The 57,055-nt window shown below is 32.9% G+C and carries 59 protein-coding genes and 4 tRNA genes (2 of these 63 only partly in view); 24 read left to right on the forward strand and 39 right to left on the reverse strand.

Going from position 1 to position 57,055, the window contains the following annotated elements; translation table 11 throughout:
- Positions 1-538 carry the final stretch of a hypothetical protein gene (locus tag NEF87_RS13155; RefSeq protein WP_457916173.1) on the forward strand. The gene continues 806 nt to the left of window position 1, outside the view, so only the last 538 of its 1,344 coding nucleotides appear in the window; its start codon lies off the left edge, out of view; the stop codon is at positions 536-538.
- 42 nt (positions 539-580) lie between these two features.
- Here the strand turns inward: NEF87_RS13155 and NEF87_RS13160 are convergent, their stop codons facing one another.
- Entirely contained in the window at positions 581-1,324 is a 744-nt protein-coding gene (locus NEF87_RS13160) for a GNAT family N-acetyltransferase (RefSeq protein ID WP_457916174.1), read from the reverse strand.
- A gap of 53 nt (positions 1,325-1,377) precedes the next feature.
- Positions 1,378-2,151, reverse strand: coding sequence for a phosphopantothenate/pantothenate synthetase (locus NEF87_RS13165; RefSeq protein WP_457916175.1), 774 nt, complete (start codon positions 2,149-2,151; stop codon positions 1,378-1,380).
- Positions 2,152-2,329: 178 nt separating this feature from the next.
- Here NEF87_RS13165 and prf1 point away from each other — a divergent pair, with 178 nt between their 5' ends.
- Positions 2,330-3,598 (forward strand): peptide chain release factor aRF-1, encoded by a 1,269-nt coding sequence (prf1, locus tag NEF87_RS13170; protein WP_457916176.1) that lies wholly within the window; start codon positions 2,330-2,332, stop codon positions 3,596-3,598.
- Between the two features lie 14 nt (positions 3,599-3,612).
- Here prf1 and NEF87_RS13175 read toward each other — a convergent pair whose 3' ends face one another.
- Positions 3,613-4,605, reverse strand: coding sequence for a GHMP family kinase ATP-binding protein (locus tag NEF87_RS13175; RefSeq protein ID WP_457916177.1), 993 nt, complete (start codon positions 4,603-4,605; stop codon positions 3,613-3,615).
- A 68-nt stretch (positions 4,606-4,673) separates the two neighbouring features.
- Here NEF87_RS13175 and pyrH point away from each other — a divergent pair, with 68 nt between their 5' ends.
- Positions 4,674-5,390, forward strand: a complete 717-nt coding sequence (gene pyrH / locus NEF87_RS13180) for a UMP kinase (RefSeq protein ID WP_371801913.1) — start codon at positions 4,674-4,676, stop codon at positions 5,388-5,390.
- Between the two features lie 85 nt (positions 5,391-5,475).
- Positions 5,476-5,609: transfer RNA gene (locus NEF87_RS13185), tRNA-Leu, on the forward strand.
- 87 nt (positions 5,610-5,696) lie between these two features.
- Here NEF87_RS13185 and NEF87_RS13190 read toward each other — a convergent pair.
- The gene (locus NEF87_RS13190) at positions 5,697-6,035 is read right to left on the reverse strand and encodes a hypothetical protein (RefSeq protein WP_457916178.1); all 339 of its coding nucleotides are present in this window, start codon (positions 6,033-6,035) and stop codon (positions 5,697-5,699) included.
- A gap of 40 nt (positions 6,036-6,075) precedes the next feature.
- Positions 6,076-6,318 carry a DUF2116 family Zn-ribbon domain-containing protein gene (locus NEF87_RS13195; RefSeq protein ID WP_371801915.1) on the reverse strand — a complete coding sequence of 81 codons (243 nt, stop codon included), beginning with the start codon at positions 6,316-6,318 and terminating at the stop codon, positions 6,076-6,078.
- A gap of 101 nt (positions 6,319-6,419) precedes the next feature.
- On the opposite strand from NEF87_RS13195, the gene NEF87_RS13200 reads away from it, so the two are divergent.
- Positions 6,420-6,803 (forward strand): hypothetical protein, encoded by a 384-nt coding sequence (locus NEF87_RS13200; RefSeq protein WP_457916179.1) that lies wholly within the window; start codon positions 6,420-6,422, stop codon positions 6,801-6,803.
- Here NEF87_RS13200 and yjjX read toward each other — a convergent pair.
- The 4 genes from yjjX to NEF87_RS13220 all read right to left on the reverse strand — a co-directional run bounded on the left by yjjX (position 6,800) and on the right by NEF87_RS13220 (position 11,615).
- Positions 6,800-7,381, reverse strand: a complete 582-nt coding sequence (gene yjjX, locus NEF87_RS13205; RefSeq protein ID WP_457916180.1) for an inosine/xanthosine triphosphatase — start codon at positions 7,379-7,381, stop codon at positions 6,800-6,802. The genes NEF87_RS13200 and yjjX overlap by 4 nt on opposite strands.
- 46 nt (positions 7,382-7,427) lie before the next feature.
- Complete coding sequence (locus NEF87_RS13210) at positions 7,428-7,955, reverse strand: Rab family GTPase (RefSeq protein WP_371801918.1); 528 nt, start codon at positions 7,953-7,955, stop codon at positions 7,428-7,430.
- Positions 7,956-8,030: 75 nt separating this feature from the next.
- Positions 8,031-10,235, reverse strand: a complete 2,205-nt coding sequence (locus NEF87_RS13215; protein ID WP_457916181.1) for a phosphoadenosine phosphosulfate reductase domain-containing protein — start codon at positions 10,233-10,235, stop codon at positions 8,031-8,033.
- A 117-nt stretch (positions 10,236-10,352) separates the two neighbouring features.
- A complete protein-coding gene (locus NEF87_RS13220) occupies positions 10,353-11,615 on the reverse strand; it encodes an HD domain-containing protein (protein WP_457916182.1) in 1,263 nt (420 codons plus the stop codon).
- 150 nt (positions 11,616-11,765) lie between these two features.
- On the opposite strand from NEF87_RS13220, the gene NEF87_RS13225 reads away from it, so the two are divergent.
- Complete coding sequence (locus tag NEF87_RS13225; protein ID WP_457916183.1) at positions 11,766-12,221, forward strand: hypothetical protein; 456 nt, start codon at positions 11,766-11,768, stop codon at positions 12,219-12,221.
- A 357-nt stretch (positions 12,222-12,578) separates the two neighbouring features.
- Positions 12,579-12,728: a DNA-directed RNA polymerase subunit P gene (locus NEF87_RS13230; RefSeq protein ID WP_371801922.1), complete on the forward strand. Its 150-nt coding sequence runs from the start codon at positions 12,579-12,581 to the stop codon at positions 12,726-12,728.
- A 393-nt stretch (positions 12,729-13,121) separates the two neighbouring features.
- Here NEF87_RS13230 and NEF87_RS13235 read toward each other — a convergent pair whose 3' ends face one another.
- From NEF87_RS13235 to NEF87_RS13250, 4 genes are all read right to left on the reverse strand, one after another.
- Positions 13,122-14,069: a transcription initiation factor IIB gene (locus NEF87_RS13235; protein ID WP_457916184.1), complete on the reverse strand. Its 948-nt coding sequence runs from the start codon at positions 14,067-14,069 to the stop codon at positions 13,122-13,124.
- A gap of 121 nt (positions 14,070-14,190) precedes the next feature.
- Complete coding sequence (locus NEF87_RS13240) at positions 14,191-14,928, reverse strand: hypothetical protein (RefSeq protein ID WP_457916185.1); 738 nt, start codon at positions 14,926-14,928, stop codon at positions 14,191-14,193.
- 81 nt (positions 14,929-15,009) lie between these two features.
- Entirely contained in the window at positions 15,010-15,633 is a 624-nt protein-coding gene (locus NEF87_RS13245; protein ID WP_371801925.1) for a hypothetical protein, read from the reverse strand.
- Between the two features lie 38 nt (positions 15,634-15,671).
- Positions 15,672-16,175: a hypothetical protein gene (locus NEF87_RS13250; RefSeq protein ID WP_371801926.1), complete on the reverse strand. Its 504-nt coding sequence runs from the start codon at positions 16,173-16,175 to the stop codon at positions 15,672-15,674.
- A gap of 116 nt (positions 16,176-16,291) precedes the next feature.
- Here NEF87_RS13250 and NEF87_RS13255 point away from each other — a divergent pair, with 116 nt between their 5' ends.
- Entirely contained in the window at positions 16,292-16,912 is a 621-nt protein-coding gene (locus NEF87_RS13255) for a hypothetical protein (RefSeq protein WP_371801927.1), read from the forward strand.
- Positions 16,913-16,916: 4 nt separating this feature from the next.
- On the opposite strand, the gene NEF87_RS13260 is transcribed toward NEF87_RS13255, so the two are convergent.
- From NEF87_RS13260 to NEF87_RS13280, 5 genes are all read right to left on the reverse strand, one after another.
- Positions 16,917-17,885, reverse strand: a complete 969-nt coding sequence (locus tag NEF87_RS13260; protein ID WP_457916186.1) for a ketopantoate reductase family protein — start codon at positions 17,883-17,885, stop codon at positions 16,917-16,919.
- 24 nt (positions 17,886-17,909) lie between these two features.
- A complete protein-coding gene (locus tag NEF87_RS13265; protein ID WP_457916187.1) occupies positions 17,910-18,878 on the reverse strand; it encodes a DUF72 domain-containing protein in 969 nt (322 codons plus the stop codon).
- A 55-nt stretch (positions 18,879-18,933) separates the two neighbouring features.
- Positions 18,934-19,863, reverse strand: coding sequence for a 3-methyl-2-oxobutanoate hydroxymethyltransferase (panB, locus tag NEF87_RS13270; protein WP_371801930.1), 930 nt, complete (start codon positions 19,861-19,863; stop codon positions 18,934-18,936).
- Positions 19,864-20,297: 434 nt separating this feature from the next.
- Positions 20,298-20,675 (reverse strand): hypothetical protein, encoded by a 378-nt coding sequence (locus NEF87_RS13275; protein ID WP_457916188.1) that lies wholly within the window; start codon positions 20,673-20,675, stop codon positions 20,298-20,300.
- Between the two features lie 114 nt (positions 20,676-20,789).
- A complete protein-coding gene (locus NEF87_RS13280; RefSeq protein WP_457916189.1) occupies positions 20,790-21,272 on the reverse strand; it encodes a hypothetical protein in 483 nt (160 codons plus the stop codon).
- 76 nt (positions 21,273-21,348) lie between these two features.
- Between NEF87_RS13280 and NEF87_RS13285 the strand changes: the two genes are divergently transcribed.
- From NEF87_RS13285 to ftsZ, 3 genes are all read left to right on the forward strand, one after another.
- The gene (locus NEF87_RS13285) at positions 21,349-22,656 is read left to right on the forward strand and encodes a glycosyltransferase (RefSeq protein WP_457916190.1); all 1,308 of its coding nucleotides are present in this window, start codon (positions 21,349-21,351) and stop codon (positions 22,654-22,656) included.
- On the forward strand, positions 22,643-23,893 hold the full coding sequence (locus tag NEF87_RS13290; RefSeq protein ID WP_371801934.1) for a hypothetical protein: 1,251 nt from the start codon (positions 22,643-22,645) through the stop codon (positions 23,891-23,893). Before NEF87_RS13285 ends, NEF87_RS13290 begins: the two co-directional genes overlap by 14 nt.
- A gap of 99 nt (positions 23,894-23,992) precedes the next feature.
- Positions 23,993-25,135: a cell division protein FtsZ gene (gene ftsZ / locus NEF87_RS13295; protein ID WP_371801935.1), complete on the forward strand. Its 1,143-nt coding sequence runs from the start codon at positions 23,993-23,995 to the stop codon at positions 25,133-25,135.
- A gap of 10 nt (positions 25,136-25,145) precedes the next feature.
- On the opposite strand, the gene NEF87_RS13300 is transcribed toward ftsZ, so the two are convergent.
- The 7 genes from NEF87_RS13300 to NEF87_RS13330 all read right to left on the reverse strand — a co-directional run bounded on the left by NEF87_RS13300 (position 25,146) and on the right by NEF87_RS13330 (position 29,441).
- Positions 25,146-25,727: a KH domain-containing protein gene (locus tag NEF87_RS13300; protein ID WP_371801936.1), complete on the reverse strand. Its 582-nt coding sequence runs from the start codon at positions 25,725-25,727 to the stop codon at positions 25,146-25,148.
- A gap of 67 nt (positions 25,728-25,794) precedes the next feature.
- Positions 25,795-26,583 (reverse strand): serine protein kinase RIO, encoded by a 789-nt coding sequence (locus tag NEF87_RS13305; RefSeq protein WP_371801937.1) that lies wholly within the window; start codon positions 26,581-26,583, stop codon positions 25,795-25,797.
- Positions 26,584-26,590: 7 nt separating this feature from the next.
- Positions 26,591-27,520 (reverse strand): NMD3-related protein, encoded by a 930-nt coding sequence (locus NEF87_RS13310; protein ID WP_457916191.1) that lies wholly within the window; start codon positions 27,518-27,520, stop codon positions 26,591-26,593.
- Positions 27,521-27,547: 27 nt separating this feature from the next.
- A complete protein-coding gene (locus NEF87_RS13315; RefSeq protein WP_371801939.1) occupies positions 27,548-27,844 on the reverse strand; it encodes a DUF424 domain-containing protein in 297 nt (98 codons plus the stop codon).
- Positions 27,845-27,878: 34 nt separating this feature from the next.
- Positions 27,879-28,292 carry a translation initiation factor IF-2 subunit beta gene (locus NEF87_RS13320; RefSeq protein WP_371801940.1) on the reverse strand — a complete coding sequence of 138 codons (414 nt, stop codon included), beginning with the start codon at positions 28,290-28,292 and terminating at the stop codon, positions 27,879-27,881.
- A 58-nt stretch (positions 28,293-28,350) separates the two neighbouring features.
- Positions 28,351-29,178 (reverse strand): hypothetical protein, encoded by an 828-nt coding sequence (locus NEF87_RS13325; RefSeq protein ID WP_371801941.1) that lies wholly within the window; start codon positions 29,176-29,178, stop codon positions 28,351-28,353.
- A 153-nt stretch (positions 29,179-29,331) separates the two neighbouring features.
- A tRNA-Met gene (locus NEF87_RS13330) sits at positions 29,332-29,441 on the reverse strand.
- A gap of 140 nt (positions 29,442-29,581) precedes the next feature.
- Here NEF87_RS13330 and NEF87_RS13335 point away from each other — a divergent pair.
- Both NEF87_RS13335 and NEF87_RS13340 read left to right on the forward strand, forming a co-directional pair.
- The gene (locus tag NEF87_RS13335; RefSeq protein WP_457916192.1) at positions 29,582-31,708 is read left to right on the forward strand and encodes a site-2 protease family protein; all 2,127 of its coding nucleotides are present in this window, start codon (positions 29,582-29,584) and stop codon (positions 31,706-31,708) included.
- A 13-nt stretch (positions 31,709-31,721) separates the two neighbouring features.
- Positions 31,722-32,690: an ATP-binding protein gene (locus tag NEF87_RS13340; protein WP_457916193.1), complete on the forward strand. Its 969-nt coding sequence runs from the start codon at positions 31,722-31,724 to the stop codon at positions 32,688-32,690.
- Here NEF87_RS13340 and NEF87_RS13345 read toward each other — a convergent pair.
- A complete protein-coding gene (locus NEF87_RS13345; protein WP_457916194.1) occupies positions 32,687-33,232 on the reverse strand; it encodes a hypothetical protein in 546 nt (181 codons plus the stop codon). The two genes, NEF87_RS13340 and NEF87_RS13345, sit on opposite strands and share 4 nt — an antisense overlap.
- Positions 33,233-33,448: 216 nt before the next feature.
- On the opposite strand from NEF87_RS13345, the gene NEF87_RS13350 reads away from it, so the two are divergent.
- A complete protein-coding gene (locus tag NEF87_RS13350; RefSeq protein WP_457916195.1) occupies positions 33,449-35,188 on the forward strand; it encodes a hypothetical protein in 1,740 nt (579 codons plus the stop codon).
- 65 nt (positions 35,189-35,253) lie between these two features.
- Positions 35,254-35,904 (forward strand): protein-L-isoaspartate O-methyltransferase, encoded by a 651-nt coding sequence (locus NEF87_RS13355; protein WP_371801946.1) that lies wholly within the window; start codon positions 35,254-35,256, stop codon positions 35,902-35,904.
- 21 nt (positions 35,905-35,925) lie between these two features.
- Here the strand turns inward: NEF87_RS13355 and NEF87_RS13360 are convergent, their stop codons facing one another.
- Entirely contained in the window at positions 35,926-36,603 is a 678-nt protein-coding gene (locus NEF87_RS13360; RefSeq protein WP_371801947.1) for a tRNA sulfurtransferase, read from the reverse strand.
- A 280-nt stretch (positions 36,604-36,883) separates the two neighbouring features.
- On the opposite strand from NEF87_RS13360, the gene NEF87_RS13365 reads away from it, so the two are divergent.
- Positions 36,884-37,690 carry a PAC2 family protein gene (locus NEF87_RS13365; protein ID WP_457916196.1) on the forward strand — a complete coding sequence of 269 codons (807 nt, stop codon included), beginning with the start codon at positions 36,884-36,886 and terminating at the stop codon, positions 37,688-37,690.
- Positions 37,691-37,720: 30 nt separating this feature from the next.
- Here the strand turns inward: NEF87_RS13365 and NEF87_RS13370 are convergent, their stop codons facing one another.
- Together NEF87_RS13370 and NEF87_RS13375 are read right to left on the reverse strand one after the other, a co-directional pair.
- Positions 37,721-38,689: a PfkB family carbohydrate kinase gene (locus tag NEF87_RS13370; RefSeq protein ID WP_371801949.1), complete on the reverse strand. Its 969-nt coding sequence runs from the start codon at positions 38,687-38,689 to the stop codon at positions 37,721-37,723.
- 491 nt (positions 38,690-39,180) lie between these two features.
- Positions 39,181-39,684, reverse strand: coding sequence for a DinB family protein (locus NEF87_RS13375; protein ID WP_457916197.1), 504 nt, complete (start codon positions 39,682-39,684; stop codon positions 39,181-39,183).
- A 118-nt stretch (positions 39,685-39,802) separates the two neighbouring features.
- Here NEF87_RS13375 and NEF87_RS13380 point away from each other — a divergent pair, with 118 nt between their 5' ends.
- The gene (locus tag NEF87_RS13380; protein WP_457916198.1) at positions 39,803-40,267 is read left to right on the forward strand and encodes a GNAT family N-acetyltransferase; all 465 of its coding nucleotides are present in this window, start codon (positions 39,803-39,805) and stop codon (positions 40,265-40,267) included.
- A 21-nt stretch (positions 40,268-40,288) separates the two neighbouring features.
- On the opposite strand, the gene NEF87_RS13385 is transcribed toward NEF87_RS13380, so the two are convergent.
- The gene (locus tag NEF87_RS13385) at positions 40,289-40,636 is read right to left on the reverse strand and encodes a GNAT family N-acetyltransferase (protein WP_457920127.1); all 348 of its coding nucleotides are present in this window, start codon (positions 40,634-40,636) and stop codon (positions 40,289-40,291) included.
- A 190-nt stretch (positions 40,637-40,826) separates the two neighbouring features.
- On the opposite strand from NEF87_RS13385, the gene NEF87_RS13390 reads away from it, so the two are divergent.
- Entirely contained in the window at positions 40,827-40,970 is a 144-nt protein-coding gene (locus tag NEF87_RS13390; protein WP_457916199.1) for a hypothetical protein, read from the forward strand.
- A gap of 56 nt (positions 40,971-41,026) precedes the next feature.
- Here NEF87_RS13390 and NEF87_RS13395 read toward each other — a convergent pair whose 3' ends face one another.
- From NEF87_RS13395 to NEF87_RS13410, 4 genes are all read right to left on the reverse strand, one after another.
- Positions 41,027-45,385, reverse strand: a complete 4,359-nt coding sequence (locus NEF87_RS13395; protein ID WP_457916200.1) for a hypothetical protein — start codon at positions 45,383-45,385, stop codon at positions 41,027-41,029.
- Between the two features lie 469 nt (positions 45,386-45,854).
- Entirely contained in the window at positions 45,855-48,074 is a 2,220-nt protein-coding gene (locus tag NEF87_RS13400) for an AAA family ATPase (RefSeq protein ID WP_457916201.1), read from the reverse strand.
- Between the two features lie 100 nt (positions 48,075-48,174).
- Positions 48,175-48,480: a thermonuclease family protein gene (locus NEF87_RS13405; protein WP_457916202.1), complete on the reverse strand. Its 306-nt coding sequence runs from the start codon at positions 48,478-48,480 to the stop codon at positions 48,175-48,177.
- Complete coding sequence (locus tag NEF87_RS13410) at positions 48,477-49,046, reverse strand: hypothetical protein (protein WP_457916203.1); 570 nt, start codon at positions 49,044-49,046, stop codon at positions 48,477-48,479. Before NEF87_RS13410 ends, NEF87_RS13405 begins: the two co-directional genes overlap by 4 nt.
- Positions 49,047-49,402: 356 nt before the next feature.
- Here NEF87_RS13410 and NEF87_RS13415 point away from each other — a divergent pair, with 356 nt between their 5' ends.
- The gene (locus NEF87_RS13415) at positions 49,403-50,221 is read left to right on the forward strand and encodes an HFX_2341 family transcriptional regulator domain-containing protein (RefSeq protein ID WP_457916204.1); all 819 of its coding nucleotides are present in this window, start codon (positions 49,403-49,405) and stop codon (positions 50,219-50,221) included.
- A 39-nt stretch (positions 50,222-50,260) separates the two neighbouring features.
- On the opposite strand, the gene NEF87_RS13420 is transcribed toward NEF87_RS13415, so the two are convergent.
- Positions 50,261-51,301 (reverse strand): hypothetical protein, encoded by a 1,041-nt coding sequence (locus NEF87_RS13420; protein WP_457916205.1) that lies wholly within the window; start codon positions 51,299-51,301, stop codon positions 50,261-50,263.
- Between the two features lie 496 nt (positions 51,302-51,797).
- Between NEF87_RS13420 and NEF87_RS13425 the strand changes: the two genes are divergently transcribed.
- Entirely contained in the window at positions 51,798-52,481 is a 684-nt protein-coding gene (locus NEF87_RS13425) for a recombinase family protein (RefSeq protein WP_457916206.1), read from the forward strand.
- On the opposite strand, the gene NEF87_RS13430 is transcribed toward NEF87_RS13425, so the two are convergent.
- Positions 52,478-52,693 carry a hypothetical protein gene (locus tag NEF87_RS13430; RefSeq protein ID WP_457916207.1) on the reverse strand — a complete coding sequence of 72 codons (216 nt, stop codon included), beginning with the start codon at positions 52,691-52,693 and terminating at the stop codon, positions 52,478-52,480. The genes NEF87_RS13425 and NEF87_RS13430 overlap by 4 nt on opposite strands.
- Positions 52,694-52,757: 64 nt before the next feature.
- Here NEF87_RS13430 and NEF87_RS13435 point away from each other — a divergent pair, with 64 nt between their 5' ends.
- Entirely contained in the window at positions 52,758-53,537 is a 780-nt protein-coding gene (locus NEF87_RS13435; protein WP_457916208.1) for a DUF3800 domain-containing protein, read from the forward strand.
- Positions 53,538-53,573: 36 nt separating this feature from the next.
- Here the strand turns inward: NEF87_RS13435 and NEF87_RS13440 are convergent, their stop codons facing one another.
- Entirely contained in the window at positions 53,574-53,930 is a 357-nt protein-coding gene (locus NEF87_RS13440; protein ID WP_457916209.1) for a hypothetical protein, read from the reverse strand.
- Between the two features lie 674 nt (positions 53,931-54,604).
- On the opposite strand from NEF87_RS13440, the gene NEF87_RS13445 reads away from it, so the two are divergent.
- Positions 54,605-54,739: a hypothetical protein gene (locus tag NEF87_RS13445; protein ID WP_457916210.1), complete on the forward strand. Its 135-nt coding sequence runs from the start codon at positions 54,605-54,607 to the stop codon at positions 54,737-54,739.
- 538 nt (positions 54,740-55,277) lie between these two features.
- Positions 55,278-55,808 carry a hypothetical protein gene (locus NEF87_RS13450; protein WP_457916211.1) on the forward strand — a complete coding sequence of 177 codons (531 nt, stop codon included), beginning with the start codon at positions 55,278-55,280 and terminating at the stop codon, positions 55,806-55,808.
- A gap of 22 nt (positions 55,809-55,830) precedes the next feature.
- Here the strand turns inward: NEF87_RS13450 and NEF87_RS13455 are convergent, their stop codons facing one another.
- Complete coding sequence (locus tag NEF87_RS13455; RefSeq protein ID WP_457916212.1) at positions 55,831-56,544, reverse strand: adenylate/guanylate cyclase domain-containing protein; 714 nt, start codon at positions 56,542-56,544, stop codon at positions 55,831-55,833.
- 150 nt (positions 56,545-56,694) lie between these two features.
- A tRNA-Asn gene (locus NEF87_RS13460) sits at positions 56,695-56,770 on the reverse strand.
- Between the two features lie 199 nt (positions 56,771-56,969).
- Between NEF87_RS13460 and NEF87_RS13465 the strand changes: the two genes are divergently transcribed.
- Positions 56,970-57,055: transfer RNA gene (locus NEF87_RS13465), tRNA-Glu, on the forward strand (it continues 22 nt past the right edge of the window).

Below are 57,055 nucleotides of genomic sequence, written 5' to 3' on the forward strand. Positions count from 1 at the left end.
TGCTTTGTATTCATGGAATTATAATATCGGAATGAAAAATATATTTCGCTGTCCTAGTTGTGGCAGTTTAATTAGATTGGATGAAAAAACAGTATATCGAGTGAATGGAGTAGAATTTCTCAATGAAATTGGAGAAAATACGAAAGAAAAAACTTTAGAACCGGAGGAAATTGAGGAAAGTTGGAAACCTGAATCAATTCAAAAACCAAAACCGATCAAAATACCGAGTTCTATCGGAAGACAAACTAGCAATCACGAAACAAAAAGAAAACCCTTAAAAACTAAAATGGGGTTATTTGGACCACGACCTGTGCCGTCAAATCGTGATGTTGAATTCAATCCAACAATAGAAAATAAAGATGATAGCTTGATAAAACCTGAACCACAAAAAAAAATAACAGTAGCAGAATTGCGATTGAGAAGAGAAAAGAGAAGAGAATCAACCAAATCACAAGTAGTCGTGTGCCCAGTGTGTTCTTCTTATGCTAAACCAGGAACTGTCAAATGTCCAAAATGTGGATGTCCTATTAGATCTTAAATACTAAATTGTAGGAAAAAAGTACTTTTCTTTTTGTTATTTCTATACATCGTAGGTTCCTTGAGATATCTCATATATTTTAAAAGAATTTTCACATTGAGCACATTTTAATGTAGTAGAATCATTTGGACTAACGCTACCTGGAAATGAGAATCCCAAACCTTTTAAAAACAACGAATCACACTTTTCGCAACGAAAACACAAATAGCCTTGATTTTTTTCTTTATAATAGTTAATGATTTCATTATCGGTCATTCCAGTTGAACCAAAAGAATAACTGCCGTTTAAATCATATTTTGAAGCCATGTAAAATGCATCTTCTCCATCTCGATAATAATGACCAATAATTCTGATTCGTTCGAATCTATGAAGCTTCTCGTAAAGAAATATCGCCCCAGCATTGGACACTCTAACTTCTAAGACATACTCTGAAATATTATATTTTGTAACAATTTCCATGCTTCTTTCAAGTAAGGCATTCGCAACACCAATCCGGCGAAATTCAGATAAAACAGCCAAAGATACAAGATGGGCTTTTTTTACATAATCCAATCCAAATGAGGAAGGACCACGTTCAATTCTCCACATAATATAGCCAATTATTTTCTTTGGATCATCTTCCAGATAAGCAAGTTGGAAAGAATCTGGATACCGTTCGAGAATTTGTTCATAGAAGAATAAAGGATAATTTTCAGGAAGAGTTGTTTCATTCACATCCATAACTAAGGAAATATCATCAGAAGTACATGGTCTCAAAGAGAACTTCGTATTATTCACTGCAGACATAGTTTTATTACCATTTTATTTATTTTATTTGAGGTTTGTTGTCAATCGGGATGCTAAATTTTGGATTGTAAATATTGGATCATATGAATCAGTGATTGATCAAGATTTTTCTTCTGATTAAAGTTATTTTTTATACCTTTAATTTTTTCAGCTTTCATTTTTTTCATTGAACGTGCGATATTTACCATTTTAGGAATGCATCGAATTAAATTATCAACAATTGTAATATGAGATTTTTGGGCAGTTCTACTTAAAGGATTCAAATCAATAGCGATGACTTTCTTTCCACTCTCGATCAAAGCTTCAGCACGATCTCCATCTTCAAGTGGGATCAGAACGACATCTGCAGAAAAAATCCCATCCGGATCCACAATTCGCCGATTGGAAGAAAGATTGTTTAATTTAACAGATACTTTTTCATTTAAACCCAATATTTTATCAGCACCATTATCTCGCAAAATTTGCTCAATAGCATTTAAACGACCAGGGGCTTGATAAAATAAGTTAATTTCTAGTAAAGATCCAGTTTCATTTGAAAAATCAACAATTTCTTTAGGAATAAGTGCGGCAACATTCCCATTTACACTGATTACTGGATGTTTAGCAGACAATATCATTGCAACTGCTGCTTCCATTGCGTTTTCTGCAGCGTCTGTGGTAGTTTCCCCAAGAATATAATCGTAAGCCTCCCCCCTACCATGTGCACATAATCCGGAAGGAGTGACTATCTTTTTTTCCATACCGTCAACTAGTACATGGCGATAATGGAGACTTTGTGCTCTAGGATGATCCTCGGGTATCGTTGGATTGTTTTTATTATTGGACATCATTTATCCACCTAAAATTAACTTTTTCATTGCAAGTTAAGAATTAAATTTTTATAAACAGATAATTGTTAAAAGAAAATTTCGGATTTGAAATTAATTAAAACTACAATTTAAAAACATAAAGTTGAAAAAATTTGCACAACTCATTTTATTATAAAAAAATCAACGAGAGTTTATTATGTCCACAAAATCAAAAAAAGAAGATGATTCCTATAAACGATATGTTTTAAAAAAAAATTTAGATATCCTGAAAAATAAAAAAGGATTTCATACTGGACTAATCTCGCTATTAATCCCACCTTCCCGAAAAGTTCACGATGTGATGAGTTATTTGAAGAACGAAGTTAGTGAAAGTTCTAATATTAAATCAAAAGGGAATAGAAAAAATGTAATGGATAGTATCAGTGCTTTAATGGGCAGATTGCGACTTATAAAATCCTTTCCACCCAATGGATTAGCAATGTATTCTGGTCAGATTCCTGAAGATGGAAAACCTGGGACAGAACAGAGCGAATTATATATGATAGAGCCCACCGAACCTCTAACAACTTTTAAATATTATTGTTCTTCGGAATTCTTAATAGATCCTTTACTCGATATGATCCGAGAGAAGGGGACTTATGGAATTGTAAATATTGAAAATAAGGAAGCTGCAGTTGGTTATATCAGTGGTTCAAAACTAGTAATTTCGAAAACTTTCACATCCGGAGTTCATAGTAAACATAAAGCAGGAGGACAATCTCAACGCAGGTTAGAACGATTAATTGAAGAGGGCGCTCAAGCTTTCTATAAACACGTTTCGGAATTTGTCAATTCTGTGTTTGTTGATATAGAAGATCTTGAAGGAATTTATGTTTCTGGAGCTGGAATGAGTAAGGAAAAATTTGTCAATAAGGGGGATCTGGATTACCGTTTGAAAGACAAAGTTCTCGGATTTGTTGATGTAAGCTATTCAGGAGAAGCAGGAATTAGAGAAACAGTAATTAAAATTCAAGATAAGTTACAAGATCTCCAGTATATTAAAGAAAAAAAAATCTTCAATCAATTTATGAAGGAAATTGTTAAAGATACAGGTAAAGTCACCTATGGAGAAGTGGAAGTACGCAAAGCATTGATCGCAGGAGCCATAGATGTTCTTCTTATGTCAGAAAAATTGAATAAAACAAGATTGACTGTGAGTTGCACCCAATGTGGCCAAGAAAATTTGGTTACAATAGATCCTAGTGAGGTAGATTCCTTTTATGAACAAATTCGAATCAGTCAATGTCCATCATGTCAATCAAATCAGAATTCAGTTTCCAGTGAGGTAGATTTAATTGAAGATCTTGGTGCAATTGCTGAAGAACAAGGAACCAAAATTATGATGATGTCAACTGATACTGAAGAAGGTACTACATTATTTCAAACATTTGGAGGAATAGCTGCATTATTGCGCTTTGTAATGTAATTTTTTTCTACTCATCATTCAATAAAAAATGGTCCTTTATCACAAATTTTTAAAATTTGAAGAGCAACAATGGAACTAAACCGCATGAATTCTTTTTTAACTGCTTCTACTTCACTTGAGTGACAGATACAAAAAACAGATTTCCCTAACATATTCATACTTGCACCAAAATGTGAAATCTGATTTAGAGCAGAGATTAAAGATTTTAGGTCCATTAAATTGAGGCGTTCTAAAAGCTGGGTTTCTATTAGAAACTTTTTACAGACAAACATATAATTTAATAAAGAAAAATCCGCTTTCATCCTTTTCATTGCTTTTCTTCCTTTCAAATGAATTAGTTGTTTGTAATTTGTGTCAGTTAATATAAACCTGGTTGAAATGGGCCCAAATGAACCAACTACGATACGAATTCCTGACGGAATCTCAATTTTTTGCATATTAAAAGGAAATCCTGGTTGTAAAGATATACTTAATCCACCAACAAATTGCCCTCCAACAGTACCTAATCCAGTATGATTCATTACTTCAGCAATATGAGCATATTTTCCGAGTTCATCATTAGATAATCCCAATTTATACAACTTATTTAAACCAAAAGTGATTCCCAAGGCTCCGGCACCACTTGAACCATAGCCAGAACCTTGAGGCAAATCAAAAGTGTGATATACTATCAGCGAATCCGTACCATTTAGGTATGATTTCATCAATTCTATAGCACTTCGAGAAGTATTAGCTTTTGATGTGCAATCAATTCCATCAATGAAAATAGAATATTGCATCTTATTAGGAATTGGATGAGATTCAGAGTACTTCTGTCGAATGATAACAGTTTTTCCAAAAGCATTTAAAGCGGGACCGCCCCCACGAGAACCAATCTTGACAAAATCATCTGAATTTCTATATTCGTGTTGATTAGATGGATCTTGCATCTGAAAAAAACCAGAAATTCGAAGAGGTACCCAAACTTCTACTCTATTTGATGAAGATTTTATTTTGGTTGAATTCATATCGTCAAAGAAAAGTATCTGGGAACAAAAAAGAATATTTTCAATCCGAACATCCTTAAATTTATATCATGTCTAATAAACGCATCTTGTTAAAAGTCGGTGGATCATTGCTTTTTGATAAAAACTTAGAAATTCGTGAAGAAATCGTTAAAAATTTTGCGCAAATATTAAAAAACGCAAAATCTGTTGTTTCAGTAGTAGTTGGCGGAGGAAAAATTGCACGTACATATATTAATGCAGCACGTGCACTTGATGCTGGGGAATCTCTCTGTGATACTTTTGGTATCGAAGTTTCTCGTCTCAATGCAAGGCTTTTGATAGCTGCTTTGGAGGATAAAGCATACCCTGAACCTATAACTAACTTAAAAGAAGCTCGATCTTCAACACTCTGGAATAAAATCTTAGTAGCAGGAGGATTTGTCCCAGGACAAAGCACAACATCAGTTACTTTTGAAATGGCAGAAGCTTTGAAAGCAACTGATGTTTTAATTCTTACAAATGTTGATGGAATATACGATAAAGACCCAAATAAATTTCCAACTGCTTCTAAATTTGACGAAATTGGTATCAAAAAATTAGAAGAGGTGATTTATGGGGAAGGGGGCAGTTCCCAATCAGCAGCGGGTGAATACCGCATTTTTGATGCAGTGTCTTTACAAATTTTAAAACGAAGTCGTTTAGCTGTCAGACTCATCAATGGGGAAAAATTCGAAGAATTAAAACAGCTATTAGTTGAGGAAGACTTTGAGAATCTCATTGGCACCAAAATCCTCCACTCCTTATAACTACGAAAGGGATCATTTCAGAAAAAATAAAAACAATGGAACTTTAATTACCATAAGTTTATTTAAACGCAATTTTTTTTCATTTGCAGGGATAGCCAAGCCTGGTCAATCTCCTATAGGCGCAAAAAATTTAGCGTCACACTCTTTTGGAGGACTATCGGCGCTGGACTCAAGATCCAGTCCTGTAGGGGTACGTGCGTTCGAATCGCACTCCCTGCACTTATTTTTAAAACATTAAACATCTCTCTAAAAATTTTGAAATAGGTACTAAAAAAAACTTATAAAACAGTAGGGACGAAGAATTGATCAAAGAAATCCTCGAACTTTTTTAAAGAAAAATATTAATTCTACAACAGCAGGATGCTCAGAATTTAATCTAACCATTCTTGGTGGGCTCTGAGCATGGGTTTCAATTATCTTCTCCTCAACAAAATCATTTTGCAATAGCTGATCTAAAATCCTTTTTCCACTACTTTTTGCAACTTTTGCTTGTGAAGCAATATTAGAAAAATTCCTCCACAAAGTTTTGCCTTCAATTTGTTCTTCCAAGGCATTTCTCAGCAAAATTTCGAGAATTTTAATATTCACACTGCTTCCAAATAGCTTTGTCAAGTAAAATGACGATTTGCGGGATGGGTGACTCATAAATATTGTCTCGATCAGAAAATTAAAAAAAATTTTCCTTTTATCCTAGGAGTCGAGGGACGACTAGCATGGTAAATATCATAACAACGACTAACACAACAATCTGAATTGTGCTGGATCGACCTTTCTTTTTATCTGCGCTAGAATACTTTTCTTTACAATCTTGGGTACAAAAATCCCTATCCATAGGAACAGCTCTTCCACATACCATACAATGTTTATGTTCATCATATTTGCGTGATTTTAGCGATTCTTTCCAAGTTTTATTCTTTAATTCGGGCATTTATTTTCAAAAGTCTAAGGTTATGATATTTTTTTAACTTTCAGATAATGAATAATCTTGAAAATGAATTTTTAATATAGACCGATCATTTTACTTTTATAATGTCAATTAATATTTCAGGAGAAGGAATGGCAATTTTTGAAAATTTCGTTGTAAAAGCAACTTTTGTCTCCCTAAACAATAGCTATCTACTTATGGTTACGGATCAAGAACAATTTGGCATAGGAACCGTGACCTTATCTAGTCCACCAACGGAATTTGGAACTAAAGCCACTAGTTCCCCATTTAATATCTTTGGAATGAAAAATTCAATGCTTTCCAACGCAATTGGGAGAAATGCGAGTAAACATCTAAAAAAACCTGTACTATCTTTAGTTTTATTGGTAGAAAAAGACTTTAAGCAAGAAATTATCATTAAAACCACAATGGAAGCGGTAAATAAGGCCATTGAAGATGTAATAAGCAAAGGAAATAATAAAATTTAACCATTGAAATATTCTTTTTTGTTGATAAACGGAATTAAAGCCATTTGAACACCTTGTCGCGTGATATCGGTTCTAGTTATGCGCCCTTGACTATAGAATCCTATTGCACCTTCTTTATGTTTAATATTTTTGTCACCTGACAATTGTCCCATAACATCTCCTAATTCTATTTGGGGGTTATCTAACAATAATTTGACCACTTTCGGAGGAAAATCCAAGCCTGATCCAGATGAAAGTGAGAGTCTATCTTCAGAGTTCACAATAGCGCAGAATTGAAAGTCTAAATAACCAGATATAGATGATGGTATTGGAACAAATCCCGCTTCAATCCCTACAGCAAATATTTCATTATGGAAGCTAAACTCAGACAAATAATCTTTTTTAGCTTCTTGCATCACATTTTTTGCACGATTAATTGCACCTTGAGTTACCTTTTCCAGACCAATGGGTTGATCTGCAACATTGGATTTTACCTTTATCCCGACGACTTTAATTGATTCTTGAGGAAAAGCATGTTCAAATTCGATTTTGGTTGCATTAATTTTGACAGGATTAGTAGACCCTACAAAGACCAACATTTTTTCTAACCTCAGGAAAAGTATAAAAAGAACAAAATTAATACAATTACTCTACTTGTTGAGCATAGTATATTAACCATTTGCTCATAGCAGTGAACATTGGTTCAATATTAAGGTTTAGCTTGGAAGAACACATCACATTCATCAAACAACTGGCACTTTCCGCATATTGCTCTGCAACATTAATATCTACTTCGTGGTTTTCTAAATCATACTTATTCCCAACTAGAGTAATTGGAACCATCCCAGCATTTTCTCGAATTATCCGTAACCATTCAGGAATTTCTTCAAATGTCGCATAATCAGTGACATCATAACAGATAAATGCCCCACTGGCCCCACGACAATAATCACCTAATAAAAAGCGAAATCGTTCTTCACCAGCAAAATCCCAAAGTTGCATTCTTACGTGCTCGCCTGTATCTAACGAAACATCTTTCACGCTAAATTGAGCTCCAATGGTCATTTTATGATCTTCAATAAACGACCCAGTTACATATCGTTCAATTAAGGCAGTCTTTCCAACTCCCCCAGCACCCGCGACTACAACTTTAAAGATCCAATTTGACGACACTTTTATATCACTTCAGACATCTATTCGAGAAAAATATTAACTAATAGTTTTAACATTTGTTTGGCTAAATAGTTTTCATCCTTGATCAGTCATATTTAAATCATCAATAAGCTTCTTTCCCATTTGAAAAAGTGGACAGTGCGTCACACAATTTTTGCAACTGGTACACTTTTCAGTATCAATTTTAATATTAATATCATTCAATTTGATAGCTTTTACTGGACATATACTGATACAAGTTTTGCACTGATTACAATAAATTGCACGTAAAACTGAAGTGGTTATAAGTTTAAAGAATTGTCCATAGGAAAATTGCTGATTCGGAACTAAAAGGAAAAAACTTCCATCCGGAAATAGATTCAAACGATAAGATTCTTTTTTAAACTGTGAACTAATAGAGATGACATTCAGATCAGAATCAAATTCATAATCTTTGGTCACTGCAGGTAAAATATTGTTTAGAATATTTAGATCAATCGGTTGGGAGAATTTGCCCTTCATAGAATACCCCGATTGTAAACAAGGAGAAAATCCCTTCGTTATATCCAAATGAAGGGGCATAGAAGGATCCGCTCCAGTATAATCCAATTGGATATTATGCTCTTCGACAATATTTTTCCATTGAGGACTTAAACGTTTGAATCGCCAGAGTCCCATGCTGATCCATTCTTGAGGAAGTTTATATTTAAAAGCATAATCCTCCAAATAACTAAACCAACGAGCATACATTTGAGGGTGAGATGACTTTAAAAGATTGAAAGAAGCAAGATTTGCCGCGGGGCAGAGATAACAACCTAAACGTTCATGTCCTTCAAAATATAATGGATTACTTGGTACTTCAATTCTTTCCAGAGTATCTGGATGAATTACAGGGTCGAATAAGACAAATAGCCAGAGAAGTAATGCATTCCAGGTTTTTATGGGTGTTGCTGCGATTTGGAGTGGAATAAAAGAATTCACGTAGACTAGCTTGGATTGAGCCCTAGTAAGGGATTCATATTGTCGTTGTCCTAAAAATGTGAGAACTTTCTCACCATTATATATGGTATTAATGATCTCAGTAATTTGTTGAGCCTTTAGACTATGGCAACAATATCGATAATCCCTCCCCGGAGGCCCGAAAGAGTCAACAATCTTCCAAAAAGTATCTGAGGCATCTTTAATTATTAATTTATCATCCATTCCTAATGCTTTTGCAACTTGGAAGATATTTTCTTCTACTTCAGGTAATTCTAAACCAGTATTTGCAAAAAATATCTTGAAATTCGGTCCTAAAACCTTCCAGGCGAGTAATAATGTTGCTAAACTATCTTTTCCACCCGAATACGCAACAGCAACTGGTTTACTTATCTGATTTAGAGTTTTTGAAATAAACGATGTAGCCTTGGATATTTCCCGAAGTATTCCTGAAGCATTTGCTTCATGAGTTTTCTTCAAATTCTGGAAAATATATTCTAAAAATTCATCTTTATTAACAATTAGAGCCTCAGTTTTCATCACAGATTCAGGGGATATATTATTAAAAGGGTGAAAAAACTCATATGGGAAACAAGATCCGTTTTTTTTATAAGCCTTATTTTTTGCTATACTTCCATAATTCTCTTTCACCATGGATTTAAGGAGAGTAGAATCTTCTCGCGCAATACCTATCGCAACACACATTGATTTATCAATTTCTACAGAATCATTCTTTATTATTAAGACATAATCATCTTTTCTAATCGAAGGTGAGACAAAACTTACTCCTGGCGCGAGAATTGATTTCCCAGTCTGAATAAAGGGTAATGCATCTTCTTTTACCCAGATTTGTTGAGTTTTAGGAATGCACAATTTTGTTTGGAGAAAAAAAATCAAATCTCCACCAGCAACCCGAGGCTGAAATTCAAACATCTGAGTGACAATATTGAATATAAGTAATCCGATTACAACACCGTTCAATACAACTTCATCCGTTCGATCTAAGCCCCCAATTCGGCTTAAAAGAACAATTTGATTCTCGGAGAACAGTGCTGATCCAACCCCTTTTCCATATTGACGATTAACCGTTTCTTGTAATATTGCATAATCCTTCCAAAATGCGGGACGAACATCTCCAGGAGGTGAAATTTTAACCTTAATCCCTTGATTACCACAGAGACCACAAGCATGGTGATCTAATAGGGGTAAATTGCATTTTGAACACCAAAATAGAGATACTTTACCAAGATAGGGGATTTTCATTCTCCCTTTACGTTTTTTCCGGGGATAGTTTGGACGTGCTGAATTATTTCGAGAACCCATAATAATATTATAGAAAAAACGCCAAGAGAAAAAAAATTAATCATTTTACACCATAACATTTTTTTTTGGACTGAAAATTCTTCATTTCAAGTTGAAGTTTTTTAGAAAAAGACTGAATCAAACCAAATAAAATTGTATTTTTTCGTCTTTTAGCAACCTTATAGCAGTTTTTTGCAAAATTTCTCGAAAAGCGGTCCATGTATAGATTCGGATCAGTCTTAAATGCCCCTTAAATTGATTAAAAAAAAGGGAATAATCCTCCAACTTAACTGGCTTTTTCTCACCATTTGATAATCGTTTAAAAGCATAAATCTCGTTTGGTCTGGTTTGACTGATATGATTATAGGGAACATTGGGACTACTGGGGAGATCAATATAAATATCTGCGACCGCAATACCAGAGGCTTCAGATAAAGCATTTTTCAATTTTTGCTCTTGAAGATTGAATTCTGACATTTCTATACGGGTTTCAAAACATAATTTTAGTAATTCTCGTCGTTTAATCTTATTCATGAGTATTTTGGATTGAGGATGATTTATCAATTCGGTCCACAAAGTGTAATCATCCCACTTAGTGTAATCATCCGGAGTTTTAAATTTGAGTAACCCTAGTTCCCGATTAAGCGTTTTAAACCCTTCTGCAAGCATTAATTGAACCGCTCGGCACGTTTTATGAAAATAAATAGTCCGAAAAGAACTGATTCGTGAAAGCAAGAACCCTTCCAATGCAATTAATGCAGAGATGTCTACACCCAAAAATCCTTCATCCACTTCATCTATGGAGATTAATAAACGGTCCACATCAACAGGTCTTCCTTTTGTCCCACAATGATAATTATCACGTAGGAGATAATCCATCGAGTCGACATTGACTGCGCTGGTTATAACTTGACTTAATAATGAACCTTTGGTATAGGCTCTCTCTTGCATTTTTCCCGTGGCTATATGAGCTATATAATCTTTCTCAAAGCTTAAATCCGAGAGTGTATCACCCAATTCAGAATCTTTAATGATCCAATCAGTAAAATCTTCATGATCCTTGCCTTGTTCTACCAGTACACTTTCAAAATTATGTGAAAATGGTCCATGGCCTAAATCATGTAACAAGGAGCCGACGATGCAGTCATTAATGTCATCCGTTGTTAGCTCAACATTATGTAAATCCCGCATATTTCTCATTAAGCGTTGAGCTAGTGCAGCAACACCTAAACTATGTTCAAAACGAGTATGATTAGCCCCTGGAAATACATGATTTGTTCCAGAAAGTTGACGAATCCTCATTAACCTTTGAACCTCTTTTGAATCCACAATTTTTTGGATAATACTCGGAAAAAGGACAAATCCATGAATTGGATCATTGATTTTGAGGATTTTATTCATCACTATTCTCTATGTAAATTTGTTACTTCATTTCTTATATACCTATACGTTTTTTATTTTGATGTAATGATTCGATCACATTTTCGAAGTTCAGAGATACAAAAAAGTGTTAAATGTTCAAGGTTAAATATAATATTAAGTGGTTTTTTCATGGCAGTTGAAGAGCATAATTTCATTTATAAAGTTTATTTTAAAGGTATCAAAAAACATGATCACGATCTTATCAATTTAACCTTTCTCAATGACGCTTCGGAAGTGTTTTTAGAGAATTTTCCAAATTTTCTTCTTTTAATTAATGAGAAAAGTCGAAAAAAGTTAGCCCACTCCTTCAGTAATATTCAAGAAATCATTCCTATGGGCAATGCTTCCAAAGTTGATATCACCCAATTTATTGCCGTCCTATACACCGAAAAGAATCTGGATGGACAGAATCTTAAGCAGGGCATTTTAATCGGAAAAATAAAAGATGGACGTTACAAACTTTTGGGAGCATGGCCTCGAATTGTCCAAGAAAATAAAATCCGGGAAAAAACAGATTATAAACTTAAATTACAAGAAATTATTGAGAAAGAATCAAATTTTACCGATATCTTGATTATCATGTAATATTTGCACATTTGCATCTATTTGTGGCAAATTAGGTTTTTTCCGGTCATTTCAAGCGATTTCACGCACTATCAAAATGTCAAGTGTCCACATCGTGTGGTTTTCGATCCAAAAATTCTTCATCTCGTGAAACCCCCTAAAACCCCCCTTGGACCAGTTACTCGGAAAAATTTGTTCCCACTTGCGATCCCCTCTTTTTCACCTCGATCGCAAAATTTTTCTTTTACCCCTTCTTGTTATAGTTAATAATCGGATGGTCATTCTTGATTTCACCCTCTGTTTTCTTCTCCCTTCATTCGGGTGAATCGGTGAATTTACCCTCCGAACTTATTCTACACTCAAGGAGAACGAAAACATATGGTATATGTCTGCGCTAGCAAAGATTGTCAACGAACTGTCACCCAAGAAAATCTCAACCAATTACCTGGGATTAAGTGTCCTCACTGCGGATATCGTATCTTGTTCAAGAAACGTCCGCAGGTTATAAAACGCGTAAAAGCAGTTTAAAATTTTTTTTACCTTTTTGGAAATCCAGATGCATTAATCACCCTAAATCCAAGTAGAACTGACTTGAGAACTCTATGTTCACTGAAAATTTGGTTCAATTTCTTCGGTGAGGATTATAAAATAATATAAAGGGTGCTTTAGATCGGGGGTTTCTTAGCTCGGCAAGGAATTTTCGCAGTTAGTTGAAAATGTGAAGAGTTGGCTAGCATGTGGAGTTAATCTAATGTAGCATGATTTAGTATCACGATAATTTTCTGAACGGTGGCCGCAAATGGAAATGTGTTGTCACATTGGTTTTGTGCCTTCCATAAATAATGCGTACCGTAGAAAAATTTGAACGAGCAAAAATATATTGATCCATTTACAAAGGCAAATAAAATTTGGAAAAAAGGTTTATTCAAGAGGATTCATAGTTATATTGAGATGTTTAATCAATTCCTTATATCTATTACGGACTGTTACTTCAGTAATATTAGCAACACGAGCAATTTCTTTTTGAGTTTTTCGCTCCCCATGTTGAAAAGCAGCCACATATATAGAAGCAGCAGCTAAACCACAAGGATCTTTACCAGAAGTTATTCCTCGACGGGAAGCTTCTTTCAAGATCTTGATGGCACTTAGTTGAGATTGCGTTGAAACTTTCAAGTCATTAGCAAACCTAGAAATAAATCTTGTTGGAGTCGCAGTAGGAATTTTGAGTTTTAATTCCCGTAAAATCAATCGATAACACCGCCCTAATTCCCGACGATTGATGCGAGAATTTTTTGCGAATTCATCTAAAGTTCTCGGTATTCGAGCAATACGACAAGCCGCATATATAGAACCTGCAATCATTGCTTCAATAGAGCGCCCCCGAATCAATTTCATATCAATAGTTCGACGATATATTAAGGCTGCAGTTTCTTTATGGATTTTGGCAATTCCAATTTGTGAACAAAGGCGATCTAATTCACTCATTGCAAAAGCTAGATTTCGATCGATTGAAGAATGAATTCGCATTCGTACTTGCCATTTACGAAGACGATAAGCTTGCGCTCTTCGTTTAGGAGATAATTTATTGCCAAAGGCATCCCGATCTCGCCAATCAATAATAGTTGACAATCCTTTATCATGTATTGATAGTGAAGAAGGAGCCCCAACCCGTGATTTTTTATTCATATCTGCAGAATTGAACGCACGCCATTCTGCCCCTTGATCAATTGCATTTGATTCTAAAATCAATCCACAACTACTACAGATCAAATCCCCCCGGCATTGATCTGACAATAAATTGAAGGAACCACATTCTGGACAATTGTCATTTACGTCGTCTAAGCAACGATTTTTTCTTTCGATATCCATTTCAATAACTAAACGGAAAAAGATCTGACATATAAAATTTGTAGAAAAAATACCCGCCATTATGAATTAATAGAAAAATTCTCCGCCGATTTATGGAAAAAACTTAAATTGTTTAGGATAATTATTGTTCAATTTTTTTTGGACGAGTATGCTTTTCTTCCATTTTCTTTATCCCCTCTTTTTTTAACATTGATTCCAGAGCATCAGGTTTAATGGGAAATTTTAAGGGATTAATTACAAATGATAAATTCACGATAAATAAAATTGTTAAAACTATTATGGTAATTCCAAAAATGAAGGCTAAATTTTCAAGCCAAAATGAACCTGACTCACTTGAAGTGCTTCCAGCTATTTCAGGAATTAACCCAACGACAAGTGTTAGCACCATGATCACAATTAGCAACCCCAATAAAAGAAGATTCATTAGACCAAATCGCCACATCTTGGAAGTATTGGAAATTCGAGAGCGATATGGATGAGAATTTTCAAAATTCTTAAAAAGTAGGACGCGATTACGAATACCTTGGAGTAAGAATATGTTTTTCAACAGGTGTTTGAACTTATAGGCTCCAAGATTTTGATAATGCTCTTGAATAAATTTTTTTACCGAATTTAATTCAGAAGTTGGATCTTCACTTATTAAATTAGAAAGAACAAATATATTGGGATTTAAAAACCTATTAACAATTCTTTCATACAAGATGTCAGATTGAAATTGGTTATAAGAAAGGCTATAAGGACCTCGATATAGATAGAGTCGCTTATTATCTGAATTGGAAATCAGAATGATATCTTCAGGTGAAACCGTGTCCACAGATAGAATTTCATCTTCAGTAATTTTATATAAATTCAAAACCATCTTGAATATAAATTCATCAATTCCTCAGATAAAATTTTCGTTTACCAAAAGGGAGTGAAAGTGAAAAAAAAGATTATATTTTTAAAAACCAAAAACTTGACGAAAATCGCTGTAGGCTTTGCTCAACTTTGCGAGTACAGTAGGATCGTTTTGGTCAAGATAATATTGAATATAACCAGATAAACCATTAGGATCTTTTATCCATGATAGGAATCCTTCAATCTCTTGTTTTACTGCTGAATCCCCTCCACCACTCGCACTTGCACCAACAACTTCGGCATCATCATATTTCCCCAACTGTGCATTAGGATCAAGATAAGTTCCACCTTCCTTCATTTGATTAGCAGCTCTTACAACATCAACGTAAGCGCTTTTCCCATCGACGCCAGGGGGAGCATATCCAAGAACATAATATCTATCATTTTCATCTAAAGAGGCAGCTCCAAGAAGGAAGGATCTCTCTTTAAAATTGACTCCAGAAAAATATTCATCTGTATTCAATAAAAGAGAATACTTTATATCTTGAAATTTTACAAATTGACCGTGCGCTAACCACTTTTTTATACATTGTGCAATATCACTCGGCTCTACCGACCAATTTGATGAAATATATACAATTTCTCCATCCTTTCGAGCCACAACAGCGGCAATGACAATTCCCTTGTTAAATAATTCGTTTATAATTCCTTCAAAATCGATTGGCATTTTCTAACGATCTCCGTATTTCCGACTTAATCTCCTATTTAATTAATTCGCTTTCTCCTTAATAAATTTTCAAATTTTTTTTTATCGTTGGGATCTTTCGTCTTTAAAATAAACCGATCTTGAAGAGTATCCAGCTTATTTTTGGTTTTATATTGACCAATATCCATGTTTGGAGCTTGCGAAAGATTCTGGTCATCCCATGAAATTAAATCAAGTACTTGATTAAAAAAATTATCATGGCGATCATCTTGTTTAACAAGTTTTTTTATGTGTAATTCTAATGCTGATTCCGAATCAAGAATTCTTCCACACACTGGACAAGTAAAGGTAATTTTTTCCAAAGATTTTAACTTATGATCCTGATAAGTTTCTTTCACTTCAAATTTCTTACGCTGTTTAGCAGGACAATGATGAGGAAAGGGTCGTCCATATATGGGTAAATCAAAAAAGATTTTTGCACCTTTTGTACTTTCCCAAAATAGAACCGATTGGCCACATTTCCGACATTTAGTAGGGAAAGACCGGAGTTTTATATGTTTCATGATCTTATAACCATAAAAGAAATGTAAGTTATCATAAGAAGTACGATGAAAAAAATTTTTATCAAATAAAAAGAAACAATAATTCAAGTTGTAAAAGTGGAAGTTTAATAAAACCAATGTCAAAAAAAACCATCTCGATCAACAGTGTTTTATGGAAGCGAATGAACGCGTTAAAAAATGAATTGAATGAAAATTCAAAAAAAGTATATCATTGGAATGATACAATTGAACATATTTTAAACCACTACACAAATAATAAAGAACAGTTGAAGGAGAAAAAAAACGCAATACCAACACCACCGCAAAAATCCATAAGAAAACCTTCGAAACCATCTTTACCTCCATTGAATATATCGATACCTGCTCCAAAATTACCCAACTTAACCAAAAAAGGGAAGAATCCCATAATGTCAAAAGAAAATCTGAATTTAAGTATACCAGCACCTCCAAAAAAAAAAGCAATTGTTTTGGATGTCAGCCCTGAAAAATTGGAGGAATTAGCAAAAAAAGAAACAAAAGATACACGTTATATCATGATTGAATGCCAAATCTGTGGGAACATCCCAATTTTAATGCCAGTACCAAAAGCTCTAGTCCTAGATGCAAAGGAACCTGTTGTGGATGTATCATATATTCACGGCGATCCTCAACATGTTATTGTTGCACAGTTAGATCATGATTTTCAAGTTCGACGAAGAAGAGCCAGTTGGGTAGTGTACGAGAAAGATTACAAGTAAATTTCTATTTTTGGGAAAATTCTTTCCCTTTAATTAGGGCGGTTAATAGTCCATTTATCGGAGTTGGAACCCCGAGTTTTTTTCCCAAGATAACTATTTTTCCATTCAAAAACTCAATTTCGGTGGGGTTGCGTCGTATAAAATCCTGCAACATACTATTTTTATTTGCCGAGGTGGCATGAATAACATTATAAACATCCTGAAGATAATAGTTTTCATTTTGCAACTGCACTCCGAGTAGTTTAGCGACATTGATTGCTTCTTGAACTGCCATTTCACAATATTGGGTAAGTTCATTCACTTGGATTATTGATCCATTAGCGAGACCAGTTAAAGCACCAATCGCATTAATGCCAATATTGATAAATGCTTTTTTCCATATTTCTGCGTGAGAATTCGTTGCAATGGTGGTTGGTATTCCAGCAGAATTTAATGCATCTACGAAATTTTTCATCTCCTTTGCTATTGAATGTGCTTCATCTGTGGAATTTGGATACCAAGGGCTAAGAAAAGTTTTACCTGCACCGCGATGTTCAACAGTACCATTACTAGATAAATAAGCACCATTTGAAGTAATCAACCGATAAATATGCATGTTTGGATAATGAGTATAAACAACTTCCTCATTGCCAAGTCCATTTTGTAAAAGAACTAGAGATTTCATTTTTGATAAGAGAGGTTTATACACTATACAAATGGAATCCAGATCGTAGGATTTTGCAGAAATTATACATAAATTTGGGAGATTTGATTCATCTACCTTTAATAATTTTTCAAGGGGCGAGGCAAGGGCAAAATTTTCTACTTCGTGAATCGTTTTTCCAATATCCTGTAGCTTTAATTTATGTTTTAATAAATAATTAGAAGTTTTTTTATCAGTATAAACCAATACTTGATTTCCTGACAAAGCAAGTTTTGCCCCAAAAAAAGATCCTATGCTACCCGCCCCTATAATTAAAAATTTCATATTCATTATATCCTTAACCAAGATTCTTTATTAATCTTTAAACCATCTATCAAGTTTCTGATTTTGTTTTTGCACATGAGATAATTTTTGAGTTGCTTTCCTTGTTTTCTTTGAGGTAAATTTCTCAGAAAACAGCAAATTTACAACCTCTTGATCCTTAATTGGTTTCAGATTCATCTCAGGCAAAATATCCATAGCATTTTTTACAGCATATCCGCTGAAGTGATTGTTAAAATACCCTACATGAGTAATCCGAGGATTTTGAGAATAAACTTCATTTAACTCAGATGCCCAATGAGCTAATTCTTCGTGAGAAAAATTGTAATTCCACCAAGGTTTCTTTCCGTATCCATGAAAGCGGAGATAAAAAAGGTCTTTTCGTGTAATTTCCATTACCGGTGGAAGGAGAGGTTCAACAACAGCACAATAGGCTACATTATACTTGCGAAGAAGTTCAAATGTTTTTTCCTTCATCCATGATTTATGACGGAATTCTACCACTGGACGGAATGATTCCTTAGTAAATGAGGATCCACATAGTTCTTTTCCTTTTGTTTCTCGCCATTCATTCCAATAATTTAAAAACGATTCCAAATTATGAGAAAAATTTAACTCCGAAAACGTAGGAGGAAGTTGGATGAGATGGGCCAATAATTTACTTTCTTTTTCAAGGGGAAGCATGTTTGTGAGATAGAGATGTAAATCCTCTATCATCTCTTGCTTTTGCAAACTCAATTTTGCCCTATGAGTGACCGTCTGCGGTAATTTTGCACTAAATTTAAATGTTTTCGGTGTTTTTTGACACCAATTCAAAACTGTTTTTTTAGAAGGGATATGATAAAAGCTGGAATCTATTTCAACTGTTGGCAATATTTGGGAATAATATTCGAGAAATTGGGATGCAACTAAGTGATCTGGATAGAAAATACCTTTCCAATCATCTTTATAGCTCCATCCGCATGTCCCAATTAAAAATTGTGCTGGTGGTTCCAAACTCATCTCTAGGTCACTTAAACAAATATTTTATTAAAAAGGTGGAGAGAGACTTAAAAAATTAATTTCCATATATCTTTCCTAAATCTTTTTCTTGAGTTTTGGAATGATGTTGGGATTTTGTTTTGGAATGACGAATCACTTTAGGATTATTTGCTAGACTGGTTTTAAACATTTGATATTCATCAGCTTCAATGGAAAAACTATGATTTTGAGTGGGAAATTGAGTAGATTTTACGTCAGCAATATATTGAGAAGTTGAATTTACAAGAATATCCCAAATTTTGGCGTATTGTTTTACAAATCTAAAAGGTTTTGTCTCGGAAAAACCCAACATATCTTGAGCTACAAGAACTTGTCCATCACACCCCACTCCAGCACCAATTCCGATGGTAGGTATGTTAATATGCTTTGAGATCTCTTGGGCAACTTGCCAAGGGACCATTTCTAATACAATTGCGAATACACCCGCTTCTTCCAAAATTAAGGCATCTTCAACGAGTCGTTCTGCGGCCATAGCATTCTTTCCCTGGAGTTTGAAACCTCCTAATTGATGCATATATTGAGGTGTTAGACCAATATGACCCATAACTGCGATACCACATTCTGTCATCATTTTGATGCTCTTGGCTCGTTCCCTTCCCCCTTCTAGTTTTACAGCGTCAGCACGCCCTTCTTTAATAAAACGTCCAGCATTCCGGACCGCATCTTCAGGTAAGGCGAAACTCATAAATGGCATATCAGCTATCACCATGGTTCTTTTGGCTGCACGGGAAACGGCTTGAGTATGTCGAATTACGTCTTCCATTGTTACATGAAGGGTTGAATCTTCTCCATAAATGACCATCCCCATAGAATCACCCACAAGCAAGGCGTCAATTCCAGCGGAATCAAAAGCTCGAGCCATGCTATAATCATATGCAGTTAGCATTGTTATTTTTTCATTATTTTCTTTCATGGAAAGGAAATCAAGGGTAGAAATTTTTTTCATAGGAACCACTAATAACTAAATACTTTTGCACTCAGAGCTTTTTCATAATTCAGACTTGTATAATTCGGACTAGTATATACTAAAATAATTGCAACCATTTTATTCATCGAGGTGCAAAATATGATATCACGATGTTATAACCAATATTAAATTATTTATCTATTAATTCAATAGATCAATTCATTTCATAAATAGTAGTATTTTTGTCGATTTTTGTCAATGATCGTGCAACATATTTTTAAATAGTAATATCTATCGTATTTTGTCGATTAATGTCAGATTTTATTTTTCATTCCAAAGATCAAATTTTTTTGTTAAATAATACTATTTGGCGGTTTTTATCGGTTTTATTCGCAATTAGATTCAAAATTACACCTTAATTAAAATAGATAAAATAGTAATATTTAGCGATTAAGACGTTTTTTGTCGTTGCTTTATTTAAGAACCTTTGACCATATAAAAAAATCAGAATCAAGTAAATCTTCTATTTCAAATTGATTCAACGCCAGAGCTATTTTATGCGCTAACAAATGCTTGCAGAAATGAAAACTTTTTTTCCGATAAATAGATGTCAATAAAAAGGATTGACATTGACAAAATATATCTGGATAAATGACATATTTACGTTTAGCACCCTGAACAGTCCACATTTCTAAATTGGAGGGGAAAAAAGTATGTTTTTTGATTTTTGGGCCACTTTTTTGTAGAAATTCAAGCGCTTTATAGAAAAGTTTCCCATATTCCTCTTCAAATTCCTTAATGAGTGAGGCGGTTAATTTCCCTTCTTTCATTAATCTTGAAAAAATATCCATTAGTAATTAACCATATTTTTTTGTTGATTTAAAGTTATAAAATTAGGCAGTATTTTCAAATAAATTTACTAAACCATCAAAACAATTTTAGAAAAAATAATTTCAAATTATGATTCAACAAATCTTCAATTGGTAATTTTGTTTTCCTGCAATACATTTATCAAGAAAAGAAGCGAGCATCTCGATCTCAACCCCATTTTTCCCTATTACAAATTGTCGTAAATTTTTTGGAGCTGTAATAGTTATTTGATATGAAGAACCAATTGATTCCATGTCAATTTTCAATTCCTTAATATTGACATACCAATTTTTGATTAATTGAGAGAGATTCTGAGAGAATTTAATCAATCTAACATGGTACATTGTTCTATAACGCCGACTTTTAAGGTAATAATGCCATTGACGGTTTGCTCGGTCAAACTTATCGGGATCAATGAAAACAAAAAGCCGATCTTCATAGATATGAACAAATTTAAGTTTAGTTTTGATTTTGTTTTCAATAAATTGAATCCAACCGAGATGATTGTTTGTATAAAATATTTTAAAATTGATGACGTGAATTCGATCAAGATCAAGGCTTATAGCTGTAGGAAGCATGAATTTTTTTTCAAAAGCACAAATAAAAAATCCGATAAAAAATTTACAAAGATAGATTATTTCGATGAAAATTTTAATGTTTCCAACAAGATTTTATCCTGCCATTTCTGGAGGAGATTTTTACCTAGAACGATTAGGTCGCGAATTGAAAAGGAAACAACTGCAAAATAATCAAGTTCAATTCATTACAACAGACGCGATTGATTTTGCAGGTTTAAAAGGAAAGGGGAAAATCGTTGCTCCAAACCATAGATTTTTTTCTCGATATAAGAATTTGCAGATCAAACGGTATCGGACTCATCCCTTGGAAAGAATGGTTCAAGAAAAATCGGAGGAAGAGCAAGAATTATACGAATTATGCCATAAAATGTTAAAATTATCTTCTGAAACTATTGAACCCTTAATGGATAATGGTCCAATAATACCAGAATTAAATCAATTTCTCCTTAATAATAACCAAAATAAATCGATACTATACAATTTCAAGCCAGAAATCATGCATTGTACCTATTTACCATATACAACTCTTCTATATTGCTTGCTCTTAGGGAAAAAGATGAAAATTCCAACTTGTGTGACTCCATTTTTACATGAGAATAATTTTCGATATAAAAACCAGGAATTATATAAAATTCTTGATCAATTTGATGCAATCTTAGCATGTACAAATCATGAAAAGATGATCATGATCAAAAATGGAGTTTTGGAAGAAAAAATCCATGTTCTTCCAATGGGTGTAGATTCAAAACGATTTCAACAGGATCATAAAAAATTGGTTCGCAGATTGTATTCGATTGAGAATCCTGTGGTATTATTCTGTGGTTATAAGAACTATGAAAAAGGAGCATTAACACTCCTAAATACAATTCCTTTAATTATTAAGGAAAATTCGGCGATATCATTCATATTTATTGGACCTCCTACAACAGCTTTTAATTATACAGTTAAGAAAATTAAATCGAAATATCCCGCAGCTCAAATTCTTAATTTAACACCAGAAAATCTTACCGGAATTTATGATAAAAAGAAAATCGGAGCTTTTCAACTGGCCAAAGTTTTCTGTATGCCCAGCCGATCAGATGCCTATGGAATTGTCTTTTTGGAATCTTGGGCAAGTGGCACACCCGTTATTGCTGCGAACATCCCTGCTATGCATGAAGTCATTGATAATCAAGAAGACGGAATACTAGTAGAATTTGATAATCCCAAGGCTCTAAAGAAAATTATTCTTGATCTTATAAATAATCCAGAAAAAGCCCAAACGATGGGTAAAAAAGGACAAAATAAAGTGGAAGAACAAAATCGCTGGGACATAATTGCCAAGCAAACTTTGAAAATATATCAAAAATTAATCAACTCAAGGGAACTCAATGAAAACAACTAAAAATGCCCTCTACGGAAACAAATTTGTTAATATTCGAGAAAACATCCTCCATCTCGGGAAATTTCAAATTCAAGATATTATAAGCAAAAAAAAGACCCCATCCTTTGTATTCCTCTTAGATAAACTACGTGCTAATATTAAACAAATCTCATGGTGTTTTTCTGAAGTTTTTCCGAAAGCCCAAGGATTTTATTCCATGAAAGCCAATTTCTTTTCTCCTATCATAGAAACTGTTAAAAATGCAGATTTTGGGGCTGAAATTGTTGGAATTCCAGAATTCAACTCGTTAAAAAAAATAAATTTTCCAATGGATAAAATTATTGCAGGTGGACCTTACTTACCAGATGATTTTCTCAAAGAATTAGTCAAACATAAAGTAGGATATATTGTAGTTTATGATCTTGAAGATTTGTTAAGAATCCAAAATGAAATTACAAATAAAAACAAGGATGTTTCATATATTCAAAAAATATTGGTAAGATTCCAATCCCCAAAATATACTGGACGTCAAGGGATTGCCTTAAATAAGCAGAATTTATTGAATTTAAAAGAAATTGTTGATAATTCACCGAATATTTTGATGAAAGGTATATTATCGCATATGGGTACCCGGATGAAAACCCTCGAGAATTTTCAAAAGAATATTGCATTTATTATAAAGACAGTGAATGATCTGAAGCAAATCGCTCGAATTTCAACCGAGATTATTGATATGGGAGGTGGATTTCCAAATGCAGACACTTTAAAGAAAAATCAACTTCTCTCAATATTGGAACAGCTTAAGAAAGAATTAATTATTGGAAATTGTGCTCACTGTCAAATTTTTTATGAACCTGGGAGATTTTTGGTTGGAGATATCGGTTTTTGTTTGACGAAAGTGTACAAATATGATGAAGCTACAGCAACAGCATTTTTAGAAATTGGAAATAATATGATTCCTAAATTTATGAAATCCGCATTACGTTTCTACAATGCCTCGAGAATTTATGAAAAACCTAATAAGCCTATTGATTTCATGGGAATAATCCCATCAGATCAAGATATTTTGATAAAAAATTATAATTTTACCAGAAATATAGCAGCGGATGACATTATAGTTATTGCAAATGTAGGGGCATATGCATTAACATGGTCTACCCGATTTCCATATATTTTACCTTCAATTTTGTTTATTGATGGAAATGACATTGAGATATTTCATGATAATGCTGTCCAATCCGATTTTTCTATTCACTAGTTTTTTCTCGAAAAGGTAATATCACGATATTATCACTAATAATAATCTAATTCTTCCATCCTCATTGTATATAGATCGGAATTAGGATCGGATTAAACAATGAAACGAATTCTTTCTCATGTTGAAATACCAAAACAATCACGAGCTCCATTCTCTTCACAGCAACCAGGAATTGGACAAGCAAATATTATTATAATTGGATGTGGTGGTGCTGGGAATAATACTGTTGATCGCCTCATGAAAATTGGAATCCGAGGAGCTCGTTGCATAGCGATCAATACCGATCAACAACATCTAAATGCAATCCAGGCTCATGAAAGACTCTTGATTGGAAAAAACCTCACACGCGGTTTAGGCGCGGGAGGACAACCGGACATTGGTCGATCTGCTGCAGAAGAATCTCAAAATGATCTTACAGGATTGCTTAGAAAAGGGGATTTAGTATTTATCACTTGTGGGATGGGAGGAGGTACGGGTACAGGAAGTGCACCGATTGTTGCTGAAATAGCAAAAAATAATGGTGCTATCGTAGTCGGAGTTATCACGATGCCTTTTGAAGCGGAAATGGGAAGAATTCAAAAAGCAAAAGAAGGTGTTAAGATTCTTCGAAATTTTGTAGATACTCTTGTTATGATCGATAATAACCGTCTCCTTGAAATAGCTGCAGATCTACCTATTACAGAAGCTTTTAGCTTAGCAGATGAAGTTTTGGCCACAATGGTTAAAGGAATTACTGAGACTATATCACTTCCCTCGTTGATCAATTTAGATTATGCGGATATTCGAACAATCCTTACATCTGGAGGGGTAGCAATCGTGGGGATTGGAGAAGGTGATGATCCCCAACATCGAATTGAAGAAGCAATTGATGATGCGTTAAATTCACCTCTCTTAGAATTTGATATTTCAGGAGCTCAAGGTGCTCTTATTCATGTCACAGGTGGTGATGATCTTACTTTGGTAGAAACAACAAAAGTTGCAAATTTAGTGACTGAACGAATGGATCCTAACGCAATGGTGATTTGGGGAGCGCGGGTCGATCCAAATATGACTGGAGCAGTAAGGGTCATGTTATTAATAACGGGTGTAAAATCGTCTCAGTTGTTAGGGAATTCAAATAACAGATTTTTATCAACGGATTTTGCAGGCAAATCTGGGAGAACCAGACCAAATTTAGCAGATGAGTTTTTCAATATAAGTGAAATCCGCTCAATTAATGAAGAAAATTTAAATTTATTTTAACCCAAAAAAATTATAATGTAGGTTTCCAGATTTTTGTAAAGTCTTCTTGTTTCTTTTTCTGATGTTCATATTGTAAATAAGCTAAAACAGTTTTATGAGCAGAACCTTGGATAATCATATTTATCCCTTTTTTAGCAATTTTAATGGAATCAAATTCCCCAATTAATGCCAAATGCTTCTTATATATGGAAAGAAACACTCCGCTAAACTGTTCAATAGAATTTCGGATTTTTCCATGGTCACCAATTATTCTCCCTTTGATTCTCTTCAATCGTTTTTCTGAATGGCCTAAAATACTTTCCAGATCAATAACTTCTAATATATTTTCACTATCGAGTAATTTTAATGCTTTATCAGGGTTAAAACCAAAATTAATTGCTTCTAAAATATGATTTGTTGTATAAACCCGCACACCAGATGCATCGAGTTCATTTTGTCCATCCTTCGAAGAAGCTTCGGGATCTACTTCAATATGATAATCCCCTGATGTACTATCTATTGTGATTTTGGTACCAGTGAGTTGTTCAATCTTTTTTTTTGTATCCCCATTTTTTCCAATTGCTATTGGTAACCTACCCAAATCAAATGACATTACGACAATATATGAAACAAATATTAAATTTTTTTTGATTAAAATAGAAATTTGAAAGAAAACAAAATTAAGATTCTGAAAGAATTTCTTGAACTAATGTGTTCACATCAGGAAGATCCGATTTGGAAACAAATTGCTCAAAATATTTAAGCACATTAATTATATCTCGCTTTAGAAAAACTGGTGCATTATAATGATAGACTGAAACTGCTTGAGAAACGTCAATAATTATTGGTTCACCCTTAAAATATAAAATATTAAAAGCACTTAAATCCCCATGAACTAAATGGGCTTCAATGTACATTTTTTTAATTTGATTTATAACAAAATCGAGGGTTTTTTTTGGATCCTCCAAATGATTAACATCTTTAAGTCGTGGAGCAGGAGAACCATTTGATTCTCCAATAAATTCCATTACCAAAAGATTATCTCGATTAATCAATGGCTTGGGTACAATAATTCCATGTCGTTCCATTTGTTTTAAATTTTTAAGTTCCTTTTTACACCAAGTATAAATTATTTTGTGTGTTGAAGTTCCGATTTTCTTGAATCTAGGATCTCCGATTATATAGTTCTTCATCCATTTGGTATTTTGAGGATCGATTTTATAGATTTTGACTGCGAGAGGAATATTTTCTTCACCCAAGGCAAAATATACGTTTGCTTCTTTTCCAGCAGATATGATTCCAACAAATTCTTGGATTATTCCTTTTGCCATCATTTTATTCAAGTTAATTGAAGTGTAACTGTCGAAAACACCACCAAAAGCAGAATGTTCTTCCGTTTTCCTTTTTGTTTTTTCTCGTTGTTTATCTTGTTTTCGATCCATTCGATCTTGAATTTTTTCGTTATCCATCTTAAATTCATTCCTCGTCGATGAGAGTCCACTTCTTTTTCTGAAAGATATCATAATTCACTTGTGTTACTTTACCGCCATCTTCAGTTTGTAAAACCACTTTATTTCGAGTTATTTTTTTTACTATATAATCCATTTGTTCTATTTTTATACGATCCTTAGGAACTACTGGCAAAAGCCGAAGAAGTGTTGTCAATCGGTAAAGGTCAGATCCTTTTTCTTGATCTACTCCAATCAGTTTCTTGGAAATTTTAATTTCAAAATGATATTTTCCTCTTAATTTTGCAATTAAAACTCTTGCCATCGCATTGGTACTAACCATCAAGTCAAATCCATTTATAGTATAAGATATTTTTGAGATGTAATTTTGAATCCTTTGAAAATTCTCAGTATCTTCAATTTTTTTGCATTCAAACATTAGCTCATCTAACTTTAATTTATCTCTCGGACTTTGGATCCGAATTTGAACGATCGCATCAAATCTACCCCCTTTCTTTTTGGCACAATAGGGACAGTGAATCTCTTTTCTTCTGATTCTTATGGACTCTTCAGCAGTATTAATTACATCATTAGAACTGGTGCGTACAACTAAATTAATATCAAAATCTTTATGGATATCTAATTCTTGTTCAAAAAACAATTCATAATTTCGATTATGTTTCTTTTCCAGAGGAATAAAAATTCGTTCATACAAAATTCTAGTTAGAAAATCAATAGCAGGTTCATCATTTGGTTGATAACACCATTCAAATTCTTGATCATCTTTTTTTAAAGAGAATGCTTTGCAATGAACGCATTGTCGAAGTTGAATTTTTCCGGGTAGGTTTGATTCGATAGGCTTTTTGCCCGTGCACTTTTCACAAATAAAGCCTTCATATATTTTATCGGTGGCAGTAAACCTATTACCACATTTTGAACAAAATCTGCGCAACTTCATATTGATAACCTCTAGGGGAGAATTTTTTTAAAATAAAAATTTGATTGCAATGGGAACCTCATCAACTGCTATTATTCCATCTTTATGAATAATCTCTTTTTCAATTAAGGCATCTATAATGTTTTTTCCAACAACATTGAAATTGCTGGCCTTTTTCAATACTTTAACTGCCTCTTCTTGTGATACAAGTTGATCTTTAAAAAAAACTTCTGAAACATTGAAGCGAAATTTGTCTTTTTCTAATATCTTTCCTAAACAGTCTTCATCGCAGACTCCAACAACAATATTATCAAAACGTGAATGTATTTTTAAATAGCAATTCATAAATAAAACGCTCATTAAGTAAATAAAGAAAAAATTAAAGCTTCACAGGATGTCGGGTTCCACAAGCTTGACAAACTAGTAAATGTACCCTTCCTTCTTTGACAATAACAGTATCTGGTTTTCCACAAGTCTCGCAGATTACATATTTTTCACAATAATTTTTAATCAACCGATTTATTGTGTTAAGCTTTTGTTTTCCTTTCAAAATTGCTTTATTTCCTTTTATTCCACCAGCAGTTCCAACTTCTTGTAAAATATTTTTGATAAAATGTTTTTCATCCCGTTTTATACTATCTACTACTTCTTTGAAATTAAGAAGGATTGTATTTTTACCTTCATATTCCAATCTTGCAATAGGAATCTTCCATCGATCAGTTTCATGGAATCCACTGGGGATTTTTGCAAAAGCTCGGTCGAGTAATTTTAAATATTCTTCATCCTCTGACATTACTATAATAAATATATAATCAGCAAAAAAATTTTCTATTTCTAGTTAAGGTTTTTTTTTAGTAGGAAGAATAGTGCCCAGGTTGACTTTTATAAATTCGAACATCTTGAGATAATTGTTCTAAGATCGATTGTAAATGATTTATCTCTATGGAAAAATGCTCAGCGATTTGCTTTATTGACACTCCATCGCCAGAATCTTGTTTCAATATATAATCAACAATTTGATCATTTTGATCTAGATTATCAAATACAGCAGATTCATTTGACTTCGTTATAACTTGATCCCTAACTGGATTAATTTTCATTGGAGGGGGTGATTGAGATTCAAATTCTTGAATATTTGGAATGGTTTTTTCTTCCGTAGGATTAAAATCAAAATCAGTAAAATCATTTTGGGGAGACTTAGATATTTCAAAACTTTGGTCTAATTTTCTTTTTCTCAAAACTTCAAGGTTGTGATAGATTAAATTGTTCGGATCTTTAATTTTCCGCACAAATTCGGCAGTAACCGCAACATTACTCTTATAAAATCGTACGATTCCTACAAAATCAATTAAATCTCCCTTCAACAAATGATCATACTCATTTTGTTCGATGCCCCAGATAGTTCCCCACAATTGGCCTGTTCCATCGTCAATTTGAAATGATAAACGAGAATTAGATTCAAAAGACTCAGCTAAAAAAGAATCTTCCGAATTCTGTTCCACAACCTCTTTTTTATTGATCAAGGTTCCACACAATCTTACCCTCTTTAAATTTCCGTACCTGGTAGAAAGTATCTTCTCCTCATCATTCCATTGGCCTTCAATTAAATCACCAATGAATGTTCTTTTTGCAGGATGTCGTTTGAACTTCGTATTGGAAGGAGCGTTATTGTAACTCATAGAAATCATAATTTTTGTTAATATGTCTATTAGAATATAGGATAATAAAAAGAAATATATTTCCCCAAAAATACCTTTACTTGCCTTTTAGCTTAAACATTGCTGAGTTATGCGATGATGTAATGTGAACTCATAAGGCAACAATAAAGAAATTGGTAGCGGGAGGAGGATTTGAACCACCCGATCTCAGGGTTATGAGCCCTGCAGCCTAGACCAGATTTGACTTATAAAGTGAAACACCTTATAATCTAGCCCATCCCGCTTTGGTATTTATCCAAAGATATTTTAATGAATTAAGCACATCTAAAAAGATTTACGGTTAGTTGGGATCAAAGATGTAACCTTTAAATTCATTTTATTTTACAAGAAGAATTTTCTTAATTCATCTTTCCTTGCTTAAGTCATGGGATTTGATATTCTTGGATTTATTGTTGAAGTAATTAGAAATCCACTGTTCATAATATCTATAGTATTTTGGGCGATTGCATTTGTTTTAGTGAAATTTTTAGGGAAGAAGAAGGAAAATGCATCAATTTTCTTTCCATTTTTAGCATTATTCAGATTTAGGTTTTTCAATAAATTATTCAAAAAAATAGCTCAAAAAAATCGAAAATTGTGGAGAGCTTGGTGGAATATAGGTGTTATTGTCTCTTTCTTGCTTATGTGCTATGCTCTTTATTTCTTCGTATCCAATTTCTTCCATCTAATCATAGATCCGCAACCTGAAAATGCAATTATGCCTTTAATTCCAGGTGTCACAATTTCTCTTCCCCAATTTCAGGTTTTGATTCTTCCAATTCTGTTAACTATGACAGTTCATGAGTTTTCTCATGCAATTGCTGCTGAAAACGATGATGTGAATGTTAAATCAGCAGGTATTATGGGAGCAGGTCTATTTTTCATAATTCTTTATGGTGCTTTTGTGGAAGTTGATGAATTCCAATTATATTCAAGAACTTTTTCGAGTAAAACTCGATTGAGGGTTGCGGCAGCGGGAGTTTGGACCAATGTTGTCTGGGCAGGATTAGCTTTTCTCTTAATTAGTTCATTTCCGCAAATTATGAACTTAAGTTATGAATCAGCTTCTTTCCAAGTTACAGCAGTGGTCCCAGCCCAAATGGGAGGATTTAATGAGGAAAATTTAGAGGTTGGGGACATTGTATACAAAATCAATGGAACAACTGTTGATTCAAATAATGCAGCAAGTTTGACAGATATTTTAAGTAATCGCACAGCACTCCAAGTCTCAGCAGAGGATGTTCTCCTGTTAACATGTTATAATGCCGAAAACAGGAGCTTTTATGACAAAGAAGTGGTATTAGGATTTCGACCTTTTATTGGTTTCGATTATCAATTTTATAATAATACTGCCATTAACATTACTTCTATCAATCCTTCTCTTAATGGTGGAAATAATGAAGGATTAATACCAGTCAACACGATTATTACAAAAATAGGAAACAATACATTAAATAATGCTAGCGGAATTACGTTAGAAAATATTTTGATTCAGAGAAAACCAAATTATAAGTTAAATTTAACATCAAATACGAATGAAATTTATGAAATAAATGTAAATTATTTTCCAGCCGCTCCAGGAGCTCATGTTTTTCACGACATATATACCGGATTGAATTTATCAAAAGTTGATAATTTTTCACTAAATGTAACTAATGTTTTCAAAAATGTTACAGAATCTGGAAATAATGAAGGAAATATTCCAGAAAGGGTAATTATCAAAAAAATTAATGGAATTTCTTTAAATCTAACTGAATATTCTTTCAAGGAATTTGTAAAAACATTCATCAACCCTGAAGTGGGCGATATTTTAATTTTTACAGATAATGAAGGACAAAATTATTCAATAAATACCTCAGAAATCCCAGTAATTCCAGTTTTTATAGGATTAACTTCAGAAACATACTGGATTCCTAAAAATGGGATTGGAAGACTATTTGGGGGATTATTCCCAATTGAACTATATACTTTTCTTTACTATACTTTTCTTATAATGTTTAGCTTAGCAATATTTAATCTTTTACCAACAACTATATTTGATGGTGGACGATTGGTAAAGGAAATAATCAATCTAATATTTGGAACTAAGGATTATAATCTTAATGCTCGAAAAAGATTACATTATGAATATAGTGAAAAAGATCAAAAACAACACTTAATGACTCAAGGAATTCATCATGTTATTGGTGTGAGAGAATTAATTCCATTGAATGACGAAGAAAATAAGAAGGATATTAATTTAGAAGATGAAAGTACCTTTGAATTGCGCGAATTAGAATACCAGCCTCATGATACTTCAACTGATGGTTTTATTGATACTATTGAAATAAAATCATATAAAGATCTGAAAAATAAAAGTTTAATTGAAGTTGAAATCGAATATGAACAAGATCTCAAAGAACCCATCAAGAAAAAAGTTTATAAAAGTATCTCATGGGCAATTGGGATAATATTGTTAGCAAGTCTTGCAATTTCAACAATAAAATTCAATAAAACTCTTTTTTGGTTATAATTGAGGAGATAATATGAAGTGTCAATATTGTTCAAAACCAGCGGTGTATCATCGAAAAATTTCAAATGAAACGGTTTGTAAGGAACATTTTTGCACTACGATTGAAAACAAAATACGTAAAACTGTTAGAAAGTACAATATGTTCAGCCCAACGGAAAAAATAGTTGTGGGCGTTTCTGGAGGAAAAGATTCTTTAGTTTTACTTTATAATGTAATGAAACTACAACAAAGATATCATCAATCGCCTCCCATTGAAGCAATATTAATTGACGAAGGCATTGAGGGATATCGCTACGAAAGTACTGAAATTGCAAAACAAATGTGTAGAATTTGGAATGTAAAGCTTCATATTGTCAAATTTAAGGAAAATTTTGGCAAATCACTGGATGAAATAATTCCTAAATTACCCAATTTGAAGATAAATGCATGTACAATCTGTGGCACAGTAAGAAGACATCTTTTAAATAAAAAAGCAAAATCTCTACAAGCAGACAAACTTGCAATTGGACATAATCTGGATGATCAAACTGAAACATTCCTTCAAAATATTGTTCGAAATGATCTAAAAAGGATTTTACAGCATCCTCCGAATGGGAATATTACTGATCCAGATTCATTTTTTATTCCAAGAGTCAAACCCCTTATGCAAGTACCAGAAGCGGAAATAAGTCGTTATTGTTACTACATGGATATACCTATTCAAACCACACCTTGTCCTTATGTTGAGAAATTTTTCATTCTCAGGAAAGAAATTCAAAATTTCATTAATGCATTGGAAGATCAAAGTGCTGAAATTAAATACAACCTACTGAAAATGAATGAAAAAATTATTGATCATACAAAAATTGAAATTGATCAAGATACTTCTTTTGATCCCCATGACCACCGTAATTTTTGTATCAAATGTAAAAGTCCATGCGGAGAAAAAAGGAAATTATGCTATTTTTGTGAATTGAAAGAAAGTTTAAATTGCAACATCTAATCCGTAGGGATCGGAGCATTGTTATTATCTAAACCTAGGCCTTTCTTGCAAATTGGACAAGAATGACGCATATTAATCCATTCTAAAAGATGATCTGAATGAGCTTTCGAATTACATAATGGACAAGCTAATACTTCATCAAATATCTTGATTCCTTTTCCGCAAACCGAACATTTTAGAGATTCTTTGCTATTAATTTTGATTGTAGATTTCCCTGCATCAAGGCCAATATCTTGAGCGGTGTCTTCAGTAGGGATGATTAATCGAATTTCCCCATCCTTAGCACTTTTTTGAACACAAAACACTGTTCCTCGCATTCCATCAGTTCTATTCCCAATCCATTTTACGGTTCCCGCAAAAATTCCTTTCCCATCTTTTCCAACAGCTAGCTTCAAATTATTATTTTCCATAACGTATGTCTGTATTACTTTCGTTGCTTGTATGCCTTCTATTGTAGATGATATAGCTTGAATGAGATCCTTTGAACCTTTAAAAACTAAAGGTTTTATGTTCATCATACCTTGTTTAGATTTCTTCGCCATCGAGATCAACTTTGATTTTTCTATGTGTTTTACTATTACTCTTTATCCTAAAAAAAATTCGCTTATTGTTTTGGAACTTCTTGTTTTTCATAATTTTCACAAAGAAAAAAAAAATTTTCTTAGGTTCATTTTTTAGAAGAAATTGATTATAGAACTTTTTAAATCACAAGAACAATTACTTTTTAATTAGAAGTGAAATAGTGATTAGTGAAAAAAATGGATTTTGAAGAAACAATTCAGAAAATTATTGAAAAAACAGGTCGCGCTCGAAATGACATAAAGAAATTAATCCAAGAACAAATTGAAGAATTAAGTGGATTAATTGATGAAGAGGGAGCAATTGTAATCGTCGCAAAAAATTTAGGAATCGATTTAAAATCAAATCAAGAAGCAGCGAATATGGAAGTTGATCAAAAAATTATTGATTTAAAACCACGAATGAATGCAAACACTGTGGGAAGAATTGTTGAAATTGAAGACATTCGTAAATTTAATAAAAAAGATGGAAGTCAAGGTGTTTTGTTACCTTTTATTATTGAAGATACTTCCAACATGATCCGGTGCCTGGCATGGGGAGAAAATCATGCCCAGATTTTACAAGAAAATGGATTTTCTTCGGGCGAAATAGTGAGAATAGTAAATGGGTTTATTAAAGAGGGAAGAACTGGTGCTCTTGAAATTCATATCGGCGGAAAAAGCAGAATTCAACTTCAACCAGACAATGTAGATTATAAATTGATTCCTGATGGGAAGAATTCATCCAAAATTTCTATAACCCCTCTTGGAAAAATTTCCATAAAAATGCCTTATGTAAATATTCAAGGAATTGTAAGTTCGATATTTCCGCCGAAAGAATTCTCACGAAAGGATGGAAGCAAAGGAAAACGTGCTTCAATTGCTATATCAGAAAATGAGAATAGTGTTTACATAACCTTCTGGGGAGATCATTGTGAGAAAATTAATGATATTGTCGAAGGTCATACAGTTCAGATCACTAGACTTACTCCGAAACCAAATTATAAAGATAATTCAAAAATAGATCTGACAGCAACCTCGAATACTACTATTATAATCCAAAATGGAGGTAATATTAATCATTCTTCAGCTAAGCCTAATGCCCAACCAGGCCAGATCATTACTATTCAAGAATTAAATACTAAAGGAGGCTTTGGATCTATCGAAGGAAAAATTCAAGATATTGATGATATTAAAACCATTAATCTACGTGATGGATCTCAAAAAAATATTTTAAAATTTGTTTTAGCAGATAAAACTGATGCAATAAGGGTCAATGTGTGGGGTGAAAAAATTCCCGAAACACCTCTCAAAGTTGGAGATGTCTTGAGTATTGAAAGTCTTATGGCAAAAATTAATTCCTATTCAAATCAAATGGAAGCGACTCTTACTCGAAACGGAGTAATTACTCAAATAGATAAAATTATTGAGACTAATAAGACCATTGCGCCAATTGCTTCAAAAAATGCTTTTCAAAAACTTGATCGGAAGAATATTGAAGATATAACAGAACCGGAATTTTATGAATTCAAAGGATCAATAATAAAGGAAATTAATCGGATCACGACATATTCAGCCTGTTCAACGTGTAATCGGAAATATGAAAACTGTAAATGTGATAATCCAGGAGATCAGGTTAATAGAATGATAATAAATTTGCTTCTGGATGATGAAAGTAGCACAATTCGAGCAACATTAATGGGAGAACGTGCTGAAAAGTTCATTGGAGAAAAGACAGATCGAATTGTGGAACTCCAAGAAGGAGGGGAATTAGAATCCTTCTTAAAAGAACGAAATAAAAGTTTAGTGGGCAAAGAATTTGTCTTTCGGGGAAAAGCAAGATTTTCCAATTATTCTGAAAGTTATGAAATAAGCATCAATTCTTTTGAAGAATTAAATGTCGAAATGGAAGCATCTAGAATTCTTAGCTTGTTGGAATGAATTTTTTTTTTAAGTTTCTATTCTCCATTAATTTAAATAGTCGGATTTAGGGAAATACAATAGAAATGGAAGAACAACGTTTGAATATGGTTTCCCAATTGCAATCGAGAAAAATATTAGAGTCAAAAATGATAATTGAAGCCATGAAGAAGGTTCCACGACATCTTTTTGTTCCCTTAAATATGAAAAATAGGGCCTACGAAGATAATCCCTTACAAATTGATTGTGGACAAACGATTTCTGCCCCACATATGAATGCAATGATGTGTGAATATCTACAAATAGAAAAAGGACAAAAAATTTTAGAAATAGGTACTGGATCAGGATATCATTGTGCCCTCTTAGCTGAAATAGTTGGAAATAAGGGAAAAATATATTCGATCGAGCGAGTTCCACGTTTAGCCAAGAAAGCTTCAAAAGTATTACGAGTACTAAATTACGACAATATTGAAATCATTACAGGTGATGGTTCATGTGGTCACCAAATAGAGGCACCTTATGACAGAATACTGGTAACCGCAGCAAGCCCTCAAATTCCCGAAATTCTTATTCAACAATTAAGTGAAAATGGAGGAATTATGTGTATTCCAACTGGAAAACAACGCTGGATTCAAGATCTATTAGTAATCAAAAGACATGAACATTCAATTGAAAAGAAGTGCGTTTCTAAAGTCATTTTTGTCCCTTTAATTGGGAAATTTGGATTCAAAGAATAAACTTGTTGATAAACTATATATTTAATTTTCTGGTTCTATATCGATAAACTCAATTAGACTCAGAATATTCTTTAATATCTCATCCCGGTCAATATTTGACTCAGCAACTAATAATTTTTGCACATTAGCTCGAGTTTCAGGATGTTTTGGATTGTTTTCACAAGCAGGACCTTTAATCAAACTCAATTCATATAGCCCAACTTTTTGGCTGATTTTAATAATGTCCAACTTGTCAAAACCGATAAGTGGACGAACCACAGGAACTTCTTTATTAATTTGATGAACCGCATATAAATTATCTAAGGTCTGGGAAGCCTGCTCTCCTAAAATATCACCATTCACAATCATCGAAGCTTTATAAAAATGAGTTAAATATACTGCGGTATGAATCATGGTCCGCTTGCAAATAACGCATGTTAACTTCGGTTCGCATTTCTCTTTAAAAACTTCAACTATCGCATCATAATCCACAAAGTGTAAACGCATCTTTCGTTTGGTTAATTCAACCAATTTTTTTCCGATCTGAATTATTTTTTCTTTATTTAAGTTCCTATTTTCTTTGCCATTAAGAAATGAAAGTCCAAAACAATTATACCCTTGTTTCATGATAAGATAGGAAGCGATGGGGCTATCTAATCCAGTGGATAATAAAGACACAAAAGAAGGAGATATATCGAGAAAATCAGTTTCAGAAAGCATGATCCAATGTGTATAGCTTTGTAATGTAAATCAAATTTTCGATTTAGGTTTAAAAGTCATTATCTGATCTATGGATTTTCATTTTACACGAAAAGATCCAAGATATTATCTACGTATTTTATTCATATTATGTTCGTGACAATCCCATTGATTAGAAAAAATTTGTTGTGGATTAATTAAGAAACCCTACAAGAAACTACGATCAAAGCATATCACGATGTTATCAGTTTATAGATATGATCCATTTTTGATCAGAATTGTTGGTGTTATGGTGACCCCCATGCAAAACTTCCGCCTCATACAACTAGATGAACTTAACCCTTCTTCCCTTAATCACCCATTATGCATTATTGGCATGCCCGGTATTGCAGACATTGGTAAATTTGCAGTTGATCAACTTATTGGTATTTTCAAAGCAAGAAAATATTGTGAAATTATTTTCAACGATTATCCCGCTGGGGCGATTGTTGACGAAAGTCTTTTATCCACACCCAAAGCAGAAATTCTCTATTACTTGGATCCAAAAAAGAAACAAGATTTAATTTTAATTACAGCTGATGCTCAAGCAATGTCGCCTCGTGGTATCTATGAAATTTCAGATTATATTGCAACATTAATCCACCAATTAGGAGTAGTCAAAATCTTGGCATTAGGGGCTTATCCAATTAAGAACGCAAAAGCTGAACAAGGAAGTATCTACATCACATCCACAGAAACTAAATATATTGACCAATTTTCGAATTCAGGTGAAGCAAAGAAAGTTAGTAAAGGAGTCATTATTGGATCCAATGGATTAATTCCCACCTTGGCAAAAGCTCGTTTTGGCATGGAAGGTATTGTTCTTTTAGCGGAAACAGATAATTCTGCTATAATGAATGAAAATATCACAGATTTACAAGCATCAATTCATTTACTCGAATTAGTTGGGAAGCACTTCAATCTACCAATAAAAAATAATTTCAGTGAAAATCGAATAACAGAAATTTCTAAAGATTTAGAAACGAAAAGAAAGCAATTGGAAGAAGAATTGGAAACTATTCAACCTCATGTAGAGCTGGCAGATGTAGATAAATCTCTATACATTTAATTTTCATTTAATTATGAAAAAAAAATAAAACTACAATGGATACTTTTTTTGAAAATTTTGTTCATATCTTGCCTTAGCAGATGATGAGGTATAATTCTGAGTTTGCGGTCCTAAAGTTTCAACAGAAAATGAAGATAAAGTGGCACCCATTTGGCATGCTTCTAAAATGGAACAGTCATTAGCTATACCAACTAATAAACCCGCTCGAAAAGCATCTCCAGCCCCAGTCGTATCTAACACCTTCGAAGGTTTACAAATGCCAACATGAATGATTTCCTCATCGAAGAAACAATCGGAACCTTTATTGCCTTTTGTTATTATAACTCTAGAATTTATTTTCAATAAATCCTCGATTGACATATTTAATTTCTCAAGAATCATGTTGACTTCAAATTCGTTCCCAATCAGCATATAAGCGAGTGGGATCACTTCTTCAAGCATTTCTTTAGAAAAAGCGGGCGTTACCTGCCCTGGATCAAAGATAAAAGGTATCTCAAGCGACTTCAATTCTTTTGCCCATCCCATCATAGCCATAACATTATCTGGACTTACTGATGCAATCTTTATCCCCGAATTTGTTATATTCTTCTTTTTCAAATTGATTTCGGGACATTTTTTCATTGCTCCTTCATGAAAAATAATCATTTGATTGTGATTCTCATCATTCACAATATAACATGAAGCAGTAAATAAATCAGAATGAATATTTCCTCTGAAAATTAATGAGGGAAATCTCTCCATATGTTTTTGATAGCCTAAATCAATGAAATCTTTACCTACAGAAGTGATAACTTGCACTGGACTGTCCAATTGTGCAATATTATATGAAATATTACCTGAGGTACCTCCAAAATTTATTTTCTTTGAATGTGGCATTACTGCGAGATTAAACACTTTTTTCTCTGGATCTGAAGTCAAATTCTTATTCAAATCCCCTCCGAAATCCATTATATAATCATAGGCAATAGATCCTAATACAAGAATATCTTTATTACTCATAATCACATTGGTTTAACCGATCCAAAAAAAAAAGGTTTTAGAATCCAAACAAAAAGGAACTGAAAAAGTATCAATTGTTGATGAACAAGGCTAGTTTCCCTTCAATGAATACGTAAATTTAAAGGTCCCGCATGAACAGCGGACCAATATGGTCCGTAAAAGAAAGTACCCCGGAACGGGGCGAAATCAAGGTGATGTGACCATCACCATCCAAAAAGACAAAATAAAATTCATGCGGAGACCAATATTCTAATAAATTCAAAGAATATAAATTCTGAGATTATTCATGATAGGTTTAACCCCGTTATTTTGTTATGGATTACAAGAAATAGATCGAAAATTCAATTATGTCGGTCACCCTTATTTACCTTCCATCGGATTTAAAACAAAATCAATTCAAAATTTTAAGATATAATTAATATCTCGCAGGAAAGATCAGTATTTCTATTAACAATTTCCCAATACATGAAAAGAAAAAGAAAAAAAATACCTTAACTATAATCGTAGATAAATCCAACAGGGAGTTTGATCCCTAATAATCGTATATATAAGGTTAATTGTCCCCGATGATGCACAACTTCTTCCTGAATTGTCATCAAGGCTTGGATTCCAGCTAATTTGAATCCATGCCAACAATGGAAGGTAATTTCTTGCTGCAATTTGTCTTCTGTCAACGATTCAAGTGTTTCGTGGAAGTAAGTCTTTATTTTCTTTATATAATCTTTAATTTGATCCAGTGTAGCACCTGTTTTTGGGGTTGGAATTTCTGCAAAATCTTCATTTTCCAATTTCCCTTTTCGTACTGCTTTCGAATAGGCAAATACCATCTCATACATATGTGCCACCAATTCCCCTAAAGATAGAGAGCTTTCATCCCCACAGGGTTTAAAATTCACAGCATCTTCAGAAATTTTGGTCAGTAGTTTATCGACGACTTTCATTTGGTTGTTTAACAAATGTAATAATGTTCCCTTAACGCTCTGTAATTGCGACATACATTAAATAGAACATATCCTATATTTAAGACTTGGTGGATGAAAATTTATCAGATCCCAAAAAGAATTGAAATTTTTTTTCATGAAATTAATATACTTTTACACTTGTTATTCTATCATGACCAATCCAGCAGTGGTACGCAAAATCAATCCTGATGAACTGGACCAATTATTGGAGCTCTACTCCTATTTTCCCTCAAACGTTGAACCCCTACCCTCTCCCGATATTATTCAAGTAACATGGAATTCCATCATGGTCAATCCACATCTTCATTATTTCGTTGTTGAATATGATAATAAGCTCGTTTCAACTTGCAACTTAGCCATCATCCCGAATTTAACTCATGGAGTCCGACCATTGGGTCTTATAGAAAATGTCGTCACCGCTAAAGCCTATGAAAATCATGGGTTTGGGCAAAAGGTGCTCCACTATGCCAAAAAATGGGCTAAAAAACATCGCTGCCATAAAGTGGTCTTACTCACTGGTTCCAAACAGCCGCGGACTTTAAAATTTTATGAAAAAGCAGGATTTCAACGAGGGATAAAAACAGGGTTTGTCTCCACATTAGATGATGTCGTGTAATTCCCCAGAAATACAAATCATCTATTTTTGATCTCTCGATGAATAGATAATAAATCCTTTCTTGCGCAATATATCAAACCCTATTTTTTTATACATTTTATGAGCTCGTTCATTGGCTGATCCTGACAACAGCATTACCTCGGTACACTTTTTATCCCAGGCAAAGTTCAAAGCATGATTCACTATGGCCTTCCCGTAACCGTTGCGACGATAATCTCTATGGATCACCACATGTTCAAGAAACCCATAACCATCCCCACCCCGAATGAAAGAGGGTGTTATGGTCAAAATAAAAGAAGCAATTATTTTCTTATCTTCTTCTCCAATGAAATAGGTAATACACGGGCTTTTCTGTACTTGATCCCAGATCTCTAAATTTTCTTGTCATTTAATAGTGGGAAATTTTCTTGGCTTGCATAATGATGATAAAGCGGAATTAATTTTCCGATTTCATCCTCGTTGATTTTTCGTATCTCCACACCAACTTTCCTCTGGTATCACTAATGATATTAAATTAAGAAATAACCTTGTTTTCAAAGGGAATTAAAAGGAAAGAGAAATGGCGCAGGTGTCAGGGATCGAACCTGCGACCTGCCGATTAACAGCCGACCGCTCTACCGAAGATGTACCATATGCACTCAAATACATAATTCTTAACACCAAAATTCCTAGAAAATTGCTTGGCGTAAGATTTCGAGTATAATCCTTCTCTATGATAAAGTTTTAATTAATCAAAAACTCAAAAAAAAAAGAAAAAAATTAAACAATTTCAATCCAAAAAGCTTTTGTTCCATGATAATCTATGGTGAAAGTCTTAGCAAATAAGTCGGTGTCCGAAGGAATAAATGTCTCAAATTTTAAAGAAAATGATTCTCCTTCTTCAAATTTTAATTGAGATTCAAATTTAAGAGTTATCGGCCCAACAGGAATTGTGGTCCAAGCACCATAGTTTCGATTATACTCATGATCATTCACCATTTCAATTTCCCAAGGATTATTTGGTAATAACTCCTCAGTTATACCGATTTGTTCACGTTGAGAGTAATATTGAGATCTGGGATCAAAAGTAATCCCTGGATAATCTGTATTGAATTCACCTAAGAATTTTCTGAAGCGAAGGATTTCTTTGCTAGGATCTTGCTCCAAAATAATCCTTTGATAAGCGTGAACAGAATTGGCATCTTCGTATTTGTATCCTATTCCTTTAACGTTTCCCCAATATTCAATTCCAACTATCACATCTTCTTCAATATTAAGGATAGGATTTTTAACAGTGAATGAGACTTTTTCTAATTCCCCTAATTCAACATCAATACCTGCACCTCCTGTATCTTTAGATCCAATAGAAACACCGGCTTTTAGTTCAATTTTTTTTGTAGAAAAAGATGTTAAACCTGGTGTTATATCCCAATCCAAATTAATCCCATTTGGAGATGTTGGAATATAGATTCGATATTCTGGAATGACAATCTTTTCAGAAGATATCAAATCCACCGAATTTTCAACTGCCTTTCCAAGTTTTATGTTATCCATATAGACTTGGAAGGAAGCATCATTAGTATTACTTGTATAGATTTCGAGTTCCGTTACATCCCACATTTCAGTGCTGGCACGAGGTTCATCAGCGATCTTCACACCATCAACCCAAGCTTGCCATTGATTATTATCCATATCCATTAGTAAATCGATTTTATACATGCGATTTGATTCTGGCAAACAATAAATATCATCAGGACCAATATAACTGTTGCCATATACATCATTAGTGACCGAAAGAACGTTTTCTGGAAAATCACCATAAGTTTGGTGCAAACTTAATCTAATATAATCTTCGTAGGAAACAATATCATTATCTTTGAAAATGATTGTAAAATCTGGAATGCCAGTGTATCCGATTTCAAATGTGAAAAGATATTTTCCATAATTATCCATTTCAATATCTTTACTAATTTTCACTTTTTTATTATTTAAAATTCCTCCAGTACTGGAATCTACAAATTCTATAACCCTTCCATAATAATCAGTTATTGGAGAAATTATAACATTAACAGAACAATCTGTTCCTTCAGAAATAGTATAACCAGAAGGATTTGTTCCAATACCTGCATTCTCATAATTATCCGTAACAGGGTATCCAGCATCCTTTGGATTAGAAAAATACAACTTGATCTCGTCATCATCAGTAAACCCATCACTATCAGTATCTTCTAATCCAGGATTCGTAGTAAGTTCATAATGCTCATATCCGTCATTATATGTATCACCATCAGAATCTGGATTTGTAGGATTAAGGTTCACATAACCTTCATATTCATAGATGCCAGTAGCTTCAGAGCTTAAATCATCTCGTACAAAATCTAATTCTTGCTTATCAGTCAATCCATCAAAATCTGAATCAATTTCTGAGGGATTAGAATAATATGTTTTGTAGAATTTTGGTCGAGAATTTGGATCTGAATAAATTAAATCATATCCAGTTACTTCTTCGCTATCAGTTAAACCATCTTCATCTTTATCTGCTAAAGCATTCAAAGGATTTGTATTGTATACTAAAACTTCATCTCCATCAGATATACCATCATTATCTGAATCAGAATCACTTGGAGATAAATCATCTAACCTAGAATAATGAGCTTCATAGTTTCCATCCCATATATTAAACCAATTATAAGAATATTCTTCATAATTGGACAAATCATCATTATCAGTATCCCTATCCACATTTGGAAGATGGAAATAGCTTCTGTATCCTTCAGAAGATACTCCTAACCCATCAATTCCAAAATTCATAGCATCATATCCACTATGTGTGTACATCCCAAGCGAGTTGATGTAGGAATAAGAAAGAACTGGAATATCACTTCCCACTTTTTGACCATCAATCCAAGCATCAACTTGATTATTGCTGAAATCTAATTCAATGTGAACTTGATACCATTGATTCAATTGATAATCAAGAATTGGAATCCAAGTTCCTGTATCTCGTCTAATTCCAAGATGACCACCCCAGATTGGCATGTAAAATGGTTGTCCTGATCCGTGAAAAGTTAGATATGCATATCCATTTGATGAAGGCGATGGAGAATACCACCAGAAGTCAATAGAATCACCATCCTGACTCATAGTATTAAAACTGACAGAAGCGGTTGGACTTGTTGTTGGTGTGTTTCCTTGGGCAAGATATAATGCATTGGGATGATTTTCAATATTTTTAATTGTTGCAGTTGCTGTTCCAGGATTATAAGTCCACTCTTGCCAATTTGTGGTTCCAATTATTTTGAAGCTTTCAATATCGGGATGATTTGAAAATGCTTCATACCCTTGGGAGGAAACTCCTAAACTATCAAATCCAAAATTCATTTTTTGTTCAGTACCCTGTGTATACATGAAAATATTGTCAATTTCAGAATATGGAAGCACTGGAATATCTGATAGAGTTTTTATTCCATTTGCCCATAAATCCACTTCATTATTTGTGAAGTCAAATTCAACGTGCATATGATACCAGGTTGACCATTCAAAATTGAAATATTCCCATGCACTTGTATCCTTTCTTATTCCAAAATGATTTGACCATATTGGGAAGTAAAAGGGCCGTGAACTCCCATCTTGCAAGCAAATATATGCATAACCAATCGTATCGGAAGAAGGAGAATACCACCAAAAATCAATATAATCATTATCTTGATTCACCGCAGGAAAAGACACAGCTACAGTTGGACTAGTTATTGAATTAACATGATCTTCTTGGGAAAGATAGAGAGAAGTCGGATGATCTCCAATATTCGTAATAGTAGCAACTTCCGTCCCAGATTGAATATTAAAATCATTCCATTCAATACTATTTTCAACAAAGAAGCTATCAATCGTATAATGATTATTATAAGCTATATACCCTTCAGAAGACACACCCAGAGCATCAAAGCCAAAATTGGTATCACCAAGATCACTGTGGATATACATATTGATGGAATTAATGAAGGAGTAATCTAGGACTGAAACATCAACAAGTGATTTTTCCCCATCAACCCATAAATCCACTTCATTATTCGTAAAATCAAATTCAACATGCACATGATACCACGTTGAATAATCAAAATTGAAGTAGTTACTCCAGCTTCCAGAACTATCGCGAATTCCAAAGTGATTAGCCCATATAGGAAAGTAGAAGGGTTGTCCTGTATCTTGTTTAAATGTAATATATGCGTACCCATCGGAACCAACTGAAGGCGAAAACCACCAAAAGTCAAGATAATCTTGATCGTCATTCAATGTATTGAAATTAATGGATGCTGATGGATTAGTGGTTACTGGATCTTCTTGAGATAAATAGAGTGCATTATAGCGGCCATCAATATCAGTCAATACCGCTAATTCTGAACCTTGAGATATACTCCAGCGGTTCCAATCGATGCACTCACTTTGATCATATCCTATCCCACTACCATCCATAGGATTTAGAGGATTTAAATTATTGATATATTCCCATCCATCAGGCATTCCATCTTGATCTGTATCCATATTGTTGGGATCTGTTCCCAAAGTATTCGTTTCGAGCCAATCATTTAACCCATCATTATCAGTATCATCAACAAGATAAACGTAAATCGACTCAATTCTTTTTCCTGTTAAGTAAAAGCATTCTTCCCCATCAGCATATTCGGGAGAATCACCTAAGGATTGAATGTGTCCACGATATCGGATTTGATATTTATACTCAGGACAGTTTACTAGTCGAATTGCAAATTTTTCAATCTGTAGTGCCTGTCCTCTTGTTCCAGCATAATTTCCATCACTTATCCACTGTGTCCACCCATTTCCTTGAATATATACTTTGTATTCAATGTCACAATCAAATGTATTGTCTACAATACTTAATTGAATCCCTTCTAATCTTTTTGCAATACCTTTATGACCAACCCATTGGTGGTCAGTTCCAACAATATCCCCATAGGATTGTTGATGAACCAAAACGGATAAAATTTGGCTACTAACGTTTGGTACGTTCAACTCCCTTTGAGATTCTTCTTGATCCTCTGTAAATCCAAATTCTCCAGAATTGGATAGAGTTAGGCTAAGAAGAAGTAAAAATGCAATATATTTTTGTTGATTTTTCATTTTATAACTTCCAGATCAAATTATTCTGACTTAAGACAAATTTTCCTCTAAACTAAAAATCACTAATTGTGTAAAACCCCTACCATATGAAAAAGTCGCACAAATTTTTCGGATCATGAGCTAAAATTACTCTCGAAAAAAGACTTTTTGATTTTTGGATCAAATTACTGATTTTTTTACTATCTGTCCAAATCTGAACATTACTAATATAGTTAAAGAGGTATTTAAACTGCACGTTGTTAGTAAAACGCTATGATTTTTATTGAATAAATATTTAAAATAAACTTATTCCTATAATTCATTAATTACTTCAATTTTTTACCTTTTCAACAAATTTAAACTATTTATGTTACAAGTCATAATTCCACATTCAATTCCCTGTACTTGTAAAATAATTTAGTGTTCAAGCTTCCAATTCTAACTCAAACATTAAATTATGCTCGGATGATAGGACTTAACTTGAAAAAAATTACTTTAACTTCAGTTTAATATTGTCAATTAATTTTTCTTTGATAAATCCCTCTTCTCGAATTAATCGAAAATATTGCCCTTCCTCAAATTTAAACCCAAATTGATCCCCACACTCCATGAAAACTTTGTGGCGCAATACCTTCCCAGGAAAATGTTTCCACTCTTCACCACTGGCAACTATTTCCTGTATTCGGTCTGAATATTTTGCAAACTGTTTGAGATAATACGGTTTATCTACAGATATATGACATTTTTCGCTGGTTAGTATATTCACAGTATTAAGAAAATTATCCAGCAATTCATTTTCCGATGTTGTACCACCCTTGATTCCCTCGATTATCGGTTTTATTAACTCTTTTTTTTCATCCTCCGAAAATACCTTTGGAAACTCCTCGAAAAAGAATTTCAACTTCTTTGTCATCTTCATTGTCTCATCGATAGAAGTTTTGATTAGATTAGACACCTTTTCAAGGGTAATCTCTTCCTCTGAATCTGGATTGGATCTTTCAATAAGTTCTTTGAGTAGCTCAGGATTGAGGTATAAATTTTCGATTTCCCGCACTGGGAGTAGTACAATTTTATCTCGGATTTCTTTTGCCTTCTTATTGCGAATTTCCTTATTACCTTCATCATTATCCAAAATAATGAGAAATTTGAAGTTTTTATTGGTAAAATTCTCTATCAACTGTGCATTTGCCCAATAATGTAAATCTCGTTTGCCTCCTAACGGTTGTAGTATGATTCTTTGCTCTTCTAAAATTTCCGGAATTGCTTGTTTGAAAAACTCTACATCATCCTTTCCTTCCACCAATATCATCCCATTATTCATGAGATAATCTGAAGGTTTGATGCCTAAATCTTCAAAAACTTGTGGTATATTTTCTGCTTTTTCATTATATACATGAGTTATTTTATCACTTCGTTTTACCCTATGAATGCTCCATCCCTTTTTCATACTATCCAAGAAATATGGTGAATGAGTAGTAATTAAAACTTGAAATCGGCTCAAATTTTCCTCGATTATTGATAGGAGTATTTTTTGCAAATCAGGATGTATAAAAAGTTCCGGTTCTTCAATTAACAGCAATCCATTTTCTTTTGTTTCTAATATTGCAACTAAAATTGTTACCAATTGCTGAATCCCCTTCCCCAATTTGTCAAAAGTAAGTTTGTACTCTAAATCTTCTTCTAATACATAAGGAATTGTCAAGGGATATTTCTCAATAGGAATGTTTGTTTCTGGGTAATAATCAATATTATAAAGAGAATAATCTGGTTGATGTAAAAAATTTTGATTGATCTCTTTAATATTAGGATACAATTTGCTCAGATAGTGGTTGAGTTTTTCTAATTTTTCTTTCTCATTTGTGTTATAGCTAAGAATTTTTAGTGGGACATTTTCTCCATCATATTCAAAATGAAAAGGCTTTGTAGAAGCCTCCACCTTATAGAATGGTAGGAATGAACGATCTTCAACTACCATATTCATCTTGGAATAGAAATCTATAATCGGTGATAAGAAAAAGTGCAATAAAGGATTGCTATGAACTCGTTTATCAAAAATGGATCTATTATTCAGAAGTTGATTGCCAGGATTCGGAAATCCAGTATTGAAAATCGAATTTGGAAAAAAATGCCATTCAAATGAATTACTATTAGCAATGAGTTTTTTCCTTGGTTTGCTAAGTTCCATGTTTCTAATAGAATATTCATGTCCTACTGAAGTCCTATCCACAAAATTATAGGAAATCAGTCCATTTTTGAAAGTAACTCTTCTAATAAAAATTTCATAACTTGACCCAGGAGCTACTTCAAATTCATATACAATATTTTCAAATGCCTCCTCTAATAATATCGATTCCTCAGGGTTGAATCGATTATCTTTGAAAAATTTAAATAATTTTGGGTTTTTCAAGTAGTCTTTTGAATGTTCCCTAAATAGCCTTGATGCTTGATCACGAAAATATTCCAAAATCTTTGATCTATCAAATTTGAATTCTAAATTTATCTTTACCGGATGCTTCTGGGAATTGAACTTAATCAATTTTTTATCTAAAAGCTTCCCCGACCTTATACTCTTTAAAATTTTAAATAAATTGCTTTTCCCTGAATTATTAGGTCCAATTATAACGCCTAAATCCCCAATATTCTCGAATACTTGGTGATCGAAACTTAGCAGATTGAATATTTCTATTCGATGCAACCGCGAAATTGTCATATATTATTAGTTTTGGACAAAGGTGTAGTTAAATTTTTAGATTAAAACTCAATTTCCTTTAAACTTTGATAAGGAAAAAAAAAACACGTATATAATTAAATCAATATCCATATTTTTGCATGATATCAGTAATATCTCTTCCATAGTATTTCACGTAGGCCACAATTCGCCCATAGGTATCAATCGCCACTTGTTTAATGGTAACCAAAGATCCTACAGGTATTAAAGAGGATAATATTCTTTTTGCTTTGAAATAACCAGATTCTCCCTTTTCAGGTGTGTTAATATTAGCAATTCGAACATATTTATTACCCGTTATAATGAAAGTATCTCCATCTACAATCGCAGCTACTTTTTTTCGATATATATTTGATGTTGGGTATTTCTTCGAAATTGAAGATGTCATATTTTATCACCTCCATCCAAACTCCTAAGATATGTTTTAAATTGATTTTCTGAAAGCGCAAAGCAGTTATTAGAATTGTGATACTTGTTAATATCTAGCAACCGCTCGTCAGTATAAAAGGAACCACTGCAAATGGCATAAAACTGCCCAGATTCATTTGATTCCGAATTTTCAAACAAGCGAACAATATTTTGCATCCTACTTGATTGAGAACCTCCACTCCCATCTGAATGAAATCGAACAAAATAGGACCTCTTTCCTTTAATTTTACATGAAAGATGAATTGAACTTGATTTTACATTCAATCGCTTTTTTGTGATCTTTCCGTCTGTAATGTAGAGTCTTGGAGTTCTCCAATGAGTGATCAAATTTGAAATAAAAGTCTGGTTGGTCAGATATTTCGTAAATTCCCTCAGATAAGTATTTCCTCGCTTCAAATTTAGGTCCTTACTTACGCATATTGCAGCGAATAATTTATCTTCAAGAAATTTCTGTTCTATATCCTTAATTGGAATTCCCGTACGGTCATGTAACCGGATAAGCTGTTTTACCTTATGGCCCTTCATAATTCTCTTCCGAATTATGGAGATTTGCGTGGTGACGTCCTTTCTAATCTGAAATTGGTACATTAATTAATTACTTCCTTTACTGAGTGGTGGTTTGTGTGTGACAGAATCAATCCTTCGAGTAAGCTATTTGATCAATCTACGTTGACTTACGCGCGCGATCGTTACCCGTTACAATAACGAAGGTCACACGCGTATTTAAATCAAGGTATTTATAGAGAAGTACCCTTCCTCAACCGACAAAAATTCAAAAATTTCACTGTTGGATAGAAAAACACGCAAGAATTCCAATATTTCATAATGTGAATATTTTTAATATTTCACTCGTACTGTTAATATTGTTAGTGAAAAAAAAAATGAATTCCTTAGATTTAGTTGAAGAACGAAATATTTTAGTCGTTCCAATCGGTTTAGAAAATGAGCGGGTTGTTAAAAGCTGCCAAATTTACCCTGTGAACGTCATTTATCTCTTGAAGAGTAACTTTGAATCTAATTCTGATCATAAGGAAAAAAACTCATCCCAATGGGGAATAGAACAATACTCAAAAACAATTGCATCTGAAGTCATTAAGAAATTTGAAAATACTTTTTTTGAAATTCAACCAAAAAATTGCCATCTCGGCTCCCTCCCGAGCACAATTTCTATTTTAAATGACATCTATGAAATTGAACAGAAAAAGGGAAAATTGAACAAAATTTACATCAATATCTCCACCGCATCCAAATTATTCGCAATTGGGGCCTATATTTTTGCCTCTCAATTCCCCGATATATGCAAACTTTTCTATTTGGCCACAAATAATTATCTTCTCTTGGAACACTTGAAATCGGAAAAAGGGGATTTAGAAAAATTAAAAACGGAATTTAGAAAATTTGGTCTAACAAAAGGACCTTTCAAAGTTGTGAACATCCCAATTCTGAAATCGGACCCTTTTTCAACCGATGAAAAACGATTGATCAATTATTTAGCCCAATTTGACCACATCAATTCGATAAAAGAAATATTGGAAAATCTCAAAAAGGATACCAACGCTAAAGAAAGAATGAATCTTCGCAGATCCCTTGAAAAACTCGAGAAAAACAATTTGCTGATACTAAAAAAAAGTGGAAAATCGGTTCAGGTTCTTATATCTGATGAATTGAAACAGCTCGCTGGCTCCTTTATACTGGAGTAGCTTATATTCCGCTGTAATTCTTATACGATTCATTCAATTTTAAAATAATATCGCAATCACAATCGCCAAAATGGACAGGACCAACTCAATGCGCCATTTCGAAGTTTCTTTCCTATATTTCCGTTTCTCCATTGCATTTTCAATTCCATCAATGAAATTCTTCAACTCTTCTACCACTTGATCTGGTTCTTGGTTCTGTTTCGAATTGAAATGATATATATACCATGTTTTAACCTTCCCAAAAATCGCTTTCCATTCGTGTAGCTTTTCCAGTGAAAATATTTCATCATGTAAATCAATCGATATTTCATTCAGCTCTTCCTTATCAAACCCGGTCCCATAATATAACTCAATCCATTTTCCATTATTTTGCTTGATTGTTTCAACTATCTCTTCGGAAGGTATCTTTTGTGTAAAAATTTGTCGATATTCTTCAACAAGATCATTTTCTTTTTCATAAACCCTTAATAAGATAAGATTCTTCGCATTCTCCAAGTTATTAAAGCAAAAAGTGAAATAATTCCTAAAAACTGCACAGATATTCACTAGTACGAATACTATAAGACTTATATAAACAAATAGTAGATAATGGTCTTGAGTTTTGATTACAGCATAGTATCCAAAGGCTATAGTGCCTATACTGATAAAAATACTGAAAAGCGTTGAAAAAAAGAGAATATTATGATTCTTATCCTTCCTTAAAAAACTGGTTGAATATTTCAAAATCTGTATTTCCCTTTCTATTGTTTGTTTTGTATCCTTCGTATTCTTCTTGTCGAAATAATCTAAAAAATCTGAGAGAAATTCATAATTTTTTTCAGTATCCTCGACATTATATGGTAGTTCTTTCTTTGAAATCCAATAAGAAATTAAAATCCTAAGAAAAATTATAATGACGAATGTCCAAATTATTAATCCTTGCTCGTTTTCATCGAAAGATCCTAATATTAAGATCATGCAAAAAATAATTCCATTAATTATTCTGGTTCCTGGAATTTCTGACTTAAATGTGGAGACTTTTTCTTCATATTCCCCGAGAATTTTCAAAATATCATTTTTATTTATCTTTTTTTGATTCATCTTATTAAATTAATTGGATTATTATGGATTTTAAGCCATTTATTAGGACTTTAATACATTCCATCATTTCTCGATTTATATATGGATAATCAAATTTTTTGAAATCCATTAGAACCGAATGTGTGAGATTTTTTTTATTTTAAATGATTAAAATAGTTCTAATCAGTAATTTTAGAAAAAAGTCATGGAAACGACCAATTGACAATCAATCGCAAAGTAAATCAATCATGAATTTTAAGAAGAGGCTAAAAGCGCAAATGGAAGACTAATAGACTTATAATTAAATGATAACCAATTTTTTTTTTTATTTTCGATTATTAAATGATTCTACTTATTTTTTTTAATCAAGATGGAAAGCATGTGGGTGCACAATTTTTTAATCCAAATTTTTTTTTACAAATCTATAATTTTCATTAGTAAAATTGTGTCTATTAGTTTGATTTGAAACATAGGACTGATTGATTTAAAATTTGATTCAAATACTTGGGTTTTTGATATGAAAAAAAAAATATTTGCATATTATCGGATTTCAACTGAGAAACAAAAAAAAAAGAATACTCAGGAAAATCAGAAAATTGCAATTTATAATTTTGTTGAAGGTTTAGACGTTGAAATTGTGAATGAATTTGAAGATTTGGGTATTTCAGGGGCAGATAATGACCGCCCACAATTCAATCTAATGCTTTCTAAATTGAATGAAGTAGAAGGATTAGTAATCTATGATTTAGACCGATTAACGAGAGATTTTGAAATGGGAGTAAACTTAATGTTTATGTTGAAAAATTCAAAAAAATCTTTGTATATTGCTCGAACCAAAGATATCAAAGATTTTTCAGATGATTCCGAGCAATTAATGACCATTATCAAATCATGGGTTTCTGCACTTGAACGAAAGAAAATTAAAGAAAGACAAAAAATAGGAATTCAACGATATAAAGAAACAAAAGGTCGTTGGGGTAGAAAGAAATCCTTTGGAAAATATAAAAATCCAGAACAATTTTGGAAAAACTATGATATCTATAGAGATTTGGGTATTTCCAAGACATCCTGTGCAAAATTATTAGGTGTCTCTCGTTCAACGATGAATAGACGGATAGAAGAACGTGAAATAAATAAGTCGAAAATCAAAACTACCCCAATTAATAACAAAATCAAAGAATGGAGCGAACCAAAACTTTAAAGGAAGTTTTTTTTATAAATTACTCTAATAATCGCTATATCGAAGAATCGAAGAAAAATTGAAATGTTAACGGTAAATTGAGCTTCCAGAGTGGCTTTTTCTAATTTCTGTCGGCTAATTTTTAAAGTAAAAGGATGAATAACACCTAAGCCCACCGGCCAAGGTGTTATAGAAGAAAGCCCACCGGCCATCTCCATGTTATTAATCTTCAAGAAAGTATTTAAAGATCACCATACATGTTTTTTATAGGTTTATTTAAAATCAAAAATGATTAGAATGATTATTGCATATCTTGACGAAACTGGAGATCCTGTCTATCGAAGGGGTGGCCCTAAATGGTTTGGTATAACTGCCGCAATCTTTCATGATTCAAAATTACTTGATGGAATAAATGTGATGAAGTCATTCAATCAAAGTAAATCCGAAGAATATGACTGTGATTTTGAAATACATGCAAGGGAATTTTCCAGCTCGAAAAAAGAACCTTATAATGCAATGAAAGTTGAAGAAAAAATAGAATTATTTACAGAATGCTTACATACTGTCAAAAATACTGGTGCTTCAATTTGCGGTGTGTTTGTTGATAAAGTTAAGCATAGTTATTGGCATGGTAAATATGATTTTTTAAAAAATGTAGTTATGAACCTATTTGAAAGGATAGGTAGATATCAGATTGCAAATTATCCTAATGAAGCCATTCTGATATTATATGACCAACCTTCTGCCCATTTAAGACCAATTATTAAACAATATTTCAAAGAAAGATTAGAAGTCGGTTCAAGATATGTCAAACCTGCGTTTTTCTTGAAAGAAATCTTATATGTTGAATCTAAATTTCATCAACCTATTCAAATAGCAGATTTAACAGGATATATTGTAAGAAGATTGATAGAAAAACGTATAGATGGTACATTTTCCAGTTTTCTAAAGTATGTTGATGACTTGTATAAAATAATTCGACCAATGTTAGATTTCAATCCAACAACAAAAGAAATATATGGGGCAGGAATTAAAATTATTGAAAGTAATGACAGGAAATATTATGGACGTTTCTGAACAGAGTGTTTGCTTAACCAAATATGAAAATACCTTTTATGGATCCAAAAATTTTCTTTTTCGGTTATTTGCCGTTATTTTCTTATAATTCTCAGTAGTTTCTCTTACGTTATCTATTCCAGTATCAATTAAGATTTGTTCAAATTTGCTACTTAAATTTTTGAATTTTATTGCATTATCAGCATAAGAATCAATATATTCATCAGGTTTTTTTTCAGGTTCTTTATTAAGGAATTTTAATAAGGAATATGATTTTGCCCCATGTTCAGCAGACAATTGGGCTTTGTGGTCGAGTTCTTCATATTTATCATAAGTAGCCGCAAAAATTGCATATAATTCAATTAAATCTAAAGGAATATTTAAAATTGGCATTTCATCTTCTTCAAAAGACATAATTGCATTAAAAAAATAACGGATAAAAAGTTTAGTTCTTTTTTTCGGTTCCGATTATCTGGTATACGGTTCCGAACCCTTTAGAAATAGTTAATTTGTCATCCTTCTTCAGAAAATATCTACTAATGTCGGTTCCGAATTGATTTTGCTAATAAATGGGACCGAAATTAGCGAGATTAGCGAGATTAGCGAGTATTTCAGACAATAAGGTGATTTCATCACCCCACGTGATATTTTTTCTTGGATTGATTCTAAGAATCGCAAATATGGACAGAAAATAGAAAAAACCCCTATTGGGTGATATGTTCAGTTTTCAAGCAAATCCCTTCCGCCGCGACACTTTCCTTTTTATCCTAAAAATCGAGAAGAGCTTAATTCTATTAACAAGAATTTAATTTCGAGCGTAAAGTCTGTTTAAATTCCTCAAATTTTTCGGTTACTCATTTTTTGCCAATTATTTCTCTTTTATTTAAAAAATAAACTTGATTGCTCAATTTATTATGCCATTTTAGAATAAGTATAAATGATATTTATATCTACATATAAACTGAATTTATACATATCTATATATTATGTTTATTATTGAATGAAATTGGATAATTATATAAGACTTAATTTAATTATAATATATTAGAGACGATTAATTTTTCTGACTCTTTTCTAGGTGAATATAAATGTTAAAAAAAGAAAAAAAATTGCAAAGAAAGAAGCTCAGTGCATTTAAAAATATTAAAGAACTTCTAAAACGAATACTAGCTTATATCGTGTTAAAAAAACTGATTTCCATAATAGAATTGGTTTTGCTTTAAACCATTTGTGTGAGTTTTTTTTTTTTTTTTTTTAATAATTTTTTCTAAATTTTTATTTCTGTCTTAAAAAATTAAAGTGAATTGCTACATTATTGGCTATACCAGTGTTTTATCATAAGAATCCACTATGTCGACTCAATCATATCCTAATTTTCCTAAAATTTGACCCAAAAGCATTTTATCAAATCTAAAGTATTTCAAAATGATTATGCTATTCATATTGACCAAAATCAAATCCCCTTCAGTTTTATAATCGAGCTTGAATTTGATAATCAATATATGACACATGTTGGATAATCTGAGATTTGAACAAATTTGTAGTTACATATTGCTTGTGATTAATGATTGTTGGGACCAAGTAACTTTTACAATAGAAAGAGGAAATGGCACAGGTGACATGGACCTAACTCGCTGATTACACTATATCTATACGTAGACGTTTCATTTTCAAAAATAATTTGTAGGACGAATCCATCATTTCATGCATTGACTCCCTTAATCAAAACTATAAATACACATCCTAACAATTACCTATTAGGTGTTTGAAATTCCGAAAGATGATCTCAATCAAGAAAAAGTCGACTACTTAAAAACCGTCTTCTCCCACAATCGCAGTATGATCCAACTTGCAGACAACAAAGCCAGCATTTTAATCCGAATTATTGTAGTTATCCTCCCAATTATTTTTGGAATCGATTCCTACTTAACTACAATTACTCTCCATAATAGCCTAAAAACCTTTCAATATGTTAGCTTTATCATTTGTATGGTTACCTTCATCATTTCATTCTTCTTATCGACAGGTGTTCTAATGGCTCGATTTGCTGAATATGATGATCATATCTTCTTTTCAAATATTGAAAAAGATTCCCTTGAAGATTATCAAAATATTATTGAAGAAATGGATGATTATGTCATTTTTGAAGATTATATCAAAGAAAATTATGCAATTGCCAAAATCAATAAAAAAAAGTATCAATGCTACAATATTTCCTTTTGGTTCCTTAATGCTGCGGTACTTTTATTGGTAATTCGATATATCTTATTGTTTACTTACCTTTTTTATTAAATCTCAATTAAATTTTCTTTTTTTATGTCTCTCTCCCACTATACGCAAATATCTTGTAATTTTTCAATTCTTGAAAATTTGACTTCATTTTCCGAAAATATGAACAACAATAAAACGGAGGTTCAATTTCCTCACAATTATCTTTCTTTTCCTTGGATAGTTGAAAGAAAACATCGTACCCAATGCAAATCGTGATTTTTTCTTTAAAAGAAGCATGCTTTTTTCCAATGGATTCTAATCTCTTCGCTGCTATTGCCGGTTGTCCAACTATTATCAGTTGAGATTTATTTTTAATACCTATACGTTCGACTTTTATTGTCCCAAAATCAATCCCAACTCGAATTTTTATCTCTGGAAACTTCTTTTTATCTATAAAATAAACGAGTAATTGAGAGATATATATAGCCGTTTTTAATGCTTGATCACATGCCCACTTACCATTTTGATCAGATGAGCAAAAACTAATCATTGCCCCATCTCCTGTATATTTGTCAACAACTCCACCATTCTGACTTACTTCATTAAATACCATATGTAAAACTGGACTAATATATTTAATAAATTCAATCTCTGAGTATTTTGATGAGTTTGCAATATCAAATACCATAATAGAGGCATTTAAGGTTCGAACCTCTCCAATCGCTATTTCATCATCATTAGGAAACTTATTGATATTCTTCTTTCCTGGATTTTTTTTCTTATTTATAAAACTATTGAGCAACTGTACATCAACCAAATCAGAATCTCCTCAGTATAGTTATTCGCTTGCATTTGGAAGTTGAGAATAGAATCACCATGAATTATTGATTAGACAAAGTTGTTGTTAAATGTTATGTTTGGATAAAAAATAATTCTGAATGATTGGATATGGCAAAAGAAAGAGAAATGGCGCAGGTGACAGGGATCGAACCTGCGACCTGCCGGTTAACAGCCGACCGCTCTACCGACTAAGCTACACCTGCACGCCAACTTGTCATTTTCAAAACCAAAAATAACAAGATGTAAAAATCCACATTCATTAAAAATTTTTCCTCCGCTCCCTCCCACACTTGCGTCACTCCCCGCAACCCCCCAGTATCCCATTTAAACTTTAGGCTCGCGAGTCGTAAAATTTTAAAACTATCGCGGATTTGATATTTTGTATTTATACATTACAAACGTGCCTTCGTAGTGTAGTCCGGTCAAGCATCTCGGGCCTTCAAATCGTTTGAGATAATAGCGATTAGGTAAACCCCGATGACCCGTGT

Source organism: Candidatus Lokiarchaeum ossiferum (assembly GCA_025839675.1).
Taxonomy (GTDB): domain Archaea; phylum Asgardarchaeota; class Lokiarchaeia; order Sigyniarchaeales; family Promethearchaeaceae; genus Lokiarchaeum; species Lokiarchaeum ossiferum.

What these genes read in the sequence shown, in the direction of transcription:
- NEF87_RS13440 (WP_457916209.1), bottom strand. Translation starts at nt 53,930, where the DNA reads ATGTCTTTTGAAGAAGATGAAATGCCAATTTTAAATATTCCTTTAGAT.
- NEF87_RS13215 (WP_457916181.1), bottom strand. Translation starts at nt 10,235, where the DNA reads ATGGGTTCTCGAAATAATTCAGCACGTCCAAACTATCCCCGGAAAAAA.
- NEF87_RS13355 (WP_371801946.1), top strand. Translation starts at nt 35,254, where the DNA reads ATGGAAGAACAACGTTTGAATATGGTTTCCCAATTGCAATCGAGAAAA.
- NEF87_RS13315 (WP_371801939.1), bottom strand. Translation starts at nt 27,844, where the DNA reads ATGAATTGCTATTTAAAAATACATTCACGTTTTGATAATATTGTTGTT.
- NEF87_RS13370 (WP_371801949.1), bottom strand. Translation starts at nt 38,689, where the DNA reads ATGAGTAATAAAGATATTCTTGTATTAGGATCTATTGCCTATGATTAT.
- NEF87_RS13250 (WP_371801926.1), bottom strand. Translation starts at nt 16,175, where the DNA reads ATGAAACATATAAAACTCCGGTCTTTCCCTACTAAATGTCGGAAATGT.
- NEF87_RS13335 (WP_457916192.1), top strand. Translation starts at nt 29,582, where the DNA reads ATGGGATTTGATATTCTTGGATTTATTGTTGAAGTAATTAGAAATCCA.
- NEF87_RS13275 (WP_457916188.1), bottom strand. Translation starts at nt 20,675, where the DNA reads ATGGATATTTTTTCAAGATTAATGAAAGAAGGGAAATTAACCGCCTCA.
- NEF87_RS13265 (WP_457916187.1), bottom strand. Translation starts at nt 18,878, where the DNA reads ATGAGTTTGGAACCACCAGCACAATTTTTAATTGGGACATGCGGATGG.
- NEF87_RS13175 (WP_457916177.1), bottom strand. Translation starts at nt 4,605, where the DNA reads ATGAATTCAACCAAAATAAAATCTTCATCAAATAGAGTAGAAGTTTGG.
- NEF87_RS13425 (WP_457916206.1), top strand. Translation starts at nt 51,798, where the DNA reads ATGAAAAAAAAAATATTTGCATATTATCGGATTTCAACTGAGAAACAA.
- NEF87_RS13235 (WP_457916184.1), bottom strand. Translation starts at nt 14,069, where the DNA reads ATGGATATCGAAAGAAAAAATCGTTGCTTAGACGACGTAAATGACAAT.
- NEF87_RS13225 (WP_457916183.1), top strand. Translation starts at nt 11,766, where the DNA reads ATGGCAGTTGAAGAGCATAATTTCATTTATAAAGTTTATTTTAAAGGT.
- NEF87_RS13280 (WP_457916189.1), bottom strand. Translation starts at nt 21,272, where the DNA reads ATGCTTCCTACAGCTATAAGCCTTGATCTTGATCGAATTCACGTCATC.
- NEF87_RS13445 (WP_457916210.1), top strand. Translation starts at nt 54,605, where the DNA reads ATGTTAAAAAAAGAAAAAAAATTGCAAAGAAAGAAGCTCAGTGCATTT.
- NEF87_RS13310 (WP_457916191.1), bottom strand. Translation starts at nt 27,520, where the DNA reads ATGAAGTTGCGCAGATTTTGTTCAAAATGTGGTAATAGGTTTACTGCC.
- NEF87_RS13290 (WP_371801934.1), top strand. Translation starts at nt 22,643, where the DNA reads ATGAAAACAACTAAAAATGCCCTCTACGGAAACAAATTTGTTAATATT.
- NEF87_RS13300 (WP_371801936.1), bottom strand. Translation starts at nt 25,727, where the DNA reads ATGTCATTTGATTTGGGTAGGTTACCAATAGCAATTGGAAAAAATGGG.
- NEF87_RS13390 (WP_457916199.1), top strand. Translation starts at nt 40,827, where the DNA reads ATGGCGCAGGTGTCAGGGATCGAACCTGCGACCTGCCGATTAACAGCC.
- NEF87_RS13360 (WP_371801947.1), bottom strand. Translation starts at nt 36,603, where the DNA reads ATGCTTTCTGAAACTGATTTTCTCGATATATCTCCTTCTTTTGTGTCT.
- NEF87_RS13245 (WP_371801925.1), bottom strand. Translation starts at nt 15,633, where the DNA reads ATGCCAATCGATTTTGAAGGAATTATAAACGAATTATTTAACAAGGGA.
- NEF87_RS13240 (WP_457916185.1), bottom strand. Translation starts at nt 14,928, where the DNA reads ATGGTTTTGAATTTATATAAAATTACTGAAGATGAAATTCTATCTGTG.
- NEF87_RS13365 (WP_457916196.1), top strand. Translation starts at nt 36,884, where the DNA reads ATGCAAAACTTCCGCCTCATACAACTAGATGAACTTAACCCTTCTTCC.
- NEF87_RS13350 (WP_457916195.1), top strand. Translation starts at nt 33,449, where the DNA reads ATGGATTTTGAAGAAACAATTCAGAAAATTATTGAAAAAACAGGTCGC.
- NEF87_RS13195 (WP_371801915.1), bottom strand. Translation starts at nt 6,318, where the DNA reads ATGCCCGAATTAAAGAATAAAACTTGGAAAGAATCGCTAAAATCACGC.
- ftsZ (WP_371801935.1), top strand. Translation starts at nt 23,993, where the DNA reads ATGAAACGAATTCTTTCTCATGTTGAAATACCAAAACAATCACGAGCT.
- pyrH (WP_371801913.1), top strand. Translation starts at nt 4,674, where the DNA reads ATGTCTAATAAACGCATCTTGTTAAAAGTCGGTGGATCATTGCTTTTT.
- NEF87_RS13420 (WP_457916205.1), bottom strand. Translation starts at nt 51,301, where the DNA reads ATGAATCAAAAAAAGATAAATAAAAATGATATTTTGAAAATTCTCGGG.
- panB (WP_371801930.1), bottom strand. Translation starts at nt 19,863, where the DNA reads ATGAAAAAAATTTCTACCCTTGATTTCCTTTCCATGAAAGAAAATAAT.
- NEF87_RS13325 (WP_371801941.1), bottom strand. Translation starts at nt 29,178, where the DNA reads ATGAGTTACAATAACGCTCCTTCCAATACGAAGTTCAAACGACATCCT.
- yjjX (WP_457916180.1), bottom strand. Translation starts at nt 7,381, where the DNA reads ATGTTGGTCTTTGTAGGGTCTACTAATCCTGTCAAAATTAATGCAACC.
- NEF87_RS13230 (WP_371801922.1), top strand. Translation starts at nt 12,579, where the DNA reads ATGGTATATGTCTGCGCTAGCAAAGATTGTCAACGAACTGTCACCCAA.
- NEF87_RS13190 (WP_457916178.1), bottom strand. Translation starts at nt 6,035, where the DNA reads ATGAGTCACCCATCCCGCAAATCGTCATTTTACTTGACAAAGCTATTT.
- NEF87_RS13260 (WP_457916186.1), bottom strand. Translation starts at nt 17,885, where the DNA reads ATGAATATGAAATTTTTAATTATAGGGGCGGGTAGCATAGGATCTTTT.
- NEF87_RS13415 (WP_457916204.1), top strand. Translation starts at nt 49,403, where the DNA reads ATGAATTCCTTAGATTTAGTTGAAGAACGAAATATTTTAGTCGTTCCA.
- NEF87_RS13340 (WP_457916193.1), top strand. Translation starts at nt 31,722, where the DNA reads ATGAAGTGTCAATATTGTTCAAAACCAGCGGTGTATCATCGAAAAATT.
- NEF87_RS13410 (WP_457916203.1), bottom strand. Translation starts at nt 49,046, where the DNA reads ATGAAGGGCCATAAGGTAAAACAGCTTATCCGGTTACATGACCGTACG.
- NEF87_RS13400 (WP_457916201.1), bottom strand. Translation starts at nt 48,074, where the DNA reads ATGACAATTTCGCGGTTGCATCGAATAGAAATATTCAATCTGCTAAGT.
- NEF87_RS13345 (WP_457916194.1), bottom strand. Translation starts at nt 33,232, where the DNA reads ATGGCGAAGAAATCTAAACAAGGTATGATGAACATAAAACCTTTAGTT.
- NEF87_RS13305 (WP_371801937.1), bottom strand. Translation starts at nt 26,583, where the DNA reads ATGGATAACGAAAAAATTCAAGATCGAATGGATCGAAAACAAGATAAA.
- NEF87_RS13380 (WP_457916198.1), top strand. Translation starts at nt 39,803, where the DNA reads ATGACCAATCCAGCAGTGGTACGCAAAATCAATCCTGATGAACTGGAC.
- NEF87_RS13255 (WP_371801927.1), top strand. Translation starts at nt 16,292, where the DNA reads ATGTCAAAAAAAACCATCTCGATCAACAGTGTTTTATGGAAGCGAATG.
- NEF87_RS13285 (WP_457916190.1), top strand. Translation starts at nt 21,349, where the DNA reads ATGTTTCCAACAAGATTTTATCCTGCCATTTCTGGAGGAGATTTTTAC.
- prf1 (WP_457916176.1), top strand. Translation starts at nt 2,330, where the DNA reads ATGTCCACAAAATCAAAAAAAGAAGATGATTCCTATAAACGATATGTT.
- NEF87_RS13375 (WP_457916197.1), bottom strand. Translation starts at nt 39,684, where the DNA reads ATGTCGCAATTACAGAGCGTTAAGGGAACATTATTACATTTGTTAAAC.
- NEF87_RS13165 (WP_457916175.1), bottom strand. Translation starts at nt 2,151, where the DNA reads ATGTCCAATAATAAAAACAATCCAACGATACCCGAGGATCATCCTAGA.
- NEF87_RS13405 (WP_457916202.1), bottom strand. Translation starts at nt 48,480, where the DNA reads ATGACATCTTCAATTTCGAAGAAATACCCAACATCAAATATATATCGA.
- NEF87_RS13200 (WP_457916179.1), top strand. Translation starts at nt 6,420, where the DNA reads ATGTCAATTAATATTTCAGGAGAAGGAATGGCAATTTTTGAAAATTTC.
- NEF87_RS13160 (WP_457916174.1), bottom strand. Translation starts at nt 1,324, where the DNA reads ATGTCTGCAGTGAATAATACGAAGTTCTCTTTGAGACCATGTACTTCT.
- NEF87_RS13320 (WP_371801940.1), bottom strand. Translation starts at nt 28,292, where the DNA reads ATGTCAGAGGATGAAGAATATTTAAAATTACTCGACCGAGCTTTTGCA.
- NEF87_RS13220 (WP_457916182.1), bottom strand. Translation starts at nt 11,615, where the DNA reads ATGAATAAAATCCTCAAAATCAATGATCCAATTCATGGATTTGTCCTT.
- NEF87_RS13435 (WP_457916208.1), top strand. Translation starts at nt 52,758, where the DNA reads ATGATTATTGCATATCTTGACGAAACTGGAGATCCTGTCTATCGAAGG.
- NEF87_RS13395 (WP_457916200.1), bottom strand. Translation starts at nt 45,385, where the DNA reads ATGAAAAATCAACAAAAATATATTGCATTTTTACTTCTTCTTAGCCTA.